A 54,315-nucleotide genomic window follows, 5' to 3' on the forward strand; every position below is an offset into this window, starting at 1 on the left:
CAAGCCTATCCGATACGACAAGCGCCGCTACAAACGACGCAACAGGATCGAGATCATGTTCGGACGCCTGAAGGACTGGCGTCGCATCGCCACCCGCTACGACAGAAGCCCGACGGTTTTCCTCTCAGCCATCGCGCTCGCTGCCACCGTCTTGTTCTGGCTGTAAATCAATGAGTCTGGAGCCTAGCGGAGGTCTTAGGCTTGTCAGTCCCATCATCTGCCATTTTTGGTCCACTCAAGTTCCAGAACTTGTAAATGAGGCTAGTTCATCTGGAACCCGTACGCCACCGCAGCACCCACCAATTACCAATTAATGCCTTAGATTCCTGATCCAACTTAGTAAGTCTTCAAGTAAATCTCAGGTTTCTATTTGGAGATTTTGGCTCCGGCGGTAGGGATCGAACCTACGACCAATTGATTAACAGTCAACTGCTCTACCGCTGAGCTACGCCGGAACACCGGGGGCGGTTTAGCAAGTCCGATCTCGGGCGTCCAGTGGAATTTTGGCCCCGTCCCCGCCCGCCTCTCAGCGCAGGTAATAGACCGCGTTGCGGGCCAGCGGCCCCTCGCAGCCGACGATCTCTTTGCCATAGAGATCAATGAGATGCGCCAGGACATTGCGTTCGGCGGCGGGCAGCAGGCCGGGCGCGACATCGGTATAGATGCGCCGGGCAAGCTGCGCCGGCGTGGCCGGGGCGGCGGCGAGCTCGCCCAGAATCTGCGCCTCGCGCCCGCGCCGGTGCGCGATCTGGTAATGCACCATCGCCAGCGGGTCCTCCAGCGCCGCGCCGTGGCCCGGCAGGTAGAGCCTGTCATCCTCGCGCGCCGCCAGAAGTTCCAGCGAGGCCATGAAATCGGTCAGGTCGCCATCGGGCGGCGAGACCATCGTCGTGGCCCAGCTCATCACGTGATCGCCGGTGAAGACGCGCTCACCCCAGGCGAAACACATGTGGTTGCCCAGATGTCCGGGCGTGGCCAGCGCCTCGATGCGCCAGCCCTGTCCCTCCACGATCTCGCCATGCGCGAGCCGCCGGTCGGGGACAAAGGCGCGGTCGATCCCCTCGCCGCCGCCCAGTTCGCCGGCCTGCGCCAGCGCCTCCATCGCGGCGCTGCGCCCGGCCCCGCTGGGCCCCATCGCCAGCACCGGTGCGCCGGTCGCTTCGGCCAGCGGGCGCGACAGCGGCGAATGGTCCACATGGCTGTGGGTGACAAGGATATGGCTGATCCCCGCCGGCCCCGCCGCCTCCAGGATCGTCTCCAGGTGCGTCTGGTCCTGCGGTCCGGGGTCGATCACCGCGACCGGCCCCTCGCCCAAGAGATAGGTGTTGGTGCCGCGGAAGGTCATGGGCGAGGCATTGGGCGCCACCAGCCGGCGCAGCCCCGGCAGCAGCGTCTCGGGCCGGCCGACGGGCGGGTCAAATTCGGTGATGAACGGATCGGCCATTGCGCATCTTCCCCGCGTTGCTCTCTCGGGCTACCGTTCTGCCATGAATTTCGAATGGCTGAAACGTCCGATGCCGCGCAGCCTCTATGCCCGCGCCGCGCTGATCCTGATCCTGCCCATCGTGCTGCTGCAGCTGGTGGTCTCGGTGGTGTTCATCCAGCGGCATTTCGCGGATGTGACCCGGCAGATGACCGACGGCGTCGCGATGGAGTTGCGCTACGTGCTCGACACGGCGCGCGCCGCGCCCGACCGCGCGCAGGCGCTGGAGCGGCTGGCGCCCTTCGCCCGCGCCATGTCCTACGATCTCTCCTATGGCGCCGAGGACGCCGAGGCGCCCGCCCCGGTCACCAACCGGCGGCGGTTCTACGACCTTACCGGGATAACGGTGATGGATCGGCTGCGCGCCCAGATCCCCGAGTTGCGCAAGATCGACCTGGCAGCCGACAGCAGCCGCGTCGCGCTGAGCGCCGCGATGCCCAAGGGTGAGATGCAGCTCTCTTTCTCGCGGCGGCGCGTTTCGGCCTCCAACCCGCACCAGCTCCTGGTGCTGATGATCCTGGCTGGCGCGCTGATGACCGGCGTGGCCTTCGTCTTCCTGCGAAACCAGCTTCGTCCGATCCGGCGGCTGTCGCGCGCCGCGGAGGCCTTTGGCAAGGGCCGCGTGCTGCCCTACCGGCCCGCCGGGGCGCTGGAGGTGCGTGCCGCGGGCAATGCGTTCCTGGACATGCGCGCGCGCATCGAGCGGCAGATCGAGCAGCGCACGCTGATGCTCTCGGGCGTCAGCCACGACCTGCGCACGCCGCTCACCCGGATGAAGCTGGCAGTCTCGATGCTGGAGCCGGGTCCCGACACCGAGGCGCTGGCCCGCGACCTGAACGAGATGCAGGAAATGCTGGACGGGTTTCTGGCCTTCGCGCAGGGCGACGGGGCCGACGCTCTGGACCCGACCGACCCGTACCATCTGGCCGAGACGCTGGTGGAGGACGCCCACCGGGCGGGCCAGAACGTGTCCCTGGCCCGCGCGCCGGGCAGTGCCCGGTCGGGCACGGTGCCGATGCGTCCGATGGCAGTGCGCCGGGCGCTGGGCAATCTGCTGTCCAACGCCACGCGCTACGGCACGCAGGCGCGCCTCACGGTGGCGCTGACACCCGGCGCGCTGCGCTTCGCGGTCGAGGATGACGGCCCTGGTATCGCGCCGGAGGACCGCGAGACGGCGCTGCGCCCCTTTGCCCGGCTCGAAGCCGCGCGCAACCAGAACCGCGGCCCCGGCGTCGGGTTGGGTCTGGCCATCGCCGCGGACATTGCGCGCAGCCACGGCGGAATTCTGCGGCTGGGCGACAGCGCCGATCTGGGCGGGCTGAAGGCGGAACTCGTCCTGGCCCGCTGAGCCGAACGCATCCTTCGCGGGATCACCCCTCCGCCGGCGGTGCCTCCGGGTGAGGCCCGTCCGGTGCGGTATGGGATGGTGGCGCAGTGACGGACCAATTTAATACCGAAACAGAACCAAATATCGGTGAGCGTGGCTGATCGGTACGGAAACCTGTTGCAATTTGCCCCTCGTTGGATAGCCTTACCGGTACAGAACAGAATGGGTCGGCCAAATTTGGATCATTTTTGGTACAGACCCCGTCAAGCGAGAGACTGATAAGTCCAAGAAAACCGGGAGAACGAAGATGATTGCCAAGTTTTTTCAAAAAGGGGTGAGTCGCCGCAAGTTTCTCGGCACGACCGCCTCTGCCGCGGGTCTGGGTCTCGTCGGCTCGACGCTTCCCAAGCGCGCCTTCGCGGCCGACAAAACCGTGAAGGTCGGGTTTCTGGCGCCGCTGACCGGACCGGTCGCGGCCTGGGGCAAGCCGGGCCTCGACGGCTGCGAGATATGGGCCGAATGGGTCAACGACGCCGGCGGGTTGGAGATCGGCGGGGAAACCTACGCGGTGGAGTTCGTCGGCTACGACAACGAGTACGACCCCGCCAAGGCGCGCGCCGGCGCGACCAAGCTGATCCGCGAGGACGGCGTGAAATTCATCATGATGCTGGGTGGCGACACCTGGGCCGGGGTGGAGCGCGTGGCCGATCAGACGGGCATGCTCTTCTCGACGCTGCTGCCCTCCGATCTGGGCCCCGAGACGACCACGCTGATCGCCCCCGCCGAGGTGCATCCGGTCTATAACGTGACCGGCGTGGAATGGATGGCCGAGCAGCATCCCGATCTCAAGACCGCGGTGATCTGCGCCCAGGACGATGCGCTGGGTCTGCCCTCGGTCGCGACCTACCTGGCGGCGTTCGAGGCTGCGGGCATCGAGATGCAGCAGGAGCCGCTGCTCTTCGACCCGGCGACCACCGATTTCGCGCCTGTCGTCACCAAGCTGATCTCCGACAACCCCGATATCGTCTGCCTCGACACCTGCTATGCCGACTATGTCCACCCGATCGTCGAGCAGCTCTTCCAGCAGGGCTACGAGGGGCAGATCATCTCCTGCACCGCGGATTTCTACGACCAGATGGTCGAGAAGACGTCGAAGGAGTTCATGGAGGGCTTTATCTTCCAGTTCCCGGATTTCGACGACCCGGAGCTGAACAAGGACTTCATCAACTTCAAGGACCCCAACAAGTTCTTCGAGGTCTACAACGAACGCCACCCCGGCGAATGGGGCGCGGTGAGTTGGGAATACGCCTCGATCATGGACCTGTGGGCCGCCGCCGCACAGAAGGCGGGCTCGGTGGAGCCCGACGCCGTGCTTGAGGCGATGACCGCCGACGGCAGCGGCAAGCACGCTTTCGGCGACGCCGACTGGTGGGGCGAGGATCTCTTCGGTATCGACCACGCGCTTGTCGGAAACTGGCCGGTCGTGCGCATCGAGGACGGCAAGGCCCGCATCATGGCCTACAAGTCGATCCCCGAATGGTACGACAAGCATGGCGAGCTTCTGAAGAAGCACATGGCCGATTTCGGGCAGATGTGGAACCAGCGCGGTTAAGTTTCCCCTCCGTGCTCAACTGGCGCGGCGCGGGGATCTGATGGCCCGTGCCGCGCGCTTTCCAACAAAGCTGGACCGAACATGATCGAACTGCTGGCTCAGACCGGGCTGAACGCGCTCTACGCGGCGGCCTACATGTCGCTTGTCGCCGTCGGCCTGGTGCTGATTTTCGGCGTCATGGGCGTGATCAATTTCGCGCATGGCGAGTTATTCATGATGGGCGCCTATACCGTCGTCGCGCTCTACACTGATTTCCAGATGCCTTACGTTCTGGTGGTGGGCCTGGCGGTGATGTTCGTCGGTGCGCTCGGCATTTTCATGGAATGGTCGATGTTCCGACCGCTCAGGGACAACCCGCTGGGTGGCCTCGTCGCCTCGATCGGCTTCCTGATGATCCTGCAAGCCGCCGTGTCGATGGGCTTCGGTGTGCGCATGGAGCATGTGCCGCCGGTCACGCAGGAGGTGATCGAGTTCAGCGACCGGGTCCGCCTGCCGGTGCAGCGGCTGGTGGTGATCCTGGCTGCGGTGGTGTTGCTGGCCGCGCTCTGGGCCTTCCTCAAGAAGACCCGATTTGGCTGGGCACTGCGCGCCTCGGCGCAGGACCGGGAGGCTGCTGCGCTGCAGGGCATCTCGATCCGGCAGACCGCGCAGATCGCCATGTTCATCGGTGCCGGACTTGCGGGCGTGGCCGGTGCGCTCACCGCACCGCTCATCTCGGTCAACCCGCATATGGGCCATTCGGTCATCATCGCTGCCTTCATCGTGATCATCGTGGGCGGCATCGGTTCGCTTGAAGGCGCGGTGATCGCCGCGGTGATCTATGCTTTCGTCCACACATTCGTGACCACCTTCTACGACGGCGTGGTGGCCGATATCGTGGGCCTGTCGCTCATGCTGCTGGTGCTCGTCGTCAAGCCCACCGGCCTCTTCGGGACCGCCGACCGTGCCTAGATCGCTCATCCACGTCCTCGCCTGGCCGCTTCTGGGCGTCTTCCTGATCGCCCTGCCCCACGTGCTGAGCTTCTCGCAGCAGGAGATTCTGGCCTATCTGGTCTTCAACGTGCTGCTGGTGGCCTCCTACCGGCTGCTGACGCTGACCGGGGAATGGTCGCTGGGCCATGTCGTCATCATGGGGGTCGGCGCCTATGGTTCGGCCCTCTACACCAAGCATTTCGGCGTCCCGGTCCCGGTCTCGATGCTGCTGGGCGCGGGCACGGCGGCGCTGATCGCCATGGTCCTGAGTTACCCGCTCTTCCGGATGAAGGGGTTCTACTTTCTCATCGGCTCCTTCGCGGCGGGCGAGATCATCCGGCTCCTGTGGAAACGCTACCGCGAGCCCTTCGGTGGCCCCAAGGGTCTCAAGCGGATCGACCCGATGCCCGATATCGACATCGGCATCTGGAGCTTCGATTTCTTCGAGCCGGTCAGCTATTACTATTTCGCGCTGGCCGTGGTCGCGGTCTGCCTGTGGATCATGTGGCGCATCGAGCGCTCGCCCGTCGGGCTGACCTTCCACGCGGTCCACTGGCAGGACAACCTGGCCGAGTCCGCGGGCGTCAACGTGCGCGCCTACCGCACGCTGGCCTTTGTCATCGCCAGCGGCTTCGCGGGGCTCTCCGGCGCGCTGATGGCCCATTACATTGGCACCATCAACCCCACCAGCTTCGACGTGGAACAGATGGTCTTCGTGCTGACCTGGGCGATCGTCGGCGGCACCGCAACCTTCTACGGCCCGATCCTGGGCTGCGTGGTGCTGACCATCCTCAACGAGATCGTGCTGCGCGAGATGGGCTTCGAGCAGATGCGGCCGATGATCTACGGCCTGGTGATGATCCTGTCGGTGCTTTTCCTGCCCAAGGGGCTGGAGAGCATCGTGCAGCGCCTGGTCGGACGCAAACCCGCACCCGGCGCCCTTGCCGAGCCCACGCGGATGGAGGACCGGGCATGACCATTCCCTTCCTGGAAGTCGATACCCTCACCATGCGCTTCGGCGGACTGACGGCGGTGGACGCGCTCTCCTTCAGGGTCGAGCATGGCGAGATTCACGGGCTGATCGGCCCCAACGGCGCGGGAAAGACCACGACTTTCAACATGATCTCGGGCTTCTACACGCCGACCGAGGGCAGCATCCGCCTGCGCGGTGAGGAAATCTCCGGCCTCAAGATGTTCGAGGTCGCGCGCCGCGGCGTGGTGCGCACATTCCAGCATTCCACGCTCTTCGCCGAACTGACAGTGCTGGAAAACGCGCTCGTGGGAACGCATATGCCCTTCCGCCCCAATATCTTCGCCGCCATCGTCGGCTGGGACACCGAGGACCGGCGCGGCGCCCATGCCCGCGCGATGGAGTCGCTCGACTTCTTCGGCATCGCGCATCTGGCGGGCGAACGGGCGGGCGATCTCTCGCACGGGCACCAGCGCGCGCTAGGCATGGCCGTGGCGATGGCCGCGCACCCGGACGTGATCCTGCTCGATGAGCCCTTCACCGGCATGAACCCGGAAGAGACGAACCGGATGATGGAGCTGATGCGCCGGCTGCGCGAGAGCGGCGTGACCATCCTGCTGGTGGAGCATGACATGCACGCGGTGATGGGGCTCTGCGACACGATCACGGTGATGAATTTCGGCCGCCTGCTGACCGAGGGCACCGCGCAGGAGGTGCGCCATCATCCCGACGTGATCGCGGCCTATCTGGGGGGCACGCGCCATGTTGCTTGAGATGCGCGATGTCAGTGTCAGCTACGGCAAGGTCTCGGCGCTGCGGAACCTCACCCTCAAGGTGCCAGAAGGCGGGATCGTCACGATCATCGGCGGCAATGGCGCGGGCAAGAGCACCACGCTGCGCGCCATGTCTGGCCTCTCGAAGCTGAGCGCGGGCGAAATCCATTTCGACGGCGAGCGGATCGACCACCTGCCCCCCGACAGGATCGTCGCCCGCGGCATCGCCCATGTTCCCGAAGGCCGCCGCATTTTCCCGGACCTGACCGTGGAGGAGAACCTGCGCACCGGCGCCTTCCTGCGCCGCGACGCAGGCGCGGTGGAGGCCGACTTGCGCAAGGTCTACGAGCGCTTCCCGCGGCTGCGCGAGCGCCGCGTCCAGCTTGCCAAGACGATGTCCGGCGGCGAGCAGCAGATGCTGGCCATCGGACGGGCGCTGATGTCGAAGCCAAGGCTCCTGCTGATGGACGAGCCCTCGATGGGGCTCGCCCCCGTGATCGTGGAGGAAATCGCCCGCATCGTCGAGGAGATCAATGCCGAGGGCGTGCCGGTGGTGCTGGTGGAACAGAATGCCGAACTGGCGCTCGACCTGGCCGATTACGCATATGTGCTGGAGACCGGCGATCTGGCGCTGGAAGGCCCGGCAGAGGAGTTGCATGACAATGAACATGTCCGCGCAGCCTATCTCGGTGTCTGACAAGCGCGTCACCGCGATGCGCGCCGCGCTCAACGCCGGCTGGCGGCGGCGCGACGTGATTTGGGAACGCTGGCAGGAGGCCGCCAACCGCGCCCTGGCCGAGGGGCGCGGCAGGGCGGCGCGTTGGGGTTTCATCCGCGCCGGCTGGCTGGCCCGGTTGGGCTTTGCGCAAAGCGACCCGCGCCGCGCCGCGTCGGAGGCCAACCTGGCGCTGGCCGCGCGGCTGGCCGGGCGCGAGCCGCGGGCGCGCCGGCTCTATGCGCGGGCGCGAACGCTCTGGGCCGGGGTGCCCGAGCAGATCGCGGGGCTGGAGGTCAAGCCGCGCAGCCGCTCTTCGCTTTTTCATCTGCGGATGGAGGCCCGCCACCGCGAGACATTCCGCGCCAATCTCGACACCCGGCTCGGCCGTTTCGTGGCCGAGACGGACGAGGCCCTGGCCGCGCTGGCGGAAAGCCAGCCGGTGCCGCACCGGCTCTACCCCCGCTGGAAGGGCGAAAAGCCCGCCATCCACGACGACACCCGCAAGCTGCTTGCGGCCTGCCTTCTGATCGGCGTACCCTCAGACTAACGCCATCACGCCGATTTGATCCTCGCGCCCGGTGAGATCAGGATCGCGCGAGGCTGCCCGATCCGGCCGACATCCCGCAATTTCCCCTGTTAGGTTGCCTGTCGGGGACCGCGATGCCGGAACCCTCGGCAAGGATCGGTGCGGCACACAGCCCGGTCCTGCATATCTGGGAGGGGACATGAGCCAGGCTGAAACCCTGAACCATCCTTTGCGTGCGATCGCCCGCCCCGGCTGGCTGCGCCGGCGGCTGGAGCGGCTGCGGCTATTCGAGCCGCGTTTTGGCGAGGCCGCGACGACCCGGCCCGAGGTGATCCGGCTGGAGGCCGAGGACGGCGCGGCGAAAGCGTCCCCGGTGCGCATCTTCCTGGGCACCACGCCCGCGGAATGGCGGGCGCTGCGCGTCCTGTTCTGGTCGATCCGCGCGTTGCGTGACCCCGCCCGCAGCTACGAATTGCACGTCATGGCCAATCTGGCGCGCTTCCCGCGCCGCCGCTGGCGGACGGCCTATCAGGGCTACCGCGCCGCGGTGCCCGCGCTGGCCGGGGGCGCCGGGCGCGCGATCTATTGCGAGACCGGCACGGTCTTCCTGGAGGACCCGGCGCGGCTCCTCGATCTCGACATGGGCGGGGCCGGCTGGCTGGCCGCGCCGGACGGACGGCTGGCGCTGCTCGATTGTGCGACGCTGGCCCCGCTCTGGCCCGCCGGAGAGTTGGAGGACGGCACGCCCCCGGACCGGATCGAGGCCCGTGCGCGGCGAGGCGCCCTTCCCGCCGACTGGGCACGGGGTGCGGAGGGCGCGCAAGGCGCAACGGGGGCCGCGCTGCTGCCCGCCAACGCCGCCCCGCAAGCGGGTTCCGCGCCGCTCGCCCGGCTCTGGCAGGACCGCGAGCGCGCCGCCGACGCCGCCGGGTTCCTGCCCTTCACCAAGGACCGGGCCAGCCACGAGTTCGGCGAGCTGATCGGGCTCTACCGCCAGATGCACGACGCGCAGTTCTTCCCCGGCCAGCGGCTCAAGCACCACCTCGCCCCGGTGCGCGAGCTGGTCGCGGCGACCGGGGCGGAGACGCTGCTCGACTACGGCGCCGGCAAGGCAGAGGGTTACGCGCGGATCGCGGGTGCGCCGGACGACAGCCCCCTGCGCCACACCCCCGCCTGGCCCGGCGTCACGGTGCGCTGCTACGATCCCGGCGTGGAAACCTTCGCCGATCCCGGCGCGGAGCCCGTGGACGGCGTGATCTCCACCGATGTGGTGGAGCATCTCTGCCCCTGGGACGTGGCCTGGGTGCTCGACGACATGTTCGCGCGCGCTCGCGGCTTCGTCTTCGTCGTTGCGGCCTGCTACCCGGCGGTCAAGCGCCTGCCGGACGGGCGCAACCCGCATACCACGCTGCAATCGCATGACTGGTGGCGCGACCAGATGCGCCTGGCCGCCCGTCGCCACCCCGGCATCGCCTGGTGCCTGGGCTGCGACGACCGCGGCCCGCTGCGCAAGACCACGACGCTCTACCGCGACTGATCAGGCCGCCGCGGCGCCGACCTGGCCCAGGATCGCATCCACACCCGGTGCGCTCTTCACGCGCTCCAGCGCGTCGTGGCGGATGTGATTCGCGGACATCTCGGCGCGCAGGTCCTTCTCGCTGACCTCACCGGCATCGAGACATTCGGCCAGGTAGGAGAAGAAGAGCGCCTCCTGCCGCGGGTCGGGATGCGGCTTGTAGCGGCCCGGCAGGCGGACCCCGGCCCCCGGCAGCCAGCGCCCGATCAGCGGCACCCGGTTGGTGAAGTCGATGGGCAGCCCCGTCTTCCAGGGCTGGGTGCGGCGCTTGGTGTTGTGCAGCAGCCGCGTATCCGCGCCCAGACGGTCAAAATCATTCCAGATCGTTTCCAACTCGCCGATCGTCTCGCGCGTCTCCTCGGCCAGGATGATCCAGTTCTCGTAATCCAGGTCGCCGCTGAACATGCGCTCGAGATTCCGCGCCATGTTCCAGTGGGTGAGTTTCGCGCAGTCGAGCAGCATGGCGCTGGTCGCGATATAGTCGTCGCGCCCGTTATGGCCGGGCCGCGGTCGCGCCAGGATCGCCTTGCCGCCCATGTCGCGGTCGAAAAGCTCCATGATGTCGCCGACGGCGAAAACATCCGGGTCGATCACCACCGCGCGTCCGGCATAGCCCATCTGCTCGGGCGGGCTGAAGCGCACCGGGGTGAAGCTTTGCAGATCGTCGTTGCGCCAGACCCGCCAGCCGCCGGCGCGCAAGAACTTGCGGCCCTCGTATTCCCGGAAGATCGGGAAGTCCTCGCGCCGGGTGATCTTCACCTCGATAGCGTCGGGGCGCGCCGACTGGCGCTTGAGCGAATGCCGGGCGACGATGGCGCCGGCCATCTGCTGGGCGTTGGTGTGAATGAAGACGGTGTTCGCCATTGCGGATGCTTTCATCTGTTCTGCCGGGATCGGTCGCGCTAGAACCTACCCCCGCGGCGCGCTTGTGGGCAACCATCGAATCGCCCTATGCCGCAGAGCAATTACGGAACCCGAGAGCGATGACACAAGCCCCGACACCGGCATCGACCGAGCGCATCTGGCACAGGTTGCGCCGCAATGCCGGCGTGATCCTTGGCGGGCGTGCCATCTTCGGCCTGGTCAATCTGGCCGCCGCCGCCGTGGCGGTGCGCGCCGTCGGCATCGAGGGCTTCGGCCTCGTCGCTCTCCTGCAAGCCTATATCCGCGTCATCGCGGGCTTCATCCGTTTCGATTCCTGGGCCGCCGTTACCCGCTACGGCGCCGTGCTGATGGAGTTCGACCGTCCCTCGGACCTGCGCCGCCTGATGGGCTTCACTCTGCGGCTCGACATCATCGCCTTCGCCATCGCCATCGTGATCGCCATCCTCGCCGCGCCTCTGGCCGCGAAATGGCTGCACTGGCCCGATGAGGTCACCGCGCTGGTGCCCTGGTACGCGGTTACGATCCTGTTCATCACCGGGGCCACGCCGACCGGCTTCCTGCGGCTGGTGGACCGGTTCCGCGTACTGGCCGAACAGCATGCGCTCAACGCGGTGATCCGGCTTCTCGGCGCCGCCCTGGTGCTGAGCTTCGGCGGCGGTGTCGTGGCGCTTCTGGGCGTCTGGGCGGCGGCGGGTATTGTCTCGGGCTGCTACATGTTCGCGGTCGCCTGGCAGGAGGCGCGCCAGCGCGACCTGATGCCGCGGATGCGCGGTCAGTGGAGCGTGCTTTCCGACGGTTTCCCGCGAATCTGGCGCTTCGTCGCGCTCACGAACGGAACTGCCATCGTCGAGACGGTGACCAGCCACGCCACCGTGCTGATCGTGGGCGGCATGCTGGGCCCCACCGGGGCCAGCCTCTTCGCACTGGTGCGCCAGATCACTGAATCGATGGCCAAGCTGCGCTCGCTCCTGGGCCCGATCGTCTTTCCCGAAATCGCCGGGCTGGAGGCGCGTGGCCAGCGCCACAGGGTGCGCCGGCTGGTACGGCGCACGCTTCTCGTCTCGGTCCTGATCGTGGGGTTGATCGTGGGCGTGCTGGTATTCGCGGCGGAGCCGCTGCTGGTTCTGCTCTTCGGCCCCGAGAGCGCATCGGCCGCGCCGCTCCTGCTGGGCGCGGGTGCGGCGGCGAGCCTGGCCGCGAGTGGTTTCGCGCTGGCGCCCGCAATGCTCTGCGTCGGCAAGGAGGTCGCCGTCTTCCGCACCGCGCTCATCGCCACGCTGCTCTTCCTGCCGGTGCTTCTGCTGCTGCTGAACGTCGCGGGGCTGACGGGCGCGGGGATCGCGCTGCTGCTGTGGCAGGGCACGATCTTCTTCAGCCGGATCCTGATCCTGCGCCGCGCGTTGCGGAGACCCGCGTGACATCGCCGCCACGTGTCTGGCTGCTTCTGGGCCAGCGGCACGGCGACAATGCGCAACTGCGCGCGCTGGCTGCGGACCTGGGCGCGGAATCGCGGGAAATCCAACTTGATTTCAACGGGTTCTGTCAGCTACCGAATGCTGCTCTGGGCGCAAGCCTGCTGTCGTTGCGCGGACGGCCCGCCGAAGCCGCGCCGCCCTGGCCCGACCTGGTGATTGGCATAGGGCGGCGATCGGTTCCGGCGGCGCGCTGGCTGCGCGCGCGCTCTGGCGGGCGCACGCGGCTGGTGCATATGGGCCGTCCCCGCGCGCATCCCCGGCATTTCGACCTGCTTCTGACCACCGGCCAGTACGCGATGCCCGATGCGGCCAACCTGATCCGTCTCGCCCTGCCCTGGCAGGCTCCGCTGGCCGAGCCCCCCGCCGCAGGCCCCGCCCGCCATGTGCTGGCCGTTCTGGGCGGCGACAGCTGGACGGTCCGGCTCGACGAAGCCACGGCCGGGACGCTGCTGCACCGCGCCCGCGCGGCGGCCGCGCGGCACGGCCTGCCGTTGGCTGTTGCCACCTCGCCCCGGACGCCGCCGCGCCTCGCCGCGGCGCTCCGCGCCCGTCTCGGTTCTGCGGAGCGGTTCTACGATTGGCACGCGGCCGGCGGACGCGACAATCCCTACCGGGAGTGGCTCGGGCAGGCCGCCGAGATCGTGCTGACCGGCGACAGCGTCTCGGCGCTGAGCGACGCGGTCTGGACGGGCTGCCCGGTGCAGGTCGTCGCGGCGCCGGAGCGCCCCTGGTTGCGCCTGATCACAAGACCCGGCACGCCCCTGCGTATCTGGCGCCGGCGCGGCGGCAACCTGGCGCTGGGCGCGCCGCCCCCTGATCTGGACGCACTCTTTGCCGATCTGGAGGCCCGCGGCCTGGCGCAGCCGGACCCCGAAGGCGGCTGGCGCCTGCCGCCCTGCTGCGCGGCGCTGGAAGCCGAGCGCCACGCCGCGCTCGCCCGCTTGCGCGCGCTGCTGCCTTGTGCGGAGTGATATCCGAGCGCAGGGTTTCGGGCCGTACAGTCAGGGTTCTGGTAGGCCCGGAGGGACTCGAACCCCCAACCAAAGCGTTATGAGCGCTCTGCTCTAACCAATTGAGCTACAGGCCCGCCTGGCTCCCGTGATTACGTGCGTCGCGGGGGGCGGTCAAGCGCCACGGGATGCGCGCGGGCGGTTCCCTTCGCCGCGCGCTTGGGCTAGGAGATGCGCGCGACATATTCAGCGGGCATCTGGCAGGGGACATCCGGCGATGACGAGCGACAAGGGGCTGACCTATGCCCAGGCGGGCGTGGATATCGACGCGGGCAACGCGCTGGTGGAGCGGATCAAGCCCGCCGCCGCGGCAACCCGGCGCGCGGGCGTGGTGGACGCGCTCGGCGGCTTCGGCGCGCTCTTCGATCTCAGGGGCGCGGGCTACGCCGACCCGGTGCTGGTTGCCGCAACCGATGGCGTCGGCACCAAGCTGCGCATCGCCATCGACACCGGGCGGCTCGATACGGTGGGCATCGACCTCGTCGCGATGTGCGTGAACGACCTGGTCTGCCAGGGGGCCGAGCCGCTCTTCTTCCTCGACTATTTCGCCACCGGAAAGCTCGATCCGGCCGAGGCCGCTCAGGTGATCGAAGGCATCGCCGAGGGCTGCACGCGCGCCGGCGCGGCACTGATAGGTGGCGAGACGGCCGAGATGCCGGGCATGTACGGCGCGGGCGATTTCGACCTCGCGGGCTTCGCCGTGGGCGCGATGGAGCGTGGCCAGAGCCTCCCCACCGGTGTCGCCGAGGGTGACGTGCTGCTGGGTCTCGGCTCCGACGGGGTGCATTCCAATGGCTATTCGCTTGTCCGCCGGATCGTGGACCGCTCAGAACTGGACTGGGACGCGCCCTGCCCCTTCGGCCCCGGCACGCTGGGCGCGGCGTTGCTGACGCCCACGCGCATCTACGTGCGCCCGGTGCTGGACGCTTTGCGCCATGGCGGGTTGCGGGCGCTTGCACATATCACCGGCGGCGGACTGACCGAGAACCTGCCGCGCGTCCTGCCCGAAGGGCTGGGCGCGGAAATAGCACTGGATCGCTGGCCGCTGCCGCCGGTCTTCCGCTGGCTTGCGGATCAGGGCGGGCTGGAGCAGGCCGAGATGCTCAAGACCTTCAATTGCGGCATCGGCATGGTGGCCGTGGCCGAGCCCGGCGCCGCCGACCGGCTGGCAGGGCAATTGCGCGCCGCGGGCGAGACCGTAACCCCGATCGGCCGCGTAAGCGCCGGCGCGGGGGTGCGCTACAGCGGGGCGTTGGGGTGACACCCCGGCGCGTCGCGATCCTGATCTCCGGCGGCGGCTCCAACATGGTGGCGCTCGTTGAGAGCATGACCGGCGATCATCCCGCCCGGCCGGTGCTGGTGCTCTCCAACCGGCCGGATGCGGCTGGGCTGGAGAAGGCCCGGCGGCTCGGCGTGCCCACCGCCGTGACCGATCACCGCCGTCACCGCAAGGACCGCGCCGCCTTCGAGGCCGAGATGAACGCCGCGCTCGACGCTGCCGCGCCCGACATCCTCTGTTTCGCGGGTTTCATGCGCATCCTGACACCGGGCTTCACCCGCCGCTGGGCCGGGCGGATGCTCAACATCCACCCCTCGCTCCTGCCGCGCCATCGCGGGCTCGACACCCATGCGCGCGCGCTGGCCGCGGGCGACTCGGAACATGGTTGCACCGTGCACGAGGTCACGGCCGAGCTCGACGGCGGGCCGATCCTGGGCCAGGCGCGGGTACCGGTCCGCCCCGGCGACACGCCCCAAAGCCTCGCCGCGCGTGTGCTGGAGATGGAGCACCGCCTCTACCCCGCCGTGCTGCGCCGCTTCGCCGCCGGCGACCGCACCCCGGTCCACCTGCCGTGACCGGGCCGGTCTCCGCGATCCGCAATCTCGGCCCGGCCTCCGACGCGGCCTTCGCCCGCGCGGGCATCGCCACGGCGGACGAACTGCGCGCGCTGGGCGCCGACGACGCCTATGCCCGGCTGCTGGAGAGCGGCGCGAATCCGCATTTCATCGCGTATTACGCGCTGGTCATGGGGCTCCAGGGGCGCCCCTGGAACGACTGCCGCGGGGCCGAGAAAACCGCGCTGCGCGCCCGCTTCGACGCGCTCTGCAAACGCGCCACGGCCGCGCCCGCCACGGTGCTCGAACGTGAGCTTGACCGGCTGGGCGTGCGCGCCCTCCCCACCCGCTGATCCCGCCCTTCGCCTTTCGAAAAATACTCCGGGGGACGGCGTGGCGCAGCCGCGGCGGGGGGCAGCGCCCCCAGCAACGAAAAATGCCGCCCCCAGGGGGACGGCATCGCGTCGCAGGCCCGACGGTGGCGGATCGGCGTCAGCCGACCAGTTCCAGCCCGGAGAAGAAATAGGCGATCTCGACGGCGGCGGTTTCCGCAGCGTCGGAGCCGTGGACCGAGTTTTCGCCCAGCGAGCGCGCGAATTCCTTGCGGATCGTGCCCTCGGCCGCCTCGGCGGGGTTGGTCGCGCCCATCACCTCGCGGTTCTTCGCGATCGCGTCCTCGCCCTCGAGCACCTGCGCCACGATCGGACCCGAGGACATGAAGCTGGTCAATTCGTCATAGAAGGGCCGCTCCCTGTGGACCTCGTAGAATTTCTCGGCCTGCGCCTTGGTCAGGTGCAGACGCTTCTGCGCGACGATGCGCAGCCCCGCGCCTTCCAGTTTGGCGTTGATGGCGCCGGTCAGGTTGCGCTCGGTCGCGTCGGGTTTGATGATCGAGAAAGTGCGTTGCAGTGCCATTGATGGTCCCTCTTGTCAGCGGCTCGGCGGGTGCCCTCTGCGCCCCGCCCCGGATCGTCCGGCTGCCCCGTAGCATGGGGGGCGCAGGTTGAAAAGCGCCAATACCCGCCGATTGACACCCGCACGGCACTCGGGCAGAGGGACGCCATGCTACGCATCAGCGACATATCCTACAGCGTCGAGGGCCGGCCCCTCCTCGAAGGCGCCTCCGCCACGATCCCGACCGGGCACAAGGTCGGGCTCATGGGCGCGAACGGCACCGGCAAGACGACGCTCTTCCGGCTCATCCGGGGCGAACTGGCGCTGGAGGGCGGTGAGATTTCCATGCCCAGCCGGACCCGCATCGGCGGCGTCGCGCAGGAAGTGCCGGCCGGGCCGACTTCGCTCCTCGACACCGTGCTGGCGGCCGATACTGAGCGGCTGGAACTCATGGCCGAGGCCGAGACGACGGGCGATGCCGCCCGCATCGGCGAGGTCCATGCGCGGCTGGCCGATATCGACGCCTGGTCGGCGGAGGCGCGCGCGGCCTCGATCCTGGTCGGGCTGGGCTTCGACAGTGCCGCACAGGCCCGCCCCTGCGCGGATTTCTCCGGCGGCTGGAGGATGCGCGTGGCGCTGGCCGCGGTGCTCTTCGCCGAGCCCGATCTGCTGCTCCTGGACGAGCCCACGAACTACCTCGATCTCGAAGGCGCTCTCTGGCTGGAAAGCTACCTCGCGCGCTATCCGCATACCGTCATCATCATCAGCCACGACCGCGGGCTGCTGAACCGTGCGGTGGGCGCGATCCTGCATCTCGACGAGCGAAAGTTGACGCTCTACCAGGGTCCCTACGACCAGTTCGACCGCCAGCGGCGCGAGGCCGCCGCCCAGGCCGCCGCGGAGGCCCGCAAGCAAGACGCGCAGCGCAGGCATCTGCAAAGCTATGTCGACCGGTTCCGCTACAAGGCCGACAAGGCGCGCCAGGCGCAGTCTCGTCTCAAGATGCTGGAACGGATGGAGCCGATCACCCAGATGAAGGCGGGCCGGTCGATCCAGTTCACCTTTCCCGCGCCCGATCCGCTCTCGCCGCCGATCATCGCGCTCGAAGGGGGCGCGGTCGGCTATGGCGGCGCGCCGGTCCTGCGGCGACTCGATCTGAGGATCGACCAGGACGACCGGATCGCGCTCCTGGGGCGCAATGGCGAGGGCAAATCGACCCTCTCCAAGTTGCTTGCCGACAAACTGCCGCTGATGGACGGACGGATGACCCGCGCCTCGCGGCTCAGGGTCGGGTATTTCGCGCAGCACCAGGTCGACGAACTGGTGGTGGCGGAAACCCCGCTTCAGCATCTCGCGCGCGCCCTGCCCGGCACGCCGCCCGCCAAGCTGCGGGCGCGGCTCGCCGGGTTCGGGCTGGGCGCCGATCAGGCCGAAACGGCGGTCGGGCGGCTCTCGGGCGGGCAGAAGGCGCGGCTGTCGCTGCTGCTGGCCACGATCGACGCGCCGCACCTGCTGATCCTCGACGAGCCCACGAACCATCTCGACATCGAGAGCCGCGAGGCGCTGGTGCAGGCGCTGGCGGGTTACGAGGGCGCGGTGATCCTGGTCAGCCACGATTTCCACCTTCTCAACCTGACCGCGGACAGGCTCTGGCTGGTGGAAGGCGGCGCCGTGCGCGTCTTCGACGACACGCTCGACGCCTATCGCAGGCAATTGCTGGGCGAGAAACCCGCCGCGGCCGCTCCCGCCGCCCGGCCCGCGCCCGCCCGGCCCCGCCCCGCGCCGCGCGACCGGATCAAGGATCTACGCGCCGAGGTCGGCCGTTGCGAGGCGCGGATCGAAAAGCTCCAGGAGATGCGCGCGAAGCTCGACCAACGGCTTGCGGACCCCGCGCTCTACCTTCCGGGCAAGGCCGGGGAAGCCGCGAAATGGCAGAAGAAACGCGCCGAGGTGGCCGCCGGGCTCGAACTGGCCGAGTCGCTCTGGCTCAAGGCGCAGGACAAGCTGGACGCGGCGGAGGGCTAAAGCAGTGGATCCATCGGTGGCAATCACGGCCTTCGTGGCGCTGTTCGTCATCATCGACCCGATCGGGCTGACGCCGGTCTTCGTGGCGCTCACCCGCGGAGCCTCGGGGCGCGCCCGGCGGGGCATCGCGATCCGTGCCTGTCTGACGGGCGTGGCCCTGCTGACCGTCTTCGGTCTGGCCGGCGAGGCGGTGCTGAACTTCGTCGGTATCTCGATGCCCGCCTTCCGCATCTCCGGCGGCATCCTGCTTTTCATCACCGCGCTCGACATGCTCTTCGAGCGCCGCAGCCAGCGCCGCGAGGGTCAGACCGCCGAGCATGACGACCCGTCGGTCTTCCCGCTGGCCATGCCGCTCATCGCCGGACCCGGCGCAATGGCCACGATGATCCTGCTCGCCGGTCAGAGCGGCGGCGACCCTCTGCATCTTCTGATGGTTCACCTGGTGATGTTGGGCGTTGTGGGACTGGCCTTCATCCTCTTTCTCGCCGCCGCGCCGCTGGAACGCGCGCTGGGCCATACCGGCACGCTGGTCATCTCGCGGCTTCTGGGGATGCTGCTGGCCGCGCTCTCGGTACAGTTCGTGCTCGACGGACTGCGCGATTTCGGCGTGATCTGAGCCCGCCCCCTACCCATGCCGCGGGCGGCTCCCTAAATTGACCTGATGGAGAACGATTCCCTCGCACGGCTCCTCTATCTCGTTCTGCTGGGCAGCGCGATCGGCGGCTATTTCATCGTGCAGAACCGCGGCAATCTCTCGCGGCTGGCGCAGCAGGGCGCGATCTGGGCCTTCATCTTCATCGGCGCCATCGTCGCGGTGGGGCTCTGGGATGACCTGCGGCGCACGGTGGACGGCCCGCGCGCCACGGTGATGGAGAGCGGTACAATCGAAGTTCCGCGCGCCGCCGACGGCCATTTCTACTTGCGCCTGGGCGTCAACGACACGCCGGTACGTTTCGTTGTGGATACCGGGGCCAGCGGCATCGTGCTGAGTCGCGAGGACGCGCGCCGCGTCGGGCTCGACCCGGAAAGCCTCGACTACTGGGGCGAGGCCAACACCGCCAACGGCATGGTGCGCACCGCGCGGGTGCGGCTCGACAGCCTGTCCATCGGCGGCATCTCCGACCGCAACGTGACCGCCTGGGTGAATGACGGGCAGATGGACCAGTCGCTTCTGGGCATGAGCTATCTGCAACGCTTCGCGAAGATCGAGATCGCGGGCAGCCGGATGCTGCTGCACCGCTAGGCGCGGCCTTCCCTTGACCTGCAACATATGGCCTTGGCCGACCTGCGCCTCTTGCCTCCGTGCGGAGCAAGGCCGCAGGCCACCCCACACCTCATCGCTTCGGGTCCTCCCGGCTCCGGGCGGCGTCAGACGTTCTTTGACGCCTTCTCGGCCCAGTTGCCGCTTTCCTGGCTCCAGTAGCGCGCGGGCGCGCCCGCATCGGTCAGGGCACGCCACTGGTCGCGCGCCGCCGCCACCGCCGCCGCGTCGTTGCCGTCAAAGAGGATGCTGACCCGCGTGAACCCGTCGATCTCGGCCGGGTCGGCCCGCGCGCCATCGACGCAGATCAGCGCCTGCGCCCCGTTGGCCGGCGGCCCGGCTTCGGCGCTTAGCAGGACGGGCTGCGCCGAGTCATGCGGCCCGCCCGCCAGCCCGTGCGGAAGGAAGCCGTCCTCGGGCACCAGCCAGAGCCGCTCATCAAGCCAGTCCAGCCGCGCCGCGTCGCCGCCGCGCACCAGCACGCGCCAGCCCGCAGCGCGCGACTTCTCCAGCAGCATCGGCAGCGTCGCCTCCAGCGGGCTGCGCGTCAGGTGGTAGAAGAAGACCTCGGCCATCAGCTTTCGTAGCGGTCGCGGATCAGCCGGTCGAGCGCGCGCACCCCCCAGCCCGTCGCGCCCTTCGGGGCCAGGGCGGTGTCCTCCTTGACCAGCGCCGTGCCAGCGATGTCGAGATGGATCCAGGGCATGTCGTCCTTGACGAACCGGCCCAGGAACTGCGCCGCGGTGATCGAGCCCGCGGGCCGCCCAGCGGAATTCTTGATATCCGCGATGCGCGACTTGATGAGCTTGTCATAGGCAGGCCCCATCGGCATCCGCCATGCGCCTTCGGACTCCGCAGCGGCGGCCTTCAGGAAGGCGACGCAGAAGGCATCGTCATTGGAGAAGACGCCGGTATTCTCGTTGCCCAGACCGACGATGATGGCGCCGGTCAGCGTCGCCAGGTCGATCACGCCCGAGGGTTTGAACCGCTCCTGCGCGTACCAGAGTACATCGGCCAGCACCAGTCGCCCCTCGGCATCGGTGTTGATCACCTCGATCGTGTCGCCCTTCATCGAGACCACGACATCGCCGGGGCGCTGCGCACGGCCGTCCGGCATGTTCTCGACCAGCCCGATCAGCCCGACCACGTTGGCGCGGGCCTTGCGCCGGGCGACCGCGCGCATCACGCCCGAGACGACGCCCGCGCCGCCCATATCCATCGTCATCTCCTCCATCCCGGCGGAGGGCTTGATCGAGATGCCGCCGGTGTCGAACACCACGCCCTTGCCGACCAGTGCCAATGGCGCCTCGTCGCCGCCGCCGCGCCATTCCATCACCGCCACCCTGGACGGGCTCTCGGAGCCCTGCCCCACGGCCAGGAGCGCGCGCATGCCGAGTTCCTCCAGCTCCTTTTCCTCCAGCACCTCGACGATGAGACCCAGCTTCTCCATGTCGGCCACGCGGGCGGCAAACTCGGTCGTGGTCAGCACGTTGGCCGGCGCGTTGACCAGATCGCGGGTGAAGAACACGCCCTCGGCCACCGCGCGCAGTGTTTCGGCGGCCTCCGCCACCTCCTCCGGCTTGCTGGCCATCACCGTGACCGCACCGCGGGTCTTCTCCGCTGCCTCGCCGGTCTTGTGGTCGGTGAAGTCATAGGCTGTCAGCATCAGGCCATAGGCAATGTCGGCGCAGCGCTGCGTGTTGCCGGCCAGCGCCAGAAGCGCCCCCTCGCCCATGTTGCGCGCCAGCGCCGCACCGGCCTTGCGGGCGGTTTCCGTATCCGGGCGGCGCGAGAGCTTGACCACGATTACCGCTTCGGCGGCGAGACCGGTCGGGTAGGCCAGCACCTGCGCCGCGCCCTCCGACAGCTTCTCGAAGGGCTTGCTTTCGACGAAGCGCGCCAGCGCCCCCTTGGTCAGCCGGTTGACGCGCCGCGCGCCCTGATCGAGCTTGCCGTCGGGCGTGATCAGAACCGCGACACGGCCCTCGGCCGCGGCGATCCGGTCCAGATCGGTGGCGGTGAAATCGACGGCGACGAGGTCGGTCATAGGCGGCTCCATTCACTTGAGATCGGCATTGCCCATAGTGGTAGCGCCCCGCCGCCGGAATGGCCAGATGGGTCTGTTGCCCCGCGATAGAATGGGCTAGTCTCCGGCCAGTCCAACGGGAGGAAGCCGCGCGTGTCGAGAATCGACAGATACGTCCTGTCGCAACTCATTGCGCTGTTTGGCATTTTTTCGCTGATCCTGATTTCGGTCTATTGGGTCAACCGGGCCATCGGCATCTTCGACAAACTCATCGCCGACGGCCAGTCCGCCTGGGTCTTCCTGGAGGTGATCGCGCTCTCGCTGCCCAACGTGATGCGGCTGGTCCTGCCCGTCGCGGCCTTCGCCTCGGCGGTCTACGTCATGAACCGGCTGAGTTCGGAGAGCGAGCGCGTGGTGCTGGAATCCTCCGGCATGGGGGCTTTCCGCCTGATCCGCCCCTTCATGGTCTTCGCGCTGATCGTGGCGCTGCTGGTAGGCGCGCTGTCGCATGTGCTGGTTCCGGTCAGCCGCGCGCAGCTTTTCGAACGCCAGGCCGAGATCTCCCGCGACTACACGGCTCGCCTGATCGTGCCGGGAAAATTCCTGCATCCGGTTTCGGGCGTGACCTTCTATATTGGGGACATCACGCCGGCGGACGAGCTGAAGAACCTCTTCATGCATGAAAGCCTGGAGAATGGAAATTCCACAACCTATACCGCCCGCAGCGCATTTCTGGTGCGCGGCGAAGGGACGGACGCCGCGCCCAAGCTCGTTATGTTCGACGGTCGGCTCCAGACACTGGACCCGAACGGCAGCCGGCTGTCGACCGTGGCCTTCGAGGATCTGACATACGACATGGGCCGGTTCCTGGATTTCGGTGCAAACGACCGCACCAGCATGCGCGAGTTGAACACTCTGTCGCTGCTTTACCCGTCGCAGGAGACGCTGGCGGCGACTGCGCGCACCCGCGAGCAGCTTTCGCTGGAGGCGCATCGCCGCATCTCCGAGACGCTGGCGCCGTTCGTCTATGTGGCGATCGGGATGGCGGTCCTGCTGCTGGGCGGGTTCAGCCGGTTCGGTCTCTGGCGCCAGGTCGTCGGCGCCATCGTCGTGCTGGTCCTGGTCTGGAGCATCGGAAGCCGGGTCGAGGACCAGTTGCGCGACAATGGCGACCTGTGGCCGTTGCTCTATCTCCAGATCGTCGTCGGCACGGCCGTGGTACTGGCGGTGCTGGGCTATGCCAACCATCCGCTGACACGGCGGCCCGGTCCGCAACCGCCCGCGCAGGGGGTAACGCCGTGACGCTGCATCTCTATTTCGCGCGCAAGTTCCTGTTCAGCCTGATCGCGGTCTTCGGCGCCTTCTTCACGCTCAACGTCATGATCGACATGGTCGAGCATCTTCGCCGTTTCGACAGCGACGTGGTGGGCTTCGGCGAGGCGCTGGGGCTGGCGCTGCTGAACGCGCCGACCAACCTCTATCATATCACGCCGCTGATTGTCGTGCTGGCCACCATCGCGCTCTTCCTGAGCCTCGCGCGCACTTCCGAGCTGGTGGTGACGCGGGCCTCGGGCCGCTCGGCGCTGCGCAGCGTCGCCGCGCCCGCGCTGACCGCCTTCATGCTGGGTGCGACTCTCGTCGGGGTGCTCAACCCCATCGTCGCGGCCACGGCGCAGGAATACGACCGGCTGGCCACCCGCTATGCGCGCGGCGTCGAAAGCGTGCTGTCGATCAGCCGCGAGGGGCTCTGGCTGCGGCAGGGCAACGCGCTGGGCCAGACCGTCATCCACGCGGCGAGCGCCAATCTGGATGGCACGCGGCTCAACGCCGTGACGTTCTTCGCCTTCGACCGCGACGGGCGCGCGCTCTTCCGGATCGAGGCCGAGAGCGCCGAGCTGATCAAGGGCGCCTGGCGCGTCGGCGCCGGCAAGCGGTGGGATTTCGCCACGCCGGGCAGGAACCCGGAGGCAGAGGCAGAGACTTTCGCGTCGTTCCGCCTGCCCTCCGATCTGACGCGCGAACAGATACGTGACAGTTTCGGCTCCCCTGCGGCGATCTCCGTCTGGGACCTGCCACGCTTCATCGGGCAGCTTGAACAGGCCGGCTTCTCGGCCATGCAGCACCGGGTCTATTTCCAGATGGAACTGGCCAAGCCGCTGCTTTTGGCGGCGATGGTGCTGGTCGCCGCCGGCTTTACCATGCGCCACACCCGCTTCGGGCGTACCGGACTGATGGTTTTGCTGGCGCTGATGGCCGGGGTCACGGTTTTCTTCCTGCGCAATTTCGCGCAGGTTCTGGGCGAGAACGGCGAGATCCCCGTGCAGGTGGCGGCCTGGAGTCCGCCGCTCGCCGCGATCTGCCTGTCGCTGGGATTGATGCTGCATCTGGAGGACGGCTGAATGCGGCGTCTGGTCCGAACGCTACTTCTAGGCGTTGCGATCGCGGGCTGGACGGCACCGGCCGGGCTGGGCCAAAGCCGCGACGCCCCCGCGACCCTGATCGCCGACCGGGTGGATTTCGACAGCCGGGAGCGCAATCTCGTGGCCTCGGGCAATGTCGAGATATTGCAGGAGGACACGCGGCTCACCGCCTCGCGCATCACCTATGACGGTCAGGCGGACCGTATCGTCGTGGAGGGTCCGATCACTCTCCAGGATGGTGAGCGCACGGTGATCCTGGCCGACATGGCCGAACTGTCGGCCGACTTGAAGAACGGCATACTCACCAGTGCGCGCATGGTTTTCGATCGTCAGCTTCAGATTGCCGCCGCCGAGGTGGAGCGCGTGGAGACCGGGTACACGCAGATGCGCCGCTCGGTCGCCTCAAGCTGCAAGATCTGCAACAGCAGCGATACGCCGATCTGGCAGATTCGCGCCCGGACCGTCACCCATGACGAGGAAAAGCGGAAGCTCTATTTCGAGAACGCCACGCTCGAAGTCTTCGGCCTGCCGGTGGCCTGGGCGCCGCGGCTCTCGCTGCCCGATCCGACGGTCAAGCGTGCCAGCGGCTTCCTGGTGCCGGAATTCCGGACCACGGACAACCTGGGCTCCGGCGTCAAGCTGCCCTATTTCATCACCCTGGGCGACCATGCCGACCTGACCGTGGCGCCCTATGTGACGACGAACGACTCGCAGACGCTGGAACTGCGGTATCGCCAGCGTTTCGCGCGCGGCGAGCTGGATTTCCAGTCCGCGATTACCGAGGACGAACTGACCGAGGATCAGCTCCGCGGCTATTTCTTCGCGCAGGGCCGCTTCGAGATGCCGCGGGATTTCACGCTCAACGTCGATATCGAGCTTGTCAGCGACCCCGGCTATCTTCTGGAATACGGCTATTCCGACAAGGACCGGCTGGACAGTTCCGTGCAACTGACCCGGACGCGCCGCGACGAACATATCGAGGGCGAGGTCATCGCCTTCCGTAGCCTGCGCGACGACGAGTCGAACCGCTCCATCCCCTCCTGGGTCGTTCAGTCGGAATATACGCGCCGCTTCAGCCCCGCCGGGATCGGCGGCACCGCCAGCGTGACCGCGCAGACGCTGGGATATTTCCGCACCGCCGACGACGACGGCCCCGACAGCCGCGACGCGCTGCGCGCCTCGGCGCGCGGCGACTGGCGGCGCAACTGGATTCTGCCGGGCGGCGTGGTCTTCTCGTCGCTGGCTGCGCTCAACCTGGATTTCTACGGCATCCAGCAGGACAGCGCCTTCGACAGCAGCGAGGCCCGCGTGACGCCCTTCCTGGGCGCCGAACTGCGCTGGCCGTTGATCAAGGGCGGCACGCATGCAAGCCATGTGATCGAGCCCGTCGCGCAGCTTGTCTGGAGCCGCGAGGACGGCACCACCCTGCCCAACGAGGACAGCCGGCTGGTGGAGTTCGACGAAACAAACCTCTTCTCGCTTTCGCGCTTCTCGGGCGCCGACGCGGTGGAGCGCGGCCTGCGCGCCAACCTGGGGCTCAGCTATACCCGGCGCGACCCGCAAGGCTGGTCGATGACGCTCGCCGCCGGCCGGGTGATACGGGAGGAGAATCTCGGCCAGTTCACCGCCGCCACGGGGCTTTCGGGCACCACGTCGGACTGGGTGAGCGCGGTGCATTTCGCGGTCTCGCCGGGCCTGTCGCTGGTTCATCGCGCGGTCTTCGACGACGATCTCGATTTCGCCAAGGCCGAAGCCCGGCTGGGCTGGACGACCGAGGATCTGGAACTGGCTTCCTCCTATGTCTGGCTGCGCGCCGATCCCGCCGAAAGCCGGCCCGAAGATCTGTCGGAGATTTACGTGGATGCCGGTTATCAGCTCACCGACCAATGGCGCGCGCGGGCCAACTGGCGCTACGACATCGTGGCCGACGACACGACCCGCGCAGGCTTCGGCGTGACCTACCAGAACGAATGCATCGCGGTTGACCTTTCCCTCTCGCGTCGCTTCACATCCTCAACTAATGTGACGCCGTCGACGGATTTCGGCCTCACCGTCTCGCTGACCGGCTTCGGCGACCGGGGGGACGGGGCGTCGCGGGCCCATAAATGCCGCGGATGATGCGCAGAACGGACAATACCTGATGAGACTAGAACTCGCCGCCGCCTTCCTTGTTGCCAGCCTGGCTTTCAGCGCCCCGGCCGCGCCCGCTCAGCAAAGCCCGTTCTCGGCCGCGATCACGGTGAACGAGCGGGCCATCACCTATTACGAGATCGAACAGCGTGCGCGGCTGCTTTCGGCGATGAACCGGCTGGGCGATCTGGAAGAGCAGGCCCGTGACGACCTGATCGACGAGCGCCTGCAGCAGATCGCCGCGGACCGCGTGGGGCTCGTCCCGCAGGAAGGCGTGATCGAGGAGGCGATGGCCAACTTCACCGAGCAGATGGGCATGTCGGATGCGCAGCTCAACGAGGTGCTGGCCGCCAACGGCGTCGAGCGGGAGACCTATCGCGATTTCGTGGCCAACCGGACGCTATGGCGCGGGCTGATCCGGTCGCTCTTCCTGGCCGATGCTCGCGTCTCGGAGGCCGAGGTCGATCGCGCGATGGCGCTGGCGCGCGGCAACAGCGGCGCCTCGATCCGCCTCTCCGAGATCATCCTTCCCCTCTCCCCCGAATTGGAGGAGAGCAACCGCGAGCTCGCCGCGCAGCTCTCGACCAGCCTCCAACAGGGTGGCTCCTTCCCCGACGCGGCGCAGACCTTTTCCGTGTCGCCCTCGGCCGACAGGGGCGGGTCGATGGGCTGGCTGCCGCTGGGTCGCCTGCCGCCGCAGATCACCTCGATGGTGATGTCGATGGACCCCGGACAGGTCACCGAGCCGATGCAGCTTCAGAACGCGCTGGCGATCTTCAAGTTTCACGGCATCCGGGAAGAGGAATTCACCCGCCCGCGCACCGCTTCGGCCGAGTATCTGCGGATCTTCTTTCCGGCCGGTTCCGGTCTCGCCGCCGCGCGCGAGCTTGATCGCACACTCGACACTTGCGATGATTTCTACGGCCATGACGACAGCACGCCGGACGAGAACGTGACCCGCGAGGTTCTGCCGACCGAGCAGATCCCGCAGGAGATCGCGCTGGAGATCGCCCGGCTCGATCCCGGAGAGGTCTCGATTTCCGAACGGCGCGACGGCGTAGTGCAATTCCTGATGCTCTGCGGACGCACGGCCGAGCTTTCCGGCGACACCGACCGCGAACAGGTGCGCGCGGGGCTCTTCGCCCAACGCCTGCAATCCTATGCCGACAGTTTTCTCGAAGAACTGAGGGCCGACGCGATCATCGTCGAGAAATGACCCTGGCGATTGCGCTCACCTGCGGGGAACCGGCGGGCATCGGTCCCGAGATCGCCGCCCGCGCCTGGGCCGAACTGGGTGCCGCGACACCTTTCTTCCTGATCGGCGACCGGGCGCATGTCACTTCTGCCGCCCCGGACATTCCGGTGGTGGAGATCGAGGATCCGATCGCCACCCGTGCCGCCGCCGCCGAGGGCCTGCCGCTTCTGCATCATCCCTTTCCCGCCGCGGCAACACCCGGCCGGCCCGACCCGGCCAATGCCGCGTCCGTGGTCGAGGTGATCGCGCGCGCCGTCGATCTGGTGCAGGCGGGTCGCGCGGCGGCCCTGACGACCGGCCCGATCCACAAGAAGGCGTTGCAGGACGGCGCCGGCTTCGCCTTTCCCGGCCATACCGAATACCTGGCTGATCTGGCCGGCGGCGTCACGCCCGTGATGATGCTGGCCGCGCCGGGGCTGCGAGTGGTTCCGGTCACGATCCATATCCCTCTCGCCAAGGTGCCCCGCGCGCTGACCCGCGACCTGCTGGACCGAACGATCCGCATCACCGCGGAGGGGCTGCGGCGCGATTTCGGGCTTCGGACGCCGCGCATCGCCGTGGCCGGGCTCAACCCCCATGCCGGAGAGGGCGGCGCGATGGGCCGCGAGGAGATCGACGTGATCGCGCCCGCGCTTGAGGTACTGCGCGCCGAGGGGCTGGAGATCGCCGGGCCGCTCTCGGCCGACACCATGTTTCACCCGGCGGCGCGCGCGCGCTACGACGTGGCGATCTGCATGTATCACGACCAGGCGCTGATCCCGGTCAAGACCGTGGATTTCGCGGGCGGCGTCAATGTCACGCTGGGCCTGCCCTTCATCCGCACCTCGCCCGATCACGGCACCGCACTCGACATCGCGGGACAGGGCCGGGCCGATCCGGCGAGCCTGATCGCGGCGCTCCGCATGGCCGCCGGGATGGCAGTGCGGCGCGGGGCGGCGGCATGAGCGGACCCATCGAATGAGCATGATTGACGGGCTGCCGCCCTTGCGCTCGGTGATCGCCGAACACGGGCTCTCGGCGCGTAAGTCGCTGGGCCAGAACTTCCTTCTCGACCTGAACCTGACGGCCAAGATCGCGCGTCAGGCCGGCGATCTGAGCGCCTGCGACGTGCTGGAGATCGGTCCCGGCCCCGGCGGGCTGACGCGCGGGCTGCTGGCGGAGGGCGCACGACGAGTGCTTGCGGTGGAGAAGGACAGCCGCTGTCTGCCGGCGCTTGCGCAGATCGCCGACGCCTATCCCGGCCGTCTGGAGGTGCTGAACGCCGACGCGCTGGAGATCGACCCGATGGCGCATCTGACCCCGCCGGTGCGGGTGGTCGCCAACCTGCCCTACAATGTGGGAACCGAACTGCTCGTGCGCTGGCTGACGCCCGCCTTCTGGCCGCCCTTCTGGCAGAGCCTGACGCTGATGTTCCAGCGCGAGGTGGCCGAACGCATCGTCGCGCCGCCGGGCGGCAAGTCCTACGGGCGTTTGGCGATCCTTGCGCAGTGGCGGGCGGAGGCGCGGATCGTGATGGATCTGCCTCCCGAAGCCTTCACGCCCGCGCCCAAGGTTCGATCCGCCGTGGTGCATCTGACGGCGCGGCCCGAGCCGCTCCACCCCGCCGATCCGAAGGTGCTGAGCCGCGTCGTCGCCACGGCCTTCAACCAGCGCCGCAAGATGCTGCGCGCCAGCCTGCGCGGGCTCGCCCCGGATATCGAGGAGCATCTGCGCCGCGCCGGAATCGCGCCCACGGACCGGGCCGAGCAGGTGCCGATCGAAGGTTTCTGCGCCCTGGCGCGGGCGCTTGCCGAAGCGTGATCGGGCGTTACTCGGCCGCCTGCGGCTCGCCGTCGGGATTGTTGCTGCCGCCGCCGCCGTCCCCGGTCGATTTACGGCGCGCGCGACGGGGTTTCTTGGGCGCGCTCTCCGGCGTCTCCACCAGGCCGCTGCCTTCGTCCTCGTCGCCCATATCGACCACATCGGCCGATGCCTGGCGGCGCTCCTCGCGGGGCTGATCCTGCTGCTGGGATGGCTGCTGGTCCTGCGCCCGCTGGCCGCCCTGGCCCGGATTCTGACCCGGATTCTGGCCCTGCCCGTCCCCGCCGCGATCGCGGTCCCGGCGGTTCTGCTGTGCGGCTTCCTGCTGCTCGCGCCGCGCTTCCTGTTCGCGCATCGCCTCGCTCAGAAGCCTTGTATAGTGTTCGGCGTGCTGCTGGAAGTTCTCAGCCGCGACCCGGTCGTTGGCAAGCGTCGCATCGCGCGCAAGCGTCTGGTATTTCTCGATGATCTGCTGTGGCGTACCGCGCACCTTGCCCTCGGGGCCGGAGCTGTCGAACACTCGGTTAATGACATTTCCGACAGAGCGGCGGTTACTGTTGCCCTTGCCGCGCGAACGTGACTTCGATGGTCTCATTGTGCTTGTTTTCCAGCCTTTTGGCATAATTTCTGCGGGGGTTCTTCAAGTGTTCCTTCGACGCCCTGGTCGAGGTCCCGACAGATGTCTTTTCTGGCTTACTCGCGGGGGAGCATATCGGCCGCTCCACCATCCGCGCCCCAAGGTGTAACCCTGACAGTTTGCCGAAAACAAGCAAAAACCGCGAAACAATGTCAGATAATCGTGAGAAAACGCCGATTTGTCGCAGTCATGCCCGCAGATGCACAACCCGGTCGCGCCCATCCATGTCCCGCTGCAGCCCCGCGCGGCGCAATCCGGCGGCGTCGGCCAGCGCGAAAACCGCCCCGGCCTGCGTGGGGCCGATCTCCAGCAGCAGGTGGCCCCCCGGCGTCATGTGGCCGCGCGCGGCGGCCAGGATGGCGCGATAGGCGTCCAACCCGTCGCCGCCGGGTGTCAGCGCCTCATGCGGCTCCCAGTCGCGCACCTCCGGATCGAGCCCCGCCATTTCGCCCGCAGCGATATAGGGCGGGTTCGAGACGATCAGATCGAAGGGGCCTTCGACCGCGTCGAACCAGTCCGCCTGCACAAGCGTGGCGCGGTCCTCCAGGCCCAGGGCTGCGGCGTTGCGCCGGGCGACGTCCAATGCGGCCGCGCTGCGATCTGTGCCGGTTCCGTGCGAAGCGGGCCGGTCGGCCAGAAGGCTCAGCAGGATGCAACCCGAGCCGGTTCCGAGATCGAGCACACGGGCAAATTCCAGCTCCAGCGCCGCGGCAACCAGCGTCTCCGTCTCGGGCCGCGGGTCGAGCACGTCGGGCCCGGTGATGAACTCACGCCCCCAGAAGGCCCGCCGCCCGGTGATCTGCGAGACCGGGCGCCGCGCGGCGCGCGCGGCTATCGCATCCTCGAAGCGTGCCGCTTGCGTGTTCGTTATCGGATCGGCAAGAACCAGGGTCAGCCGCCCTGGCGGGATAACCAGCGCATGGGCCAGCAAACGGCGCGCGTCCCCGACCGGATCGGGAATGTCCGCAGCGCGCAACCGCGCCGCGCCCGCCGCCAGCGCCCGTGCGGCGGTGCTCATGCGTCGAGCTCGGCCAGACGGTTCGCCTGGACCTCGGCAATGAGCGCGTCGATGATCTCGTCCAGATCGCCCGCCATGACCTGGTCGAGCTTGTAGAGCGTCAGCCCGATCCGGTGGTCGGTGACGCGGCCTTGCGGAAAATTGTAGGTCCGTATCCGCTCGGACCGGTCGCCGCTTCCGACCTGTGCCTTGCGGTTCGCCGCGCGATCGGCATCGGCGCGCGCACGCTCCATGTCGAAGAGCCGCGCGCGCAGCACCTGCATGGCGATGGCGCGGTTCTGGTGCTGGGATTTCTCGGATGAGATGACGACGATCCCGGTCGGCACATGCGTGATGCGCACGGCGGAATCGGTGGTGTTGACATGCTGGCCGCCCGCGCCGCTGGCGCGCATCGTGTCGATGCGCAGGTCGTTGGGGTCGATCTGGATATCGACCTCCTCGGCCTCGGGCAATACCGCCACGGTCGCCGCCGAGGTGTGGATGCGCCCGCCGCTCTCGGTCTCCGGCACGCGCTGGACGCGGTGCACGCCGCTTTCGAACTTGAGCCGCGCAAAGACGTTCTGCCCGGTGACATTGGCCACCACCTCGCGGTAGCCGCCCAGCTCGGTCGCGGTCGCCTCCACCACCTCGACTTTCCAGCCGCGGGCTTCGGCATAGCGCTGATACATGCGCAGCAGATCGGCCGCGAAGAGCGCGGCTTCCTCGCCGCCGGTGCCGGCCCGGATTTCCAGGATCGCGGGGCGCGCATCGGCCTTGTCGCGCGGCAGCAGCGAGAGGCGCACGGCATGTTCCAGCTCCGGCAGCCGCGCCTGGAGTGTCTCCAGTTCCTCGCGCGCCAGCCCGGCCATTTCCGGATCGTCCAGCATCGCCTGCGCCGCCTCGATCTCGCGCAGGGTGTCGCGATAGGCGTCGATTTCCTCCACCACCGGCTTCAGTTCGGCATATTCGCGCGAGAGCGCCGCGATCTCGCCGCTCTCCACACCGGCGGCGAGCTTCGCTTCGAGAAACTCGAAACGCCCGCGTATCTGCTCGAGCTTGTCCATGGGTATCATGCGCGGGGTTTCCCCGATCCGTGCCGGGCGGTCAAGTGGGCCTGTGGGTGTCTCGCCCACGGAGCGCGAATATGATAAAATGGTATCATGAGACGATTTACCATCACGCTCCTGGTGATCCTGGCCCCCCTGCCCGCCCTGGCCGATGCCCAGATCGGCGGCAAAACGGTGGATTGCTACTGCACCGACAAGGGCGGCAACCGGGTCGAGCTGGGCGAGACGATCTGCCTTGTCGTGGATGGGCGCGCCTTCATGGCGCAATGCCAGATGTCGCTCAATGTGCCGATGTGGCGCGACATGGGCACCGGCTGCGTGTCATCGGGACTGCGCGAGCGGCTCCAGCGCCTCCAGCCAGCGGTCGATGCGCGCGGCATTGACGCCAAAATCTGACCGCCCGTAGCGCGCCCGCGACCAGATCGCCAGCGTCGCGCGCCCGTCGCCCAGATCGCGCGCCTCGACCGAGACGAAGTCGGGATAGCCCATCAGCCGGCTACGCTGCACATAGGTTGTGAGACCCGTGTCGGGCCCTCCTGCCAGCCGTACGGTGCGCGGCGCGGCCATCGCCACCTCGTCGAAGGCCAGGGCCAGGTCAGCCGGCGGCATCGCGAAGACCGGCGCGGCGCGGTCGCCGCCTTCGGGCAGCACGAGGTAATCGTTGGGTTTGCCGGTGCGGGTCTCAGGCCCTGGCGCCACATGCCATTGCGCAGTGTCCGCAGGCATCAGCCGGACCCAGAGCGAAAAGCCCAGAATCGCGAGACTGGCCAGGCCCGCCGCCAGGACGAGCAGGACAAGGGCGAGCCGCACCGGGCTATTCCGCCGCTTCCTGCGACGCCGCCTCGATCTCGGCCGCGCGGCGTTCCACCTGCTCCACGATATGCTCGATCATCTCGGCATTGGAAAGCTTGTGGCTCTGCTTGCCGGCCAGATAGACCATGCCCGAACCGGCGCCGCCGCCGGTGAAGCCCACATCCGTCATCAGCGCCTCGCCCGGCCCGTTCACGACGCAGCCGATGATGCTCAGGCTCATCGGGGTCTTGATATGGGCAAGGCGCTCCTCCAGCGCCTCCACCGTCCTGATCACGTCGAAGCCCTGCCGGGCGCAGGACGGGCAGGAAATGATGTTCACGCCGCGATGGCGCAGGCCAAGCGACTTGAGGATCTCGTAGCCGACCTTCACCTCCTCCACCGGATCGGCGGAGAGGCTGACACGCAGCGTGTCGCCGATGCCCATCCAGAGGAGATTTCCCAGACCGATCGCCGATTTGATCGTGCCCGAGGTCAGACCGCCGGCCTCGGTGATGCCAAGATGGATCGGCGCGTCGGTGGCCTCGGCCAGGCCCTGATAGGCGGCGGCGGCCAGGAACACGTCCGAGGCTTTGACGCTGATCTTGAACTCGTGAAAATCGTTGTCCTGAAGGATGCGGATATGTTCCAGCCCGCTTTCGATCATCGCTTCCGGGCAGGGTTCGGCATATTTCTCCAGCAGGTGTTTCTCCAGGCTGCCGGCATTGACGCCGATGCGGATCGAACAGCCATGGTCGCGGGCCGCCCGGATCACCTCGCGCACCCGCGCCGCGTCGCCGATATTGCCGGGATTGATGCGCAGGCAAGCCGCGCCGGCCTCGGCCGCCTCGATGGCGCGCTTGTAGTGGAAATGGATATCCGCGACGATCGGCACCGGGCTCTCGCGCACGATCTCGCGCAGCGCGCGCGTGGCGGCGGCGTCGGGGGCGGAGACCCGCACGATATCCGCCCCCGCCTCGGCACAGGCCGTGATCTGGGCCACGGTCGCGGCCACGTCGGAGGTATCGGTGTTGGTCATGGTCTGGACGCTGATCGGCGCATCGCCCCCCACCGGGACGGCGCCCACATGGATCTGGCGCGACGTGCGGCGGTAGATGTTGCGCCACGGGCGGACCGCGTTCAGGGACATGATGCCTCTCGCTGCTGTGCTGCGTTACTGGGCTGCGTTGCGCCACAGATAGTCTGGCCGGGCGCGGCTGGCAATGCCGGGACGTCGCCGCAGCGGCGCTACTGCGTGCTGGCTTCGGCCACGGCGGGGCGCGGCGCGGGCAGCATCTCGTCGGGCAGATCGGCCAGGTCGTAGCGCCCCTGGATATCCGACGCGGCGAGTGAGACATTCTTCGCCACGCTGGTTGCCGCCCCGGCCGGGCCATAGGGCGTGCCGTCCACCGAGAAATAGACCGACCCGGAATTGCCCGCACGCAAGAGAGGCGCCTCATCGGATTCGGGCAGCGCATAGCGTTCGCCCGCGTCGAGGATCTTCTCGAAGAGCACCGTGCCGTCGCTGGCGGATATGCGCACCCAGGCCGGGCGCACCGCGAAAATCTCCACCTCGGGGATCTCGGCCATCGTGACCTGGACCGTGTCTTCCTGCGGCGCCGCGGGTGCGGCAGGTTCGCTCTGCGGCGCGGGCTCGCGCAGCGTCGTCAGCCGGTCCGGCCCGGCCGGCACATAGGCACCGATGGAGCCCGGATCGAGCGAGGAGATCGGGCCGTCGCGGGCCACCATCACCGGCATGTCCAGTTCTTGCGGGCGATAGAGCCGGTCGAGCGCATCCGGGCCGGGTATCGCATCGAGCCCCGCCATCTCGGCGCTGCCGTCGGGCACGGCGTCCAGAGGATCGAGCGTCGCGGCCACGCCGGGCGCCTGATCGACCGGGGCGAACTGCACCCGCTGGATTTCCTGGAGAACGGCCCAGCCGCCATAGCCCAGCCCGCCAATAAGCGCGAGCAGGACCGCGACCGAGGCCACCGCCGCAGGCTGGATCTGTCCCAGCACCGAGTCGCCGCCGGGCGGATGGTAGCGGATTTTCGCCGAGGCCAGCCCGTCGCCGCCGGTTGCGGGGCCCCCGAGAGGGCGCGGTTTCGCCTGGCCCGACGACGGCTTCCCGGCAGGCTTGGCGGGGCCGATTCCGGGATTGACACCGTCGAAGGCGCTTTCCTCGCAGAAGGTGCTGTACGCCCAGTCCGGATCGAGCTCCAGATACCGGGCATAGGAGCGGACATATCCGGCGATGAACCCCTTGGTCTCGAAGGCCGAGGGGTCGGAATTCTCGACCGCGGCGATGTAGGAGGCCTTGATTTTCAGCTCGCGCTGCACGTCCAGAAGGGACTTGCCCATCGTCGCACGCTCGCCGCGCATGATGTCGCCCAGCTTCAACTCAAAGGCGTCGAAGCCTTTGAGTTCCGGGACCGGTTCGATCTCTGGGTCGGATTTCCGCCCGATCATTCCCCATGCCTCGTCATGTGCGCGCCTGTATCCCCCGGGCCATGATTCGTAGTTGTCGGGCCCATTTGAGACAGGACTTTAACACAGGAGCAAATACCACGCACCCGTGCGTTGAATGCGGCAAGGTCGGGGCAAGACGGTGGCAGAGGGGCTCAGGCGCTCAGCCCGGCGCGGTTGAGTTCGCAGCGGCCCCAGAGGCTGTCCATGGCGCGCACCAGCCCATCCAGAAGCTCCGGCCCGTGGACCGGCGAGGGCGTGAAGCGCAGCCGTTCGGTGCCGCGCGGCACGGTGGGGAAGTTGATCGGCTGGACGTAGATGCCGAAATCCTCCAGCAGCAGGTCCGATATCATCTTGCATTTCACCGGATTGCCGACATGGACCGGCACGATATGGCTGCCGTGGTCGATGAGCGGCAGGCCGAGCCCCTTGAGGCGCATCTTCAGGATCCGTGCCTGGGTCTGGTGCCGCTCACGCAGGATCTGATCACCCTTGAGATGCGCGACCGAAGCCGCCGCGCCGGCGGCCACCGCCGGAGGCAGCGAAGTGGTGAAGATGAAGCCCGGCGCGTAAGACCTTATGGCATCGACCATTTTCGCGCTGCCGGCAATATACCCGCCCATCACGCCATAAGCTTTCGCAAGGGTTCCGTTGATGATGTCGATCCGGCCCATGAGCCCGTCGCGTTCCGCCACGCCGGCGCCGCGGGGGCCGTACATGCCGACCGCGTGCACCTCGTCGAGATAGGTGAGCGCGCCGAACTCGTCGGCCAGGTCGCAGATCTCGGCCATCGGGCCGAAATCGCCATCCATCGAATAGATCGATTCGAACGCGATGACGACCGGACGACCCGGCTCCACCGCTTCGAGCAGTTCGCGCAGATGGGCCACGTCATTGTGACGGAAGATGTGCTTCTCGCAATTGCCGTGGCGGATACCCTCGATCATCGAGGCGTGGTTGAGGGCGTCCGACAGGATGACAAGCCCCGGAAAGAGCTTCGGCAGGGTCGAGAGCGTCGCCTCATTCGCGATATAGGCAGAGGTGAAGATCAGCGCCGCCTCCTTGCGGTGCAGATCCGCGATCTCCGCCTCCAGGCGTTTGTGATAGACCGTGGTGCCGGAGATGTTGCGCGTGCCGCCCGATCCCGCGCCGGTGGCCTCGATCGCCTCGTGCATGGCATCGAGCACGACCGGATGCTGGCCCATGCCCAGATAGTCGTTGCCGCACCAGACGACGATGTCGCGCTCCGATCCGTCGGGACGCCGCCACACGGCATTCGGGAACGCGCCCTTGCGCCGCTCGATGTCGATGAAGGTCCGGTAGCGGCCTTCCTCGTGCAGCCGGTTCAGGGCGGTGTCGAGCCCGGCGTCGTAATCCATGGTCTTCCTCCTCAGCGCGCAACCTTCAGGGATCATCCTGCGCTCCGGTGGGCGGCGCTTTGACCTAAGTCAATTGCGCCGGGTCACGCACTGGCGGCTTGGTGCTGTCTATGTCCTATTTAGCGCAGCGTGGCGGTTGAAGTCCACAAAAGGACGCATATTCAAGACCTTGCGGAGTTTATATCCGAGTATTTTAATCGGATTTATTATATTTGGATTTCGCCCGTGATTTCAATCCCCTGCCCGGCGCGGCCCGACACCAGCCGGCAAGGGCGGTGCCCGCGGGGGATCCTGCGGCGCATGGACACACGAAAATGTCAGGGTGTCGCGTCCCCGCGCGCCGCGCCTGAACAGCCGCGCCTCAGTAAATATAGCGAATCTGGTCGCCCCAATAGCGCTCCAGCCGCTTGAGGGCGGAGTTGATGCCCATCAGCGTCTCCCCGCCCAGCACCTCTCGCTCGGCGATGCTCTCGGCATGGCCGGTGAAGAGATGTGCCACGATCTCGCAGATCTCGCGTCCGCGCGCGGTCAGCCGCACCCGGACCGACCGGCGGTCGATCTCGCAGCGCTGGTGGTGCATGTATCCCGCCTCCACCAGTTTCTTGAGATTGTAGGACACGTTCGAACCCTGGTAGTAGCCGCGCGACTTCAACTCCCCGGCGGTCACTTCCGCGTCGCCCACATTGAAGAGCAGCAGCGCCTGCACGGCATTGATTTCCAGCACGCCCAGCCGTTCGAATTCATCCTTGATGACATCGAGCAGCAGCCGGTGCAGCCGTTCCACCAGTGCGAGCGTCTCCACGTAATCGTGCATGAAGGCGCGTGCGGGCCGGTCAGCCAGTGGCGTGTGCAAACTCATCCGTCTCTCCGCGGTGTCACAGATCGATTACGTGACCATCGCGCCGATTCGCCAAGAATCGGTTAAGCGGAGAAAAACGCGGCGTACTCAGCCCCGCAGCGGCTGCGACGACAGCTCTGCGATCACGGCCGCATAGGGCGCGGGCGGCGCGCTCTGGCCCGACACCCAAGCGTAAAGATCGTTGTCGTTTTCTTCCAGGAGCCGCTCGTAGAGCGCCAGCGCCTGCGCATCCATCGACGCCAGCCGATCCTCGGCATAACGGCCCAGGATAAGGTCCATTTCCTTGGTCCCGCGCCGGGCGGAGCGCATCCGCAACCGGCGCAGGCGGATATCGCGGGGCTCGGCCCCGGCGTCGCTCTCAGGCATTCTTGAGCGCCGCGCGCAGGCGTTTCTCGAGCTGGCCCAGACGGTCGTTCAGGCGGCCGTAATCGCCCTTGAGCCGGCGCATGTCCACCAGAATGTCGTGCACGTTGGCCTCGAGCGCTGTCTCATCCACCGGGCCTTCCAGCCCGTCGCCCTCGCCCGTGAGCAGCCACATGATCGAAACGTTCAGGATTCCGGCCAGCATCTGCACACGGTTGGCGCGCGGCTCGCTCACGTCGTCCTCCCAGCCGGTGACGGTCTTGACCTTGACGCCCAGCTTCCTGGCAAGGTCTTCCTGGCTCAGCCCGATGGCCTCACGCGCCGCCGCAACGCGGTCCCCGAAGGTGGCGGTGTCATTGCTGTAGTAGCTTTCGGCGCTTACGTCCTCGACGGCATTCATCGCTTTTGAACTCCTGTGTTCCTGTCAGGCCGGATAGCCTTGATCAGCTTCGGCGCGCAACCTAAGACGAAGCACCGCTACATGCAAATCAAGGACCGACATCATGCCTTTCCTGTCCGACATTCTCGCGCGTGTGAAACCCTCGCCCACTGTGGCGGTGACCACGCTGGCGCGCGACCTGAAGGCACAGGGCCGCGACGTGATCGGGCTGGGAGCGGGCGAGCCGGACTTCGACACGCCCGACAACATCAAGGCGGCGGCGAAGCGCGCCATAGATGAAGGACAGACCAAGTATACCGCACCTGACGGGATTGCGGAACTGAAGTCTGCGATTTGCGAGAAGTTCCGCCGCGACAACGGGTTGGATTACGATGCGTCGGAGATCTCCGTCTCCACCGGCGGAAAGCAGGTGCTCTTCAATGCGCTGATGGCCACGCTCAATCCGGGCGACGAGGTGATCGTGCCCGCCCCCTACTGGGTCAGCTATCCCGACATGGTTCGACTCTGCGGCGGCGAGCCGGTGATCGTGGGCGCGACGCAGGAGGCGGGCTTCCGCATCACGCCCGCGCAACTGGAGGCCGCGATCACCCCGCGCACCAAGTGGCTGATCTTCAACTCGCCATCCAACCCCACGGGCGCGGGTTACGGGCGCGCGGACCTCGCGGCACTGACCGAGGTGCTGATGCGCCATCCGCATGTCTGGGTGCTGAGCGACGACATGTACGAGCATATTGCCTATCCGGGTTTCGACTTCTGCACCCCCGCCGAGGTCGAGCCGCGCCTGCGCGACCGCACGCTGACGGTGAACGGGGTCTCGAAAGCCTATGCCATGACGGGCTGGCGGATCGGCTATGCCGGCGGACCGGAGCACCTGATCACCGCGATGCGAAAGGTGCAGTCGCAATCCACGACCAACCCCTGCTCGATCAGCCAATGGGCCGCGGTGGAGGCGCTGAACGGTCCGCAGGATTACATCGCCACCAGCCGCGCGGCCTTCCTGCGCCGCCGCGACATGGTGGTGGAGATGCTGAACGCTGCGCCCGGGCTGAGTTGCCCCGTGCCCGAGGGGGCCTTCTACGTCTACCCCTCGATCGCGGGTTGCATCGGCAAGACGAGCCCCGCCGGCACCCGGATCGCGACCGACGAGGATTTCGCCACCGCGCTGCTGGAGGAAACCGGCGTCGCCGTGGTCTTTGGTGCGGCCTTCGGGCTCTCGCCGCATTTCCGCGTGAGCTACGCCGCCTCCGACGAGGCACTGCGTGAGGCCTGTACGCGGATCACGAATTTCTGCGCTTCCCTTTCGTGAACTGTGCGGTAAGACTCCGCGCCATGTCGGGTGAACTGCCAGAACTCTATTTCCGCGTTCGCGAAAATGGCGCGCTGGTTTTCCGCGTGGACACCCAGAACCGTCAGCGGCGGCTCGACATGGACCAGATCGCCGTCGTCAACATCCGCAACGGCTCGGTGAAGCCGCATGGCGACCGGGAGATATCCGAGGCCGAGATGGCGCAGATCCGCGCTTGGATGGAGGCCCGGCAGGAAGAACTCGCCGCGCGCCAGATCGACGACATCCACCGCGCCGTCGATCACCTGAACCTGACCGCGCAATGGGCGCAGAGCACGGCGAGCGACGACGATCTGGAGGAGATCACCGATACGCTCCTGCTGGCGATGCACGATCTGCGCACGGTCCTTGTCCGGCGCAAGGCCGAACGCATCACGCAGGGCCGTGACTGAGGCCCTGCCCCGCAACCCCGATCAATGCGGAAGGTGACCCCCGATGCCCCTGACCCGTGACGAAAGCCAGCGGCTCTGCCTCGACCCCGATGCCGGCCTGCCGCGTCTCTTGGAGATCATGCGCCGCTTGCGCGACCCCGAAACCGGCTGCCCCTGGGACATCGAGCAGGATTTCGATAGCATCGCCCCCTATTCCATCGAGGAAGCCTACGAGGTGGCCGACGCCATCGCGCGGCGCGACTGGACCGATCTGGAGGGCGAATTGGGCGATCTGCTGTTGCAAGTCGTCTACCATGCCGAGATGGGGGCCGAGCGCGGGCTCTTCGATTTCGACAGCGTCGCGCGGACCATCGCCGACAAGATGGTGGCGCGCCATCCGCATGTCTTCGGCGCCGAGAGCCGCGACAAGACCGCCGCGCAGCAAACCCGCGACTGGGAGGCGATCAAGGCCGCCGAACGCGCCGCCGCGGGCGAGGCCCGCAGCCGGGTGCTGGACGGGGTCGCGCTGGGCCTGCCGGCGCTGATGCGCGCGGTGAAGCTGCAAAAGCGCGCGGCGCGCGTCGGTTTCGACTGGCCCGATACCGGCGACGTTCTGGACAAGATCGCCGAGGAGACGGCCGAGCTTCTGGAGGCGCGCGACAGGCTGGGCCCGGCAGAGATGGAGGAGGAGTTCGGCGATCTGCTCTTCGTCATGGCCAACCTGGCGCGCCACATGAAGATCGACCCGGAGGCCGCCCTGCGCGCGGCAAACGACAAGTTCATGCGCCGTTTCAATACGATAGAGGACCGCCTTGAAGCGGAAGGACGGACACCGGACCAATCCGACCTGGCCGAGATGGACTCATTCTGGAATGATGCGAAACGCGTGGAGAAAGCTGCCGAGTAAAACAATCAGGTATTGACCCGATCAAAAGACTCGGATTTATGTACGGGTGTTTTCAAACGGACCCGAAAGGATCGCCATGATACCCGCATTCCTCAGCCTCGCCCTCGGGGCCGCCGCTGCCCTGACCGCCCTGCCCGCGCTCGCGCAGGAGGTCAATGTCTACTCCTACCGGCAGCCCGAATTGATCGCGCCGCTGGTCGATGCCTTCACCGAGGAAACCGGCATCGCCGTCAACGTGGCGCATCTCGACAAGGGCCTTGTCGAGCGGCTTAAGGCCGAAGGCGAACGCTCGCCCGCCGATCTCGTCTTCACCGTGGACATCTCGCGGCTCTCTGCGGTGGTCGAGGCCGGTCTGACCCAGCCCGTCACCAGCGACACGCTGACCGAAAACGTGCCCGCCATCTATCGTGACCCGGACGGGCACTGGTACGGGCTGACCACCCGCGCCCGCGTCGTCTATGCCTCGAAGGAGCGCGTGCCGGAAAGCGCGGTGACCACCTACGAGGATCTGGCCAACCCGAAATGGGAAGGGCGCGTCTGCACCCGCTCGGGCCTGCATCCCTATAACGTGGCGCTGACTGCCGCGGTGCTGCACCATCACGGCGCGGAGGGCACGAAAGCCTGGCTCGAAGGGCTGAAATCCAACCTCGCGCGCAAGCCGCAGGGCAACGACCGCGCGCAGGTCAAGGCGATCTGGGCCGGCGAATGCGATATCGCGCTGGGCAACACCTATTACATGGGCAAGATGCTGGCCGATGAGGAACAGAAAGCCTGGGCCGACGCCGTCCGCATCGTCTTCCCCGAATTCGAGGACGGCGGCACCCATGTGAACATCTCGGGCGTGGCGCTGACGAAATCCGCACCGAACCGCGAGAACGCGGTGAAGCTGATGGAATTCCTGACCTCGCCCAAGGCGCAGGAGATCTATGCCGAGGCGAATTACGAGTACCCGATCGCGCCGGGCACCGAACCGGCCGATCTGGTCGCCTCCTGGGGCGATTTCACGGCCGACGACGTGAACCTGATGAGCCTGGCCGGCAACCGGCCGGAGGCGCTGAAACTGACCGAAGAGGTCGATTTCGACGGCTGACCCGTCGAAGAACCGACGTGTACCTTTGACTTGCGGGGGCGCTCTGCCCCCGCTTTTTTTGTTGGGCTCGTCCGCGAACCGAGTTGGTCTGTTTTGAGTCCTGAGCGATCATTCGTCTTGTTTCAAGACCTTGAGCGCTGCATCCTTTGCGCGCTCACGGTGAGAGCGAAAAATCTCTCTTTCACCCGCACTATCCCATAATTCTTCCAATTCGGTTGTTTCGCCTTCCAGTCGACCAAGCGCCCATAGAATACGCCGTTTGAGATTTGGAATTTTGAGTATTTTCTCGGCATCCCGCTTAATGGTTGCGCTGTAATCTGCCGCCTGAGATGGATCAGTTAATCCACCTGCCATCCCAACTACTTCACACATAGCCCAGAAGCTTTGCTCAGCATCTGCGGGTATAGGTTTCTTTCGGTCAGCGTATTCCCCGATGACGCCGAGTGGTGTCGTAATGGCAAGAAAGCCAAGCTTCTCCAAATGGCCAAGCCAGTCACTTGCTGCATCATTTTCGAATACTCCAGCACCCCAAGTTCCCATGAGCAGGCTTCTTCTCATTTACACACTATATAAGATTGTAGATGTTTACTTAAACGGCATCAATGTCCGCATTGCCGACCAACGCGGCTCAGAGACATGGCATGTCTCTCCGGCCGGCCGGCGGGTTCTGGAAATCGCCACGCGCCGCGCATAGGTCTTGGGGCGAGGAGCCCGTGCCATGACCCTGACGATCCCTTTCGACAACAGCTATGCCCGCCTGCCGGAGCGCTTCTACACGAAGCTCGCGCCGACGCCGGTGGCCGAGCCGGGCCTGATCGCCGTGAACGAGGGACTGGCCCGGCAGTTGGGCCTCGACCCCGAGGCGCTGGCCACCCCGGAGGGGCTCGCCGTTCTGGCGGGCAACGCCCTGCCCGGCGGGGCCGATCCGTTGGCGCAGGTCTATGCCGGGCACCAGTTCGGCGGCTGGGTACCGCAGCTCGGGGACGGGCGCGCGATCCTGCTGGGCGAGGTCACCGACAGCGACGGCATCCGCCGCGACATCCAGCTCAAGGGTGCGGGGCGCACGCCCTACAGCCGCATGGGCGACGGCCGCGCGTGGCTGGGGCCGGTCATGCGCGAATACATCGTCTCGGAGGCGATGTACGCGCTGGGGGTGCCGACCACCCGCGCGCTGGCCGCCGTGACCACGGGCGAGCCGGTCTTCCGCGAAGGCGCGATGCCCGGCGCGGTGCTGACCCGCGTGGCGGCGAGCCATGTGCGCGTGGGTACCTTCCAGTATTTCGCGGCGCGCCGCGACATGGACGCGCTCGGCGCCCTGACGGAGTATGTGATCGAGCGCCACTATCCGGACGCCGCCCCAGCCGAGCGGCCCGCGCAGGCGCTCCTCGACGCGGTGATCGCCCGGCAGGCCCGGCTGATCGCGCAATGGATGGGGCTGGGCTTCATCCACGGGGTGATGAACACCGACAACATGTCGCTGGCGGGCGAGACCATTGATTACGGCCCCTGCGCCTTCATGGACGACTATCATCCGGGGCGCGTCTTCTCCTCCATCGACCAGATGGGGCGCTATGCCTATGCCAACCAGCCGCAGATCGCGGTGTGGAACCTGGCCCAACTCGCCACCTGCCTGCTGGAGCAGATCGACGACGACCGGGAGACCGCGATCGACCTGGCCACCGAGGCCGTGAACCGCTTTCCCGATCTCTACCAAAATGCCTGGCTCACGGTGTTCCGCGCCAAACTGGGGCTGGAACGGGAGGCCGAAGGCGACGGCGATCTGGCGCAGAACCTGCTGTCGCGCATGGCCGAGGGACGGGCCGATTTCACCGCGCTGTTCCGCGCGCTCTGCACATTGGGCGAGGATGCGGCGGAAGATGGCCCGGCACGCGATCTCTTCGCCGAGCCCGCGCTTTTCGACGGCTGGGCGGCGCTCTGGCGCGAACGGCTGACGCAGGAACAGCGCGGTACCACCGCCCGGCAGGACGCGATGCGCGCCGCCAACTCCGCCCATATCCCGCGCAACCACCGCGTGGAGGAGGCGATCCAGGCTGGCGTCGCGGGCGATTACGCCCCGTTCGGACGGTTGATGGCCGCTCTGGCACGGCCCTATGAGGATCCGCCCGAGTACGCGGATCTGAAAATCCCGCCCCGGCCGGAGGAAGTCGTGCGCCAGACCTTCTGCGGCACCTGACGCCGCCAGCGCCGCGAAAGTCCCGCCAACCCACCCCGCAGGCTTTCCTCGCCCACGCAAATCGCTTAAACCCCGGCGTGAGAGTCCGGGACTGCCGATGCGAGAGCCGATCATCGACCGTTGCGAGGCCAAGGGCCTGCGCATGACCGAACAGCGCCGCGTCATCGCGCGCGTGCTGGAGAGCGTGCGCGACCACCCGGATGCCGAAGAGCTCTACGCCCGCGCCTCAGAGGTGGACCCGAACATCTCGCTGGCCACGATCTACCGCACGGTGAAGCTCTTCGAGGAGGCAGGCATCATCGAGAAGGTGGAGTTCGGCGACGGGCGCGCGCGCTACGAGGATGCCGAGCGCGCCCATCACGACCACCTGATCGACCTCGACAGCGGCGACGTGATCGAATTCGTCGATCCCGAGATCGAGGCGCTGCAGGAAAAGATCGCCGCGCGGCTGGGCTACAGGCTGACCGGCCACAAGCTGGAACTCTATGGCGTTCCCCTGAAGAAACCCACGCAAGGACCTGACAATGAGTGAAATTATCGACATCGCTGCACGCGAGATTCTGGACAGCCGCGGCAATCCCACCGTCGAGGTGGATGTCACGTTGGAAGACGGCACGATGGGCCGCGCCGCGGTTCCTTCGGGCGCTTCCACCGGCGCGCACGAGGCTGTGGAGCGGCGCGATGGCGACAAGGCCCGCTACAAGGGCAAGGGCGTGTTGGATGCGGTCGCCGCCGTCAATGGCGAGATCGCCGAGGAATTGCTGGGCACGGACGCCACCGAACAGGTGATGATCGACCGCCTGATGATCGAGATGGACGGCACCCCGAACAAGTCCCGGCTGGGAGCCAACGCGATCCTGGGCGTGAGCCTCGCGGTAGCGAAGGCCGCCGCGGCCTATTCGCTGCAGCCGCTCTACCGCTATGTCGGCGGCACCTCGGCGCGCGTGCTTCCGGTGCCGATGATGAACATCATCAACGGAGGCGAGCACGCCGACAACCCGATCGACATCCAGGAATTCATGATCATGCCGGTCTCGGCGGGCAATATCCGCGACGCGGTGCGCATGGGCGCCGAGGTATTCCACACGCTCAAGGGCGAGTTGGCCGCCGCCGGTCTCGCCACCGGCGTGGGCGATGAAGGCGGCTTCGCACCAAACCTGAACTCCACGCGCGATGCCCTCGATTTCATAATGAAATCCGTCGAAAAGGCAGGCTACAAGCCGGGCGAGGACATCTATCTCGCGCTCGACTGCGCCTCCACCGAGTATTTCGAGAACGGCAAATACGTCCTGGCCGGCGAGGAGAAGACCCTGACGCCTGAGGAAAACGTCGCCTATCTGGAGGCGCTGATCGGGGATTATCCGATCATCTCGATCGAGGATGGTTGCGCCGAGGACGACTGGGACGGCTGGGCCGCGCTGACCACGGCAATCGGCGGGCGCTGCCAGCTCGTGGGCGACGACCTCTTCGTGACCAACCCCGCGCGGCTCTCCGACGGGATCGCCAAGGGCTGCGCCAATTCCATGCTGGTCAAGGTCAACCAGATCGGCACGCTGACCGAAGCGCTCGCCGCCGTGGAGATGGCGCATCGCGCGGGCTTCACCAATGTCATGTCGCACCGCTCGGGCGAGACCGAGGACGCCACCATCGCCGACCTGGCCGTGGCCACCAATTGCGGGCAGATCAAGACCGGCAGCCTCGCCCGCTCCGACCGGCTGGCCAAGTACAACCAGTTGATCCGCATCGAGGAGATGCTGGGCGAGACCGCCGAATATGCTGGCCGCTCGATCCTGAAGTAACGAACCGCCCCCCGCGTCCCGGCGCGGGGGCTGCCGGGCACCGAATGCGACCCGGCCATGTCGCAAGCTGACATGAATCGCCTCTCCATGCTTCGAAACTCCACGGAATAGCAGCAGGAGAGGATCGCCATGAAAACCCAAGCCCGTGTCTGCATCGTCGGGGGCGGCGTTGTCGGCTGCTCGGTCGCCTATCACCTGACCAAGCTGGGCTGGCGCGATGTCACGCTGCTGGAACGCTCGGAACTGACTTCGGGCTCCACGTGGCACGCGGCGGGCGGGTTTCACACGCTCAACGGCGATACCAACATGGCCGCGCTCCAGGGCTACACGATCCGGCTTTACAAGGAACTGGAGGAGATCACGGGCCTCTCCTGCGGTCTGCACCATGTCGGCGGCGTCACGCTGGCCGATACGCCCGAACGCTTCGACATGCTCAAGGCCGAGCGCGCCAAGCACCGCTTCATGGGTCTGGAGACCGAGATCGTGGGGCCGGAGGAGATCGCGAAACTCGCGCCGATCACAAATCTCGACGGCATCCTCGGCGGGCTATACGACCCGCTCGACGGGCATCTGGACCCGTCAGGAACAACCCATGCCTATGCCAGGGCTGCGCGCATCGGCGGGGCAGAGATTGTCACCCATTGCAAGGTGCTGGAAACCAATCCGCGTCCCGATGGCGGCTGGGACGTGGTGACGGAGCAGGGCACGCTCGTGGCCGAGCACCTGGTGAATGCCGCCGGGCTCTGGGCGCGGGAGGTCGCGGCGATGACCGGGCTCTACTTGCCGCTTCACCCGATGGAGCACCAGTATATCGTCACCGACGACATCCCCGAGATCTACGAGCGCGGTCAGGAACATCCGCATGTGATGGACCCCGCCGGGGAAAGCTACCTGCGTCAGGAGGGCCGCGGGCTCTGCATCGGGTTCTACGAGCAGAAGGCCCGGCCTTGGGCCGTGGATGGTACGCCCTGGGAATTCGGCCATGAGCTTCTGCCCGACGATTTCGACAAGATCGAGGACAGCATCGCCTTCGCCTATCGCCGCTTCCCGGTGCTGGAACGCGCCGGGGTGAAATCCGTGATCCACGGCCCCTTCACCTTCGCCCCCGACGGCAACCCGCTGGTTGGTCCTGTGCCGGGGCTCAGGAACTACTGGTCCGCCTGCGCGGTCATGGCGGGCTTCAGCCAGGGCGGCGGCGTGGGGCTGAGCCTGGCGCAATGGATGGCGGAGGGCGAGCCGGAGCGCGACGTCTTCGCCATGGACGTGGCGCGGTTCGGCAAATGGATCACGCCGGGCTATACCCGCCCCAAAGTGCTGGAGAATTATCAGCGCCGCTTCTCGGTCAGCTACCCCAACGAGGAACTGCCCGCCGCGCGCCCCTTCCGCACCACGCCGCTGTACGACACTTTCGATGAGATGGGCGCGGTCTTCGGCCAGCAATACGGACTGGAAGTGGTCAATTACTTTGCCCTGCCCGGTGAGCCGCGCTTCGAGACGCCGAGTTTCCGCCGCTCCAACGCCTTCGAGGCCACGCGGCAGGAGGTAATGGCGGTGCGCGAGGGCGTCGGCATCAACGAGGTGCAGAATTTCGGCAAGTACCGGGTGACGGGGCCCGCCGCACGCGCCTGGCTCGACCGGATCATGGCCGGGCAGATCCCCGCGCCGGGGCGGCTGGCGCTCAACCCGATGCTGTCGCCCGCGGGCCGCATCATCGGGGATTTCACCGTGGCCTGCCTGGACGATGAGCGGTTTCAACTCACCGCCTCCTACGGCGCGCAGGATTTTCACATGCGCTGGTTCGAGCAGAACGCGGCCGAAGGCGTGGCGGTCGAGAACGTCTCGGACCGCCTGACCGGCTTCCAGATCGCCGGGCCTCGGGCGCGCGATCTGCTGGCCCGCGTGGCTCATACGGACGTTTCGGCGCAGGCGCTGCGCTTTCTCGACGCCCGGCATATGGATATCGGGCTCTGCCGGGCGCTCGTGCAGCGGGTCAGCTATACCGGCGATCTGGGCTATGAGATTTATGTGGACGCGATGGATCAGCGCGCGCTCTGGTCGGTGCTTTGGGAGGCGGGCCGCGACCTTGGGCTACGCCCCTTCGGCATGCGCGCGATGATGTCGCTCAGGCTCGACCGCTTCTTCGGCGCCTGGATGCATGAATACGGCCCCGACTACACGCCGGCGGAAACCGGGCTGGACCGGTTCATGCGGCTTGAGAAGCCCGCCGATTTCATCGGCAAGACTGCGGCGCTGGAGACGGCGCAGCGCGGCCCCGCGCGCCGGCTCGTGGCCTTCGAGGTGGAGGCCGGGGATGCCGATGTCGTGGCCTATGAGCCGATCTGGCTCGACGGCGAGGTTGTGGGCTTCTGCACCTCCGGCGGCTGGTCGCACTGGGCGGGAAAATCCGTCGCGCTGGGCTTCCTGCCGCGCGACTGCCTGTCCGGAGTTCCGGCGGTGGAGATCGAGATACTGGGCCGGATGCGCCCCGCGCGGATGCTGACCGAGCCGCTTTTCGACCCCGAGGGCGCGCGGCTGAGGGGGTGAGCCACGCGGGGTGAAGGCGACATGTTGCGGATCGAAGCGCGACCGCTCTAGACTGCGCGCCATGAGCCAGACCGCGATCCTTCTTCTGGCCGCGGGCGCGTCGCGCCGGATGCGCGGCCGCGACAAGCTGCTGGAGCCGATGGGCGACCGGCCGCTCCTGCGCGAACGGGCCGAGACCTGCCTGCGCGCGGGCGCCGGGCTGACCGTCGCGGTCCTTCCCCCCGATACGCCCGCGCGCCAGTCCGCGCTCGACGGGCTCGAAATCCGGATCGTGGTCGCACGGGACGCGGGACTGGGCATGGCGGCCTCTATCCGCGCGGGCATACGCGCCCTGCCCCCGCAGGTGGAGGCCGCGCTCCTGGTGCTGGCCGACATGCCCGAGTTGACCTCGGCCGATCTGGCCGCGGTGCTGAACGCGCATGACCCCACGAAGCCGCGCATCTGCCGCGGTACGGCCGAAGACGGCAGACCGGGCCATCCGGTGCTCTTTCCCGCCCGGCTCTTCCCCCGGCTGCTGGAGCTTGACGGAGACGAGGGCGCGCGAAGCTTGATCGAAGCGGAGCGGGGAAACACGCGCGCGGTCCCCCTGCCCGGCCGGCGGGCGCTGACCGATCTCGACACGCCGGAAGACTGGGCGCGCTGGCGGAAACACCACACGCTCTGAACATGGAAACGGGGCGCGGCCAGGCAGCAGCCGCACCCCGTCCCCACTGATTGCCCTCAGATCCCCCTAATCCAGGAGCAACCGTGCCTCGTGCCGCTTCAGCGTGGTCCGCGCGGAGCTGTAGCTCTCGACCCCGGCCTTGTGCTTTAGCTCGGGGAAAAGCTCGAAGATCTCGTTGCGCTGCGCGTTGCCGATCCCGCGAAGGGAATGATCGCCGGGCTGGAAGCTTTCGGTCCAGGCGCCGTTGGCAAGGATTACCTCGTGATTGTCGAACAGCATGTGGAAATAGGTCGTGCCGATGCTCTCGACCTGGTGGATGCCGTTGTTGTTGACCAGGTGCTTGGCGGCGACCAGGACCTCGTGCTCCTCGAAATAGAGCGAGGTGCGGTCATTGGCGACCAGCATTCTGTGGTTCGGAGAAACCATCATGTCGCGCTGCGGCAACCCCGGCGCCAGGGCGCCCGCGCGGATCAGGATCGGCTTGAGATGCGGCGCGCTGATCAAATCCTGATAGGTGACCTTCTTACCGCCGATCCAGCGGATTTCCTGGATGCCGTTGTCGCGGGTGATGACCTTGTCACCGGCCCGCAGGTCCTCGACCAGCAACTCGCCGCGCGGCGTCGCGATGGAGGTGCCGGGCGTGAAGCAGATCACGATCTTCTCGATCTCCTTGAAGACGACATGGCCGGTCGTCTTGCCGTCGGCGTCCAGGAAATTGACCTTGCCGGAGATCGAATCCCCGTCCGGGTCGGTCACCTCGTTGACGATCTCGAAGCGGCCCGTGCCGGTCAGATCGAGCGTATCGTAATCGTCTCCTCCGCTGCCGCCGAAGACGACATTGCGCGCCTCGGGGTCGAAGCCCGAGAAGCTGTCACGGTCGTCGCCGCCGAACATCACGTTGTTGCCGCTGCCGCTGACAAAGCTGTCGTCGCCGTCGCGCCCGCGCATCACGTCATTGCCAGCGCCACCATCCAGAAGGTCGTCGCCCGCGCCGCCGTCGAGTTGGTCGTTACCGTCGCCGCCCAGCAGCGTATCGTTGCCGTCATTGCCGAAGAGATGGTCGTTTCCCGCGCCGCCGTCGAGCAGGTCGTCGCCGGCATCCGGGCCATCGACGATCTCTACTTTCCCGTCGACCCAGTCGCCGTCGCCGACGAGCCTGTCATTGCCTTCTTCCCCGAAGAGCCGGTCGTCGCCGGCGCCGCCCAGCACCAGGTCGTTTCCTGCGCCGGCCTTCACCGTGTCGTCGCCGCCTTCGGCCAGCACGATATCATCGTCGCCAGATTGCCCCGGCAGGATCGCGTCGCCCGCGTCGATCCGATCGCCATCCGGGTCGTCCAGATAGGTGATGTCGATGACATCTGCCGCGTCATCGCCCTCCACCAGCCCATCGCCGCCGGGCGCCGGGGCGAAGGCGATATCGGTCAGCCAGATTTTCTGATCCGTGGCCTCACCATTGTCGTAGTCGATCTCGATCCACGCCACCGGGCCCGGAATGTCGACCAGCACCGAGCCCGATTCGTCCGTGGGCAGCGTGTCGGGCGTGGTGCCTGTGACGGTGGCGCCATCGACGGACTGATATCCTTCCGGCGTCAGCGAAACCGCCACCGGATTGCCGTCCGCGTCATAGGCACGGATCGTCACGATATCCGTGTGATCGTCGTACCATTTGCCCATATCGACATCGTTGATGCGAAAGGAAACATCCGCAACGCCATCGGCCAGCCCGCTGCCCGGCACGGCCGAGAAGGCAATCGTCGTCAGGGAGGTATCGTCAACGCCTTGGCCGGTGCCGCCGCGCCCGAAGAGCTCCAGCCCGGTCATCTGGGTGAAGGGATCGGCGCTCTCGACATACTGATGCGTCTCGGTCACATTGATGCGGCTGTGGCCGTTCAGGTCGAGAAATCCGACATCGACGCGGATGCCGCCGACCGTCGTGCTGCCGCCATCGGCAAGGCTGGTGCCCGCCGGCCCGAATGCGCCCCAGTCCAGGATGTGATCCGTCATACCGCCTACCCCCACGAGCCGCCTGACAAAGGGATCTTCACCTGTCTGCCTGGCAGCAACCGGCACGATGTGCCGTAAGTAACATGCGCGCCGAAGCGCGCGTAACCGAAATGGTCAGCGGTACGAGTGCAACCTGAAGAAAAGCCCGATCATGGAACGGCTGTCAGTGACAGCCGCCCCATGACGGTACCCCACCCCTACGCAACTCATAACCAACCTTGACCCACTCAACACAGCCACCCCATGGCCAAAACAAGCAGTGCCCCCCAGTCGGGCAGGTTTAAAATTACTGAACTGGCGGGCTGAAACAAAGGAGAATCTGGCGGAACCGTGTCAAAGTCTTGTCGTGATCGCGTCCGTCACGCGCCGGATCCGGGGCGCATCCGGTCCACGTCCCGACCCGCATTGTTTCCGGTTTGAACCGGCGCGCCGGGGCGGTCTTCGCCAGTTTTCAACCTTGGATTGCGGTATGTTGGAGGTCGACTCCGTAAACGAGAACCCAGCCGGGCCGCACAGATGTTTCAGCCTCTGATTGTTTCCACGCCGCAATGCAGCCCATCGACCTCCGCAACCTCACTGTGCTGTGAACGGTGCGACAAATATGTCGAAAATGCGGCGATCCGGTTCAGTCAACCTACCGCATCAAACGGTCTTTTGCGGCCGGATTGTCACGGCCCCGTGAACTGGCGGCGCGAATCGCCTTTAGCCGGGCGACGATCGTCCGATCCCGAAACGACTCGGACGAGAAGTCGCACGTTTCTGAAATCGGTCATGCGGGGAACGGTCGCTGGTGCCCGAGGTCGGACTCGAACCGACACGCCTTGCGGCGGGGGATTTTGAATCCCCTGCGTCTACCATTCCGCCACTCGGGCCAGCGCGACGGCCGGTCTAGCGCGGTGCCCTTGCCTCGTCAACGGCATCGCGCGCGCCAGGGTGCACGAGCGAGCGCGCAATGACGCTTGACCCCCCGCCCGCCGCGTGCTGCAAGGTGGCAAGCTGAATGAAGGGCCGCGATGCTCAGATCCCTCTACGACCGCACGATCCGGCTGGCCGAGACGCGCCATGCGCTCTGGGCACTGGCGGTAATCAGCTTCCTGGAAAGCTCGGTCTTCCCGATCCCGCCCGACGTGCTGATGATCCCGATGATCCTGGCCGCGCCGCGCCGCGCCTTTCTGATCGCCGGGGTCTGCCTGGCCGCGTCTGTCGCCGGCGGGCTGCTGGGTTACGTGATCGGCGCCTTCCTCTATGACAGCGTGGGCCAACCGGTGCTGGCCTTCTACGGCAAGGAGGCCTATTTCGCCGAGTTCCGAGACACTTACAACGCCTGGGGCGCCTGGGCGGTGCTGATCGCGGGGGTCACGCCCTTTCCCTACAAGGTCATCACCATCCTGTCGGGCGCGACGGGGCTTAACCTGACGATCTTCATGGTCGCCTCGGTGATCGCGCGGGGGATCCGCTTCTTCATCCTCGCGGCGCTGCTGTGGAAGTTCGGCGCGCCGATCCGCAGCTTCATCGAGCGCCGGCTGGGACTGCTGTTCACGCTCTTCACGGCGCTGCTGCTGGGCGGCTTCGCGGCGGTCCGGTACCTGTGACGCGCCGGCAACTCATATCGCTCGCCGCCGGCGGCTCGGCCGCGCTGCTGCTGGGGGCGCTGGCCTTCCAGTATCTGGGCGGGCTGGCGCCCTGCAAGCTCTGCCTCTGGCAACGCTGGCCGCACGGTCTGGCGGTGCTCGCGGGCGGGCTGGGCCTGCTGCTGCCCGGCGTGATCTGGCCCGTCCTGGGCGGTCTGGGCGCGCTGACCAGCGCGGGCATCGGCGCCTATCACACCGGGGTGGAGCGCGGCTGGTGGCCGGGACCGACTTCCTGCAGCGGCGGCGGCGAGGGGCTTGGCGGGTTGAGCGGCGCGGAGCTTCTGAGTTTCGAGAATGCCGCGCCCGTTGTCATGTGCGACGAGGTCGCCTGGGAATTGCTGGGCCTGTCGATGGCAAGCTGGAACGTGCTGGCCTCCCTGGCGCTGGCGCTGATCTGGCTCAGGGCGGTTCAGGCTTCCAGTTCGGCATCCCAGTAAAGGAAATCCATCCAGCTTTCATGCAGATAGTTGGGCGGGAACTTGCGCCCGAGATTGCGCAGCTTCTCGGCATCCGGGGCCAGCGGCCTCTTGCGCAGGCTCAGCCCCGACTGGCGCAGGAGCCGTGAGCCCTTGCGCAGGTTGCAGGGCGAACAGGCGGCCACGACATTCTCCCATGTGGTCTTGCCCCCCCGCGAGCGCGGCAGCACATGGTCGAAAGTCAGCTCGCCGCGCGAGCCGCAGTACTGGCAGGCGAACCCGTCGCGCAGGAAGAGGTTGAACCGGGTGAAGGCGACGCGCTTTTGCGGTTTCACGAAGTCCTTGAGCACCACAACCGAGGGGATGCGGATCTCCATCGAGGGGGAGCGCACCACCCGTTCGTATTCCGCCAGGATGATGACACGGTCGAGGAACGCCGCCTTGATCGCCTCCTGCCAGGGCCAGACCGAGAGCGGATAATAGGACAGCGGCCGGAAATCCGCGTTGAGCACGAGCGCCGGATGCGCCTTGAGGTTCACCGGTTCCCTGACGAAATTGGTCCTGAAATCGCCATCCATCCTGTCTATCCGATCCCTGCTGCACCTGCTGTCGGGACATCCGGGCGGGGCAACGCCGCCCCTGTAGTGAGAACTATATCTGGTCTTTCGAACCTGACAAGCCCTCCATATACTGTGAGCCATCGACGTGATGTGATGTAGCGCGCGGAGGTCACAGGCCAATGACAAAACCGCCCCCTGCCCCGGCTGCCCTCGAATCGGCGCTCTATGCCCCCGATCTCGATGCCGCCGAAGCCTTCTATGGCGGCGTTCTGGGGTTGAAACGGATTGCCCGTGTCGATGATCGGCACGTGTTTTTCCGGCTGGCAGGCAGCATCCTGCTGATCTTCAATCCCGCCCAGACGGTGAAACCGCCGGGCAATCCCGACCTGCCGGTGCCGCCGCACGGCGCGACGGGGCCGGGCCATGTCTGCCTTGCCGCAACCGCGCCGCAGCTCGAAGCGTGGCGGACACACCTGGAGGCAAGCGGCGTGGCGATCGAGGCGGATTTCCGCTGGCCGAACGGGGCGCGGTCGATCTATTTCCGAGACCCGGCCGGCAACTCGCTGGAACTCGCGGAGCCGCGTCTCTGGGACCTCTGAACGCGGCAGAATCCGTTTGACCCGGCGCGGGGATTAGGGCGCTATGGGCGCATCACCCGAAACCGCGGAGCGTCCCATGCCGAAGGCTTACCTGATCCTTGTCATCGCCGTGCTTTTCGAGGGGGTGGGCACGGCCTCGCTTCAGGCGTCGCAGCAATTCACCCGCTGGCTGCCAACGCTCGGCGTGGCGGTGGGATTCGGCGGTGCGATGATCTGCCTCGTCTGGGTGCTGCGCTACCTGCCGCTTGGCATCACCTATGCGA

At 67.2% G+C, this 54,315-nt stretch carries 55 protein-coding genes and 3 tRNA genes (1 of these 58 only partly in view); 37 read left to right on the forward strand and 21 right to left on the reverse strand.

Translation table 11 applies throughout. From position 1 onward, the window contains the following. On the forward strand, positions 1–166 hold a 166-nt coding region (locus DDZ14_RS00005), incomplete at its 5' end, for a transposase (RefSeq protein ID WP_146193041.1). Positions 167–380: 214 nt separating this feature from the next. Here DDZ14_RS00005 and DDZ14_RS00010 read toward each other — a convergent pair. After that, positions 381–455 (reverse strand) — tRNA-Asn (locus DDZ14_RS00010). A 71-nt stretch (positions 456–526) separates the two neighbouring features. After that, positions 527–1,444: an MBL fold metallo-hydrolase gene (locus DDZ14_RS00015; protein ID WP_109422896.1), complete on the reverse strand. Its 918-nt coding sequence runs from the start codon at positions 1,442–1,444 to the stop codon at positions 527–529. A gap of 43 nt (positions 1,445–1,487) precedes the next feature. Here DDZ14_RS00015 and DDZ14_RS00020 point away from each other — a divergent pair, with 43 nt between their 5' ends. The 8 genes from DDZ14_RS00020 (at position 1,488) to DDZ14_RS00055 (ending at position 9,918) form a co-directional block, all read left to right on the forward strand. Beyond that, positions 1,488–2,831 (forward strand): ATP-binding protein, encoded by a 1,344-nt coding sequence (locus DDZ14_RS00020; RefSeq protein WP_109422897.1) that lies wholly within the window; start codon positions 1,488–1,490, stop codon positions 2,829–2,831. A 286-nt stretch (positions 2,832–3,117) separates the two neighbouring features. Then, positions 3,118–4,422, forward strand: a complete 1,305-nt coding sequence (locus DDZ14_RS00025) for an ABC transporter substrate-binding protein (protein WP_109422898.1) — start codon at positions 3,118–3,120, stop codon at positions 4,420–4,422. An 81-nt stretch (positions 4,423–4,503) separates the two neighbouring features. Continuing rightward, positions 4,504–5,373, forward strand: coding sequence for a branched-chain amino acid ABC transporter permease (locus DDZ14_RS00030; RefSeq protein WP_109422899.1), 870 nt, complete (start codon positions 4,504–4,506; stop codon positions 5,371–5,373). Continuing rightward, positions 5,366–6,370: a branched-chain amino acid ABC transporter permease gene (locus tag DDZ14_RS00035; protein WP_233252413.1), complete on the forward strand. Its 1,005-nt coding sequence runs from the start codon at positions 5,366–5,368 to the stop codon at positions 6,368–6,370. Before DDZ14_RS00030 ends, DDZ14_RS00035 begins: the two co-directional genes overlap by 8 nt. Then, positions 6,367–7,137 (forward strand): ABC transporter ATP-binding protein, encoded by a 771-nt coding sequence (locus DDZ14_RS00040; protein WP_109422900.1) that lies wholly within the window; start codon positions 6,367–6,369, stop codon positions 7,135–7,137. Before DDZ14_RS00035 ends, DDZ14_RS00040 begins: the two co-directional genes overlap by 4 nt. Beyond that, the gene (locus DDZ14_RS00045; RefSeq protein WP_109422901.1) at positions 7,127–7,834 is read left to right on the forward strand and encodes an ABC transporter ATP-binding protein; all 708 of its coding nucleotides are present in this window, start codon (positions 7,127–7,129) and stop codon (positions 7,832–7,834) included. Before DDZ14_RS00040 ends, DDZ14_RS00045 begins: the two co-directional genes overlap by 11 nt. Then, on the forward strand, positions 7,806–8,402 hold the full coding sequence (locus tag DDZ14_RS00050; protein WP_109422902.1) for a tetratricopeptide repeat protein: 597 nt from the start codon (positions 7,806–7,808) through the stop codon (positions 8,400–8,402). Before DDZ14_RS00045 ends, DDZ14_RS00050 begins: the two co-directional genes overlap by 29 nt. Positions 8,403–8,580: 178 nt before the next feature. Then, complete coding sequence (locus DDZ14_RS00055; protein WP_109422903.1) at positions 8,581–9,918, forward strand: hypothetical protein; 1,338 nt, start codon at positions 8,581–8,583, stop codon at positions 9,916–9,918. Here the strand turns inward: DDZ14_RS00055 and DDZ14_RS00060 are convergent, their stop codons facing one another. After that, complete coding sequence (locus tag DDZ14_RS00060) at positions 9,919–10,836, reverse strand: hypothetical protein (RefSeq protein ID WP_199221248.1); 918 nt, start codon at positions 10,834–10,836, stop codon at positions 9,919–9,921. Between the two features lie 104 nt (positions 10,837–10,940). Between DDZ14_RS00060 and DDZ14_RS00065 the strand changes: the two genes are divergently transcribed. Together DDZ14_RS00065 and DDZ14_RS00070 are read left to right on the forward strand one after the other, a co-directional pair. After that, positions 10,941–12,260, forward strand: coding sequence for a lipopolysaccharide biosynthesis protein (locus DDZ14_RS00065; protein ID WP_158275434.1), 1,320 nt, complete (start codon positions 10,941–10,943; stop codon positions 12,258–12,260). Next, positions 12,257–13,288 carry an ELM1/GtrOC1 family putative glycosyltransferase gene (locus tag DDZ14_RS00070; protein WP_158275435.1) on the forward strand — a complete coding sequence of 344 codons (1,032 nt, stop codon included), beginning with the start codon at positions 12,257–12,259 and terminating at the stop codon, positions 13,286–13,288. Before DDZ14_RS00065 ends, DDZ14_RS00070 begins: the two co-directional genes overlap by 4 nt. 39 nt (positions 13,289–13,327) lie before the next feature. Here DDZ14_RS00070 and DDZ14_RS00075 read toward each other — a convergent pair. Further along, positions 13,328–13,404: transfer RNA gene (locus DDZ14_RS00075), tRNA-Ile, on the reverse strand. Positions 13,405–13,544: 140 nt separating this feature from the next. Here DDZ14_RS00075 and purM point away from each other — a divergent pair. Genes purM through DDZ14_RS00090 form a run of 3 tightly spaced genes read left to right on the forward strand, consistent with a single transcriptional unit; the run spans position 13,545 to position 15,513 of the window. Further along, the gene (gene purM, locus DDZ14_RS00080) at positions 13,545–14,588 is read left to right on the forward strand and encodes a phosphoribosylformylglycinamidine cyclo-ligase (RefSeq protein WP_109422907.1); all 1,044 of its coding nucleotides are present in this window, start codon (positions 13,545–13,547) and stop codon (positions 14,586–14,588) included. Continuing rightward, on the forward strand, positions 14,585–15,181 hold the full coding sequence (purN, locus tag DDZ14_RS00085; protein ID WP_109422908.1) for a phosphoribosylglycinamide formyltransferase: 597 nt from the start codon (positions 14,585–14,587) through the stop codon (positions 15,179–15,181). The genes purM and purN overlap by 4 nt, the downstream gene beginning before the upstream one ends. Beyond that, complete coding sequence (locus DDZ14_RS00090) at positions 15,178–15,513, forward strand: TfoX/Sxy family protein (RefSeq protein ID WP_109422909.1); 336 nt, start codon at positions 15,178–15,180, stop codon at positions 15,511–15,513. The genes purN and DDZ14_RS00090 overlap by 4 nt, the downstream gene beginning before the upstream one ends. A gap of 139 nt (positions 15,514–15,652) precedes the next feature. Here DDZ14_RS00090 and ndk read toward each other — a convergent pair whose 3' ends face one another. Further along, entirely contained in the window at positions 15,653–16,075 is a 423-nt protein-coding gene (gene ndk, locus DDZ14_RS00095) for a nucleoside-diphosphate kinase (protein WP_109422910.1), read from the reverse strand. Positions 16,076–16,222: 147 nt separating this feature from the next. Between ndk and DDZ14_RS00100 the strand changes: the two genes are divergently transcribed. The 3 genes from DDZ14_RS00100 to DDZ14_RS00110 are packed head-to-tail and all read left to right on the forward strand — an operon-like array spanning position 16,223 to position 19,322. After that, positions 16,223–18,079 (forward strand): ABC-F family ATP-binding cassette domain-containing protein, encoded by a 1,857-nt coding sequence (locus DDZ14_RS00100; protein WP_109422911.1) that lies wholly within the window; start codon positions 16,223–16,225, stop codon positions 18,077–18,079. A 4-nt stretch (positions 18,080–18,083) separates the two neighbouring features. Further along, complete coding sequence (locus DDZ14_RS00105; protein ID WP_109422912.1) at positions 18,084–18,695, forward strand: MarC family protein; 612 nt, start codon at positions 18,084–18,086, stop codon at positions 18,693–18,695. A 45-nt stretch (positions 18,696–18,740) separates the two neighbouring features. Then, positions 18,741–19,322 carry a TIGR02281 family clan AA aspartic protease gene (locus DDZ14_RS00110; protein WP_109422913.1) on the forward strand — a complete coding sequence of 194 codons (582 nt, stop codon included), beginning with the start codon at positions 18,741–18,743 and terminating at the stop codon, positions 19,320–19,322. Between the two features lie 125 nt (positions 19,323–19,447). On the opposite strand, the gene DDZ14_RS00115 is transcribed toward DDZ14_RS00110, so the two are convergent. Together DDZ14_RS00115 and DDZ14_RS00120 are read right to left on the reverse strand one after the other, a co-directional pair. Further along, the gene (locus DDZ14_RS00115) at positions 19,448–19,915 is read right to left on the reverse strand and encodes a DNA polymerase III subunit chi (protein WP_109422914.1); all 468 of its coding nucleotides are present in this window, start codon (positions 19,913–19,915) and stop codon (positions 19,448–19,450) included. Next, positions 19,915–21,387: a leucyl aminopeptidase gene (locus DDZ14_RS00120; RefSeq protein WP_109422915.1), complete on the reverse strand. Its 1,473-nt coding sequence runs from the start codon at positions 21,385–21,387 to the stop codon at positions 19,915–19,917. The genes DDZ14_RS00115 and DDZ14_RS00120 overlap by 1 nt, the downstream gene beginning before the upstream one ends. Before the next feature lie 132 nt (positions 21,388–21,519). Between DDZ14_RS00120 and lptF the strand changes: the two genes are divergently transcribed. The 6 genes from lptF to rsmA are packed head-to-tail and all read left to right on the forward strand — an operon-like array spanning position 21,520 to position 28,971. Beyond that, entirely contained in the window at positions 21,520–22,668 is a 1,149-nt protein-coding gene (gene lptF / locus DDZ14_RS00125; protein WP_109422916.1) for an LPS export ABC transporter permease LptF, read from the forward strand. Further along, the gene (gene lptG, locus DDZ14_RS00130) at positions 22,665–23,765 is read left to right on the forward strand and encodes an LPS export ABC transporter permease LptG (protein WP_109422917.1); all 1,101 of its coding nucleotides are present in this window, start codon (positions 22,665–22,667) and stop codon (positions 23,763–23,765) included. The genes lptF and lptG overlap by 4 nt, the downstream gene beginning before the upstream one ends. Next, the gene (locus DDZ14_RS00135; RefSeq protein ID WP_109422918.1) at positions 23,766–25,904 is read left to right on the forward strand and encodes an LPS-assembly protein LptD; all 2,139 of its coding nucleotides are present in this window, start codon (positions 23,766–23,768) and stop codon (positions 25,902–25,904) included. A gap of 22 nt (positions 25,905–25,926) precedes the next feature. Beyond that, positions 25,927–27,132, forward strand: a complete 1,206-nt coding sequence (locus DDZ14_RS00140; protein ID WP_109422919.1) for a peptidylprolyl isomerase — start codon at positions 25,927–25,929, stop codon at positions 27,130–27,132. Further along, entirely contained in the window at positions 27,129–28,115 is a 987-nt protein-coding gene (gene pdxA, locus DDZ14_RS00145) for a 4-hydroxythreonine-4-phosphate dehydrogenase PdxA (protein ID WP_109422920.1), read from the forward strand. The genes DDZ14_RS00140 and pdxA overlap by 4 nt, the downstream gene beginning before the upstream one ends. Before the next feature lie 13 nt (positions 28,116–28,128). Continuing rightward, complete coding sequence (gene rsmA, locus DDZ14_RS00150) at positions 28,129–28,971, forward strand: 16S rRNA (adenine(1518)-N(6)/adenine(1519)-N(6))-dimethyltransferase RsmA (protein WP_109422921.1); 843 nt, start codon at positions 28,129–28,131, stop codon at positions 28,969–28,971. A 7-nt stretch (positions 28,972–28,978) separates the two neighbouring features. Here the strand turns inward: rsmA and DDZ14_RS00155 are convergent, their stop codons facing one another. The 3 genes from DDZ14_RS00155 to prfA all read right to left on the reverse strand — a co-directional run bounded on the left by DDZ14_RS00155 (position 28,979) and on the right by prfA (position 31,678). Then, positions 28,979–29,566, reverse strand: a complete 588-nt coding sequence (locus tag DDZ14_RS00155) for a DUF4167 domain-containing protein (protein ID WP_109422922.1) — start codon at positions 29,564–29,566, stop codon at positions 28,979–28,981. Positions 29,567–29,795: 229 nt separating this feature from the next. Next, positions 29,796–30,626 carry a peptide chain release factor N(5)-glutamine methyltransferase gene (gene prmC, locus DDZ14_RS00160; protein ID WP_109422923.1) on the reverse strand — a complete coding sequence of 277 codons (831 nt, stop codon included), beginning with the start codon at positions 30,624–30,626 and terminating at the stop codon, positions 29,796–29,798. Beyond that, on the reverse strand, positions 30,623–31,678 hold the full coding sequence (gene prfA, locus DDZ14_RS00165) for a peptide chain release factor 1 (RefSeq protein ID WP_109422924.1): 1,056 nt from the start codon (positions 31,676–31,678) through the stop codon (positions 30,623–30,625). Before prfA ends, prmC begins: the two co-directional genes overlap by 4 nt. An 87-nt stretch (positions 31,679–31,765) precedes the next feature. On the opposite strand from prfA, the gene DDZ14_RS00170 reads away from it, so the two are divergent. Further along, positions 31,766–32,068 carry a hypothetical protein gene (locus DDZ14_RS00170; RefSeq protein ID WP_109422925.1) on the forward strand — a complete coding sequence of 101 codons (303 nt, stop codon included), beginning with the start codon at positions 31,766–31,768 and terminating at the stop codon, positions 32,066–32,068. Here the strand turns inward: DDZ14_RS00170 and DDZ14_RS00175 are convergent. From DDZ14_RS00175 to DDZ14_RS00205, 7 genes are all read right to left on the reverse strand, one after another. Next, positions 31,994–32,482 carry a DUF1499 domain-containing protein gene (locus DDZ14_RS00175; RefSeq protein ID WP_233252414.1) on the reverse strand — a complete coding sequence of 163 codons (489 nt, stop codon included), beginning with the start codon at positions 32,480–32,482 and terminating at the stop codon, positions 31,994–31,996. The two genes, DDZ14_RS00170 and DDZ14_RS00175, sit on opposite strands and share 75 nt — an antisense overlap. 4 nt (positions 32,483–32,486) lie before the next feature. Next, entirely contained in the window at positions 32,487–33,611 is a 1,125-nt protein-coding gene (gene ispG / locus DDZ14_RS00180; RefSeq protein WP_109422926.1) for a flavodoxin-dependent (E)-4-hydroxy-3-methylbut-2-enyl-diphosphate synthase, read from the reverse strand. Positions 33,612–33,709: 98 nt separating this feature from the next. Next, the gene (locus tag DDZ14_RS00185; RefSeq protein WP_109422927.1) at positions 33,710–34,930 is read right to left on the reverse strand and encodes a helix-turn-helix domain-containing protein; all 1,221 of its coding nucleotides are present in this window, start codon (positions 34,928–34,930) and stop codon (positions 33,710–33,712) included. Positions 34,931–35,082: 152 nt separating this feature from the next. Continuing rightward, positions 35,083–36,306 (reverse strand): 5-aminolevulinate synthase, encoded by a 1,224-nt coding sequence (hemA, locus tag DDZ14_RS00190; RefSeq protein ID WP_109422928.1) that lies wholly within the window; start codon positions 36,304–36,306, stop codon positions 35,083–35,085. Positions 36,307–36,667: 361 nt separating this feature from the next. Continuing rightward, positions 36,668–37,165, reverse strand: a complete 498-nt coding sequence (locus DDZ14_RS00195; protein WP_233252415.1) for a MarR family winged helix-turn-helix transcriptional regulator — start codon at positions 37,163–37,165, stop codon at positions 36,668–36,670. Positions 37,166–37,252: 87 nt separating this feature from the next. Beyond that, a complete protein-coding gene (locus DDZ14_RS00200) occupies positions 37,253–37,531 on the reverse strand; it encodes a succinate dehydrogenase assembly factor 2 (protein WP_109422930.1) in 279 nt (92 codons plus the stop codon). Beyond that, positions 37,524–37,928: a helix-turn-helix domain-containing protein gene (locus DDZ14_RS00205; RefSeq protein ID WP_109422931.1), complete on the reverse strand. Its 405-nt coding sequence runs from the start codon at positions 37,926–37,928 to the stop codon at positions 37,524–37,526. The genes DDZ14_RS00200 and DDZ14_RS00205 overlap by 8 nt, the downstream gene beginning before the upstream one ends. A 103-nt stretch (positions 37,929–38,031) precedes the next feature. Between DDZ14_RS00205 and DDZ14_RS00210 the strand changes: the two genes are divergently transcribed. The 4 genes from DDZ14_RS00210 to DDZ14_RS00225 all read left to right on the forward strand — a co-directional run bounded on the left by DDZ14_RS00210 (position 38,032) and on the right by DDZ14_RS00225 (position 41,641). Continuing rightward, positions 38,032–39,234 (forward strand): pyridoxal phosphate-dependent aminotransferase, encoded by a 1,203-nt coding sequence (locus DDZ14_RS00210; RefSeq protein WP_109422932.1) that lies wholly within the window; start codon positions 38,032–38,034, stop codon positions 39,232–39,234. 23 nt (positions 39,235–39,257) lie between these two features. Beyond that, positions 39,258–39,665 (forward strand): DUF4160 domain-containing protein, encoded by a 408-nt coding sequence (locus DDZ14_RS00215; RefSeq protein ID WP_109422933.1) that lies wholly within the window; start codon positions 39,258–39,260, stop codon positions 39,663–39,665. Between the two features lie 43 nt (positions 39,666–39,708). Beyond that, a complete protein-coding gene (gene mazG / locus DDZ14_RS00220; RefSeq protein ID WP_109422934.1) occupies positions 39,709–40,551 on the forward strand; it encodes a nucleoside triphosphate pyrophosphohydrolase in 843 nt (280 codons plus the stop codon). A gap of 76 nt (positions 40,552–40,627) precedes the next feature. Then, the gene (locus DDZ14_RS00225) at positions 40,628–41,641 is read left to right on the forward strand and encodes a Fe(3+) ABC transporter substrate-binding protein (protein ID WP_109422935.1); all 1,014 of its coding nucleotides are present in this window, start codon (positions 40,628–40,630) and stop codon (positions 41,639–41,641) included. Between the two features lie 108 nt (positions 41,642–41,749). Here the strand turns inward: DDZ14_RS00225 and DDZ14_RS00230 are convergent, their stop codons facing one another. After that, entirely contained in the window at positions 41,750–42,199 is a 450-nt protein-coding gene (locus DDZ14_RS00230; RefSeq protein ID WP_109422936.1) for a DUF4259 domain-containing protein, read from the reverse strand. 160 nt (positions 42,200–42,359) lie between these two features. Here DDZ14_RS00230 and DDZ14_RS00235 point away from each other — a divergent pair, with 160 nt between their 5' ends. The 5 genes from DDZ14_RS00235 to DDZ14_RS00255 all read left to right on the forward strand — a co-directional run bounded on the left by DDZ14_RS00235 (position 42,360) and on the right by DDZ14_RS00255 (position 48,842). Further along, entirely contained in the window at positions 42,360–43,835 is a 1,476-nt protein-coding gene (locus DDZ14_RS00235; RefSeq protein ID WP_109422937.1) for a YdiU family protein, read from the forward strand. 97 nt (positions 43,836–43,932) lie between these two features. Beyond that, positions 43,933–44,367, forward strand: coding sequence for a Fur family transcriptional regulator (locus DDZ14_RS00240; protein ID WP_109422938.1), 435 nt, complete (start codon positions 43,933–43,935; stop codon positions 44,365–44,367). Next, positions 44,360–45,634: a phosphopyruvate hydratase gene (gene eno / locus DDZ14_RS00245; protein ID WP_109422939.1), complete on the forward strand. Its 1,275-nt coding sequence runs from the start codon at positions 44,360–44,362 to the stop codon at positions 45,632–45,634. Before DDZ14_RS00240 ends, eno begins: the two co-directional genes overlap by 8 nt. Positions 45,635–45,763: 129 nt before the next feature. Continuing rightward, positions 45,764–48,178, forward strand: coding sequence for an FAD-dependent oxidoreductase (locus DDZ14_RS00250; protein ID WP_109422940.1), 2,415 nt, complete (start codon positions 45,764–45,766; stop codon positions 48,176–48,178). Between the two features lie 61 nt (positions 48,179–48,239). Next, positions 48,240–48,842, forward strand: a complete 603-nt coding sequence (locus DDZ14_RS00255) for an NTP transferase domain-containing protein (RefSeq protein WP_109422941.1) — start codon at positions 48,240–48,242, stop codon at positions 48,840–48,842. Between the two features lie 66 nt (positions 48,843–48,908). Here the strand turns inward: DDZ14_RS00255 and DDZ14_RS00260 are convergent, their stop codons facing one another. Together DDZ14_RS00260 and DDZ14_RS00265 are read right to left on the reverse strand one after the other, a co-directional pair. Next, positions 48,909–50,846 carry a Hint domain-containing protein gene (locus tag DDZ14_RS00260; protein ID WP_109422942.1) on the reverse strand — a complete coding sequence of 646 codons (1,938 nt, stop codon included), beginning with the start codon at positions 50,844–50,846 and terminating at the stop codon, positions 48,909–48,911. A gap of 788 nt (positions 50,847–51,634) precedes the next feature. Continuing rightward, a tRNA-Leu gene (locus DDZ14_RS00265) sits at positions 51,635–51,718 on the reverse strand. Positions 51,719–51,859: 141 nt separating this feature from the next. Between DDZ14_RS00265 and DDZ14_RS00270 the strand changes: the two genes are divergently transcribed. Together DDZ14_RS00270 and DDZ14_RS00275 are read left to right on the forward strand one after the other, a co-directional pair. Next, positions 51,860–52,438, forward strand: a complete 579-nt coding sequence (locus tag DDZ14_RS00270; RefSeq protein WP_109422943.1) for a YqaA family protein — start codon at positions 51,860–51,862, stop codon at positions 52,436–52,438. Then, positions 52,435–52,914, forward strand: coding sequence for a disulfide bond formation protein B (locus DDZ14_RS00275; protein WP_109422944.1), 480 nt, complete (start codon positions 52,435–52,437; stop codon positions 52,912–52,914). The genes DDZ14_RS00270 and DDZ14_RS00275 overlap by 4 nt, the downstream gene beginning before the upstream one ends. On the opposite strand, the gene DDZ14_RS00280 is transcribed toward DDZ14_RS00275, so the two are convergent. Beyond that, positions 52,887–53,471 carry an HNH endonuclease gene (locus DDZ14_RS00280; protein ID WP_109422945.1) on the reverse strand — a complete coding sequence of 195 codons (585 nt, stop codon included), beginning with the start codon at positions 53,469–53,471 and terminating at the stop codon, positions 52,887–52,889. The genes DDZ14_RS00275 and DDZ14_RS00280 overlap by 28 nt on opposite strands. 161 nt (positions 53,472–53,632) lie before the next feature. On the opposite strand from DDZ14_RS00280, the gene DDZ14_RS00285 reads away from it, so the two are divergent. Continuing rightward, the gene (locus tag DDZ14_RS00285; protein ID WP_109422946.1) at positions 53,633–54,052 is read left to right on the forward strand and encodes a VOC family protein; all 420 of its coding nucleotides are present in this window, start codon (positions 53,633–53,635) and stop codon (positions 54,050–54,052) included. A 76-nt stretch (positions 54,053–54,128) separates the two neighbouring features. Then, positions 54,129–54,315: the 5' portion of a multidrug efflux SMR transporter gene (locus DDZ14_RS00290; protein WP_109422947.1), read on the forward strand. 149 nt of this gene lie beyond the right edge of the window; 187 of the gene's 336 nt are visible here — the first part of the coding sequence; it begins with the start codon at positions 54,129–54,131; the stop codon falls past the right edge of the window.

Origin of the sequence: Maritimibacter sp. 55A14 (assembly GCF_003122205.1) — a bacterium.
In the GTDB taxonomy this organism is placed as follows: domain Bacteria; phylum Pseudomonadota; class Alphaproteobacteria; order Rhodobacterales; family Rhodobacteraceae; genus QEYE01.

Bases quoted from the DNA above. Each gene is read 5' to 3' on its own strand.
- eno (WP_109422939.1), top strand. From the start codon at position 44,360: ATGAGTGAAATTATCGACATCGCTGCACGCGAGATTCTGGACAGCCGC.
- DDZ14_RS00100 (WP_109422911.1), top strand. From the start codon at position 16,223: ATGCTACGCATCAGCGACATATCCTACAGCGTCGAGGGCCGGCCCCTC.
- DDZ14_RS00210 (WP_109422932.1), top strand. From the start codon at position 38,032: ATGCCTTTCCTGTCCGACATTCTCGCGCGTGTGAAACCCTCGCCCACT.
- prfA (WP_109422924.1), bottom strand. From the start codon at position 31,678: ATGATACCCATGGACAAGCTCGAGCAGATACGCGGGCGTTTCGAGTTT.
- purM (WP_109422907.1), top strand. From the start codon at position 13,545: ATGACGAGCGACAAGGGGCTGACCTATGCCCAGGCGGGCGTGGATATC.
- DDZ14_RS00050 (WP_109422902.1), top strand. From the start codon at position 7,806: ATGTCCGCGCAGCCTATCTCGGTGTCTGACAAGCGCGTCACCGCGATG.
- DDZ14_RS00115 (WP_109422914.1), bottom strand. From the start codon at position 19,915: ATGGCCGAGGTCTTCTTCTACCACCTGACGCGCAGCCCGCTGGAGGCG.
- DDZ14_RS00060 (WP_199221248.1), bottom strand. From the start codon at position 10,836: ATGAAAGCATCCGCAATGGCGAACACCGTCTTCATTCACACCAACGCC.
- DDZ14_RS00230 (WP_109422936.1), bottom strand. From the start codon at position 42,199: ATGAGAAGAAGCCTGCTCATGGGAACTTGGGGTGCTGGAGTATTCGAA.
- DDZ14_RS00250 (WP_109422940.1), top strand. From the start codon at position 45,764: ATGAAAACCCAAGCCCGTGTCTGCATCGTCGGGGGCGGCGTTGTCGGC.
- DDZ14_RS00110 (WP_109422913.1), top strand. From the start codon at position 18,741: ATGGAGAACGATTCCCTCGCACGGCTCCTCTATCTCGTTCTGCTGGGC.
- pdxA (WP_109422920.1), top strand. From the start codon at position 27,129: ATGACCCTGGCGATTGCGCTCACCTGCGGGGAACCGGCGGGCATCGGT.
- DDZ14_RS00015 (WP_109422896.1), bottom strand. From the start codon at position 1,444: ATGGCCGATCCGTTCATCACCGAATTTGACCCGCCCGTCGGCCGGCCC.
- DDZ14_RS00040 (WP_109422900.1), top strand. From the start codon at position 6,367: ATGACCATTCCCTTCCTGGAAGTCGATACCCTCACCATGCGCTTCGGC.
- DDZ14_RS00240 (WP_109422938.1), top strand. From the start codon at position 43,933: ATGCGAGAGCCGATCATCGACCGTTGCGAGGCCAAGGGCCTGCGCATG.
- DDZ14_RS00065 (WP_158275434.1), top strand. From the start codon at position 10,941: ATGACACAAGCCCCGACACCGGCATCGACCGAGCGCATCTGGCACAGG.
- DDZ14_RS00285 (WP_109422946.1), top strand. From the start codon at position 53,633: ATGACAAAACCGCCCCCTGCCCCGGCTGCCCTCGAATCGGCGCTCTAT.
- prmC (WP_109422923.1), bottom strand. From the start codon at position 30,626: ATGAGCACCGCCGCACGGGCGCTGGCGGCGGGCGCGGCGCGGTTGCGC.
- DDZ14_RS00225 (WP_109422935.1), top strand. From the start codon at position 40,628: ATGATACCCGCATTCCTCAGCCTCGCCCTCGGGGCCGCCGCTGCCCTG.
- DDZ14_RS00045 (WP_109422901.1), top strand. From the start codon at position 7,127: ATGTTGCTTGAGATGCGCGATGTCAGTGTCAGCTACGGCAAGGTCTCG.
- DDZ14_RS00020 (WP_109422897.1), top strand. From the start codon at position 1,488: ATGAATTTCGAATGGCTGAAACGTCCGATGCCGCGCAGCCTCTATGCC.
- ndk (WP_109422910.1), bottom strand. From the start codon at position 16,075: ATGGCACTGCAACGCACTTTCTCGATCATCAAACCCGACGCGACCGAG.
- DDZ14_RS00025 (WP_109422898.1), top strand. From the start codon at position 3,118: ATGATTGCCAAGTTTTTTCAAAAAGGGGTGAGTCGCCGCAAGTTTCTC.
- DDZ14_RS00260 (WP_109422942.1), bottom strand. From the start codon at position 50,846: ATGACGGATCACATCCTGGACTGGGGCGCATTCGGGCCGGCGGGCACC.
- ispG (WP_109422926.1), bottom strand. From the start codon at position 33,611: ATGTCCCTGAACGCGGTCCGCCCGTGGCGCAACATCTACCGCCGCACG.
- DDZ14_RS00170 (WP_109422925.1), top strand. From the start codon at position 31,766: ATGAGACGATTTACCATCACGCTCCTGGTGATCCTGGCCCCCCTGCCC.
- hemA (WP_109422928.1), bottom strand. From the start codon at position 36,306: ATGGATTACGACGCCGGGCTCGACACCGCCCTGAACCGGCTGCACGAG.
- DDZ14_RS00030 (WP_109422899.1), top strand. From the start codon at position 4,504: ATGATCGAACTGCTGGCTCAGACCGGGCTGAACGCGCTCTACGCGGCG.
- DDZ14_RS00235 (WP_109422937.1), top strand. From the start codon at position 42,360: ATGACCCTGACGATCCCTTTCGACAACAGCTATGCCCGCCTGCCGGAG.
- DDZ14_RS00120 (WP_109422915.1), bottom strand. From the start codon at position 21,387: ATGACCGACCTCGTCGCCGTCGATTTCACCGCCACCGATCTGGACCGG.
- mazG (WP_109422934.1), top strand. From the start codon at position 39,709: ATGCCCCTGACCCGTGACGAAAGCCAGCGGCTCTGCCTCGACCCCGAT.
- DDZ14_RS00140 (WP_109422919.1), top strand. From the start codon at position 25,927: ATGAGACTAGAACTCGCCGCCGCCTTCCTTGTTGCCAGCCTGGCTTTC.
- DDZ14_RS00280 (WP_109422945.1), bottom strand. From the start codon at position 53,471: ATGGATGGCGATTTCAGGACCAATTTCGTCAGGGAACCGGTGAACCTC.
- DDZ14_RS00255 (WP_109422941.1), top strand. From the start codon at position 48,240: ATGAGCCAGACCGCGATCCTTCTTCTGGCCGCGGGCGCGTCGCGCCGG.
- DDZ14_RS00135 (WP_109422918.1), top strand. From the start codon at position 23,766: ATGCGGCGTCTGGTCCGAACGCTACTTCTAGGCGTTGCGATCGCGGGC.
- DDZ14_RS00205 (WP_109422931.1), bottom strand. From the start codon at position 37,928: ATGAATGCCGTCGAGGACGTAAGCGCCGAAAGCTACTACAGCAATGAC.
- rsmA (WP_109422921.1), top strand. From the start codon at position 28,129: ATGAGCATGATTGACGGGCTGCCGCCCTTGCGCTCGGTGATCGCCGAA.
- DDZ14_RS00155 (WP_109422922.1), bottom strand. From the start codon at position 29,566: ATGAGACCATCGAAGTCACGTTCGCGCGGCAAGGGCAACAGTAACCGC.
- DDZ14_RS00055 (WP_109422903.1), top strand. From the start codon at position 8,581: ATGAGCCAGGCTGAAACCCTGAACCATCCTTTGCGTGCGATCGCCCGC.
- DDZ14_RS00185 (WP_109422927.1), bottom strand. From the start codon at position 34,930: ATGATCGGGCGGAAATCCGACCCAGAGATCGAACCGGTCCCGGAACTC.
- DDZ14_RS00215 (WP_109422933.1), top strand. From the start codon at position 39,258: ATGTCGGGTGAACTGCCAGAACTCTATTTCCGCGTTCGCGAAAATGGC.
- DDZ14_RS00270 (WP_109422943.1), top strand. From the start codon at position 51,860: ATGCTCAGATCCCTCTACGACCGCACGATCCGGCTGGCCGAGACGCGC.
- DDZ14_RS00200 (WP_109422930.1), bottom strand. From the start codon at position 37,531: ATGCCTGAGAGCGACGCCGGGGCCGAGCCCCGCGATATCCGCCTGCGC.
- DDZ14_RS00195 (WP_233252415.1), bottom strand. From the start codon at position 37,165: ATGAGTTTGCACACGCCACTGGCTGACCGGCCCGCACGCGCCTTCATG.